Here is a 55,584-nt window from a genome sequence, read left to right on the forward strand (position 1 = left end):
ACACCGCCTGCTTGAAGCGCAGGCTCAGGCACTCGACCTGCGGGTGCTCGCTGGCATAGACCTCGGTCAGCAGCAGCTTGAGCACCGACTTATAGGGCGACTCGATCCCCTTGAACAGCTGCCAGAGCCCGGCACCGATGAACTCGCCCGGCGGGATCTGCGCCAGATGGCCGAGGTCCAGGCCTTCGTCCGCGCGAATAAAGCGCTTGGACAGCAGCGTATGGGTGTATTGGTCGTAGCGCGCCTCTTCGTACACCGGCACCAGCCACCACAGCGGCGTACGCCCGGCGAGCCAGATGGCGGTGCGATAGAACTCGTCCAGCAACAGGTAGTGCTGGGTGGTGCCGCAGTCTTCCGAACTCAGCTGGGCGTCCCGTTCGCCACGGACGAAACGCGCCGGGTCGATCAGGAAGAAATGCGCCTCGGCGCCCTGGCTGGCCGCCCAGGTTTCCAGCAACTGGCATTTCTTGCGCAGTTCCGCCAGTTCGCCCTGGCTGAGGTCGCTGGCGTGGCAGACCCAGAAGTCCATGTCGCTCTGGTCGGCCTGGGCCAGGGTGCCCAGGCTGCCCATCAGGAACAGCCCGTGGATCGGTCGTGGCGGGTTGCCGTGGCGAGCCTTGTAGGAGAAGGAGCGGGTCAGGCGCTGGGCTTCGGCCAGGGCCGAATCGTCCGGCTCATAGCTCGACAGGCCGGCCGGCGTGCTGCCCGAGACATAGCCGGGCAACAGTGGATGATTGACATGGAAAAACAGCGGCAGCACGTTCAGTACCACCTGTTGTCGCGGTGACAGCCCCTCCATGGCACGGTCGAGCCGACCCTGATTGAGCTTCAGAAAGCGCGAACGCAACTGGCTGAGCACCTTGCGGTCGATGCCCTCGTCCAGGTTTGGGCGAATTTCATGGGTGCGCGTCATTTCAAACTCAAACCGGCTCAGCGGCGCTCGACAGTAGGAAATCTCTGAAGGGTGGCAGTTTACAGGCTAAGCGGGCCGCGCTTTAAGCTGAATTTGTCGAAGGATGTCAGATTGCCAGATGAGCGGCCGCGGTTTGCCCGCGCAATCCATGAAAAAAGGCGATTGCGTGGGCTGCGGGCGGATTCAGGCGGCTTCTTTGACGCTCAGGATGGTCAGCAGGCCTTGGGCATGTTCGGCGGCGTCACGGCCCAGGCTGGTCAGGTAACCGCCGTCTCTCTGGGTGATCAGCTCTTTATCGAACAGGCGTTTGGCGGCGGCGATGGCAGTCGGGGCAGCGGTCTGATGAATTTTCAGACCCTCCTGGGAACTCCCCAGGTTGAACAGTGCAAGGATTTCCAGTTCGGCAACCAACTCAGGGGTATACGACATAAGGACTCCAGACTTTCTAGGAATTATTGGACGACAGCGCCCCTAAGGTGATCCCACTTGCGCGGGCTGTCCAGTGCTGGATGCGCGCGCGGCCGGATGGCGTGCTGGAGGCGTGGGATCAGTTGTTACAGGGTTTTTCCAGTGTAGACAGTCCTTGATAAAGCGCTCACTGCTTTTCCGGCGGCAGCTCCGGCAAGGCGCGCAGGGCGGCTTCATACCAATCGGTATTGAACGCGCGGTCATCGTCGAGCATCGCGTCGATTTCCACCGCCAGTACATGGGCCATGAGGTTGAGGATTTCGTCGCGCTCGTAGCCGACCAGCGTCAGCTTGTTGAACGTGGCCTTGGCGGCTGGCGGGTTGTCGCTTTCGATCTGGTTTTCGATGGCCTGGACCAGGGTGCTCTCGGCGAACTCTTCGTCGTCGTTGTCGATATCGGTGGGCTCGCTCATGGCAGGCTCCTCAAGGAAAGGTCGCCAGTTTACCCGTATTCAGCGGGCTGATGCTGCTGGCCGGTTGCCGTACGGTGTTCTATAACTGCCTGCGCCAACCCCGCGCACGGCCTGGAGGCTTTGTGATGCTCAAGCTTTATGGATTCCCCGTCAGCAACTACTACAACATGGTCAAGCTGGCATTGCTCGAGAAGGACCTGTCCTTCGAGGAGGTGCCGTTCTACGCCGGACAGAGTCCGGAGGCCCTGGCGATCAGCCCGCGTGGGAAAGTCCCGGTGCTGGGCGTTGAGCAGGGCTATATCAACGAAACCAGCGTGATTCTCGAATACCTCGATGACACCCAGGGCGGCAAGGTCTTGCTGCCCAGGGATCCGTTCCGACGTTCTCAGGTATTGGCGCTGGCCAAGGAGATCGAACTGTATATCGAGCTACCGGCGCGGGCGTCGTTTGCCGAAGCGTTCTTTGGCATGCCGGTGCCGGAGGCGATCAAGGAAAAGACCCGCACCGAGCTGTTGCTGGGCTTTGCCTCGCTCAAGCGCCATGGCAAGTTCGCCCCTTATGTGGCGGGCAACGAGTTGAGCGTGGCGGACCTGTATTTTCTCTACAGCGTCGACCTGGCCTGTGCGGTGGGCCAGAAGCTGTTCGGGATTGATCTGTTGGCCGGGATGCCGGAGGCTAAGGCCTTGCTGGAGCGTCTGCAGCAGACAGAGCATGCGCGGCGGATCGCGGCGGACAAGGAGGCCGCGATGCCCGCGTTCCTGGCGATGATTGCCGCCAAGAAGTAGATTCTGTAGCGGTCTTCAGTGCCTATTCGCGGGCAAGCCCGCTCTCACATCCCCTGTGGGAGCGGGCTTGCCCGCGAAGCTTTTTTGCCTTTTAGCGGCTGGCGAGCAATGCTTGGCCGCGGGCGACCGCCGCCTTCACCTGTGCCGGTGCGGTACCGCCGATATGATTGCGGGCATTGACCGAGCCTTCCAGGGTCAAGACGGCAAACACATCCTGGTCGATCTGGTCGCTGAACTTGCGCAGTTCTTCCAGGCTCATTTCCGCCAGGTCCTTGCCGCTTTCCACGCCGTACTTCACCGCATGGCCGACGATCTCGTGGCAATCACGGAACGGCAGGCCACGGCGTACCAGGTAGTCCGCCAGGTCGGTCGCGGTGGAGAAGCCGCGCAGTGCCGCCTCGCGCATCATCGCGTGCTTGGGCTTGATCGCCGGAATCATGTCGGCGAAGGCCCGCAGCGAATCGCGCAGGGTGTCGGCGGCGTCGAACAGCGGCTCCTTGTCTTCCTGGTTGTCCTTGTTGTAGGCCAGCGGCTGGCCTTTCATCAGGGTCAGCAGGCCCATCAGCGCGCCGAAGACACGGCCGGTCTTGCCGCGCACCAGTTCCGGCACGTCCGGGTTTTTCTTCTGGGGCATGATCGAGCTGCCGGTGCAGAAGCGGTCCGGCAGGTCGATGAACTGGAACTGCGCGCTGGTCCACAGCACCAGCTCTTCGGAGAAGCGCGACAGGTGCATCATCGCGATGCTGGCCGCCGAGCAGAACTCGATGGCGAAGTCACGATCCGAAACGTTGTCCAGGGAGTTGCCGCCGACCGCGTCGAAACCCAGCAACTGGGCGGTGTATTCGCGGTCGATCGGGTAGGTGGTGCCGGCCAGCGCCGCGCTGCCCAGGGGCATGCGGTTGGTACGCTTGCGGCAGTCGACCAGGCGCTCGTAGTCGCGGCTGAGCATTTCGAACCAGGCCAGCATGTGGTGGCCGAAGGTCACCGGCTGCGCGGTCTGCAGGTGGGTGAAGCCGGGCATGATGCTGCCGGCTTCACGCTCGGCCTGTTCCAGCAGGCCTTTTTGCAGGCGGGTGATTTCCGCCAGGATCAGGTCGATTTCGTCCCGCAGCCACAGGCGGATATCGGTGGCGACCTGGTCGTTGCGGCTGCGCCCGGTGTGCAGCTTCTTGCCGGTGACGCCGATGCGGTCGGTCAGACGCGCCTCGATGTTCATGTGCACGTCTTCCAGGTCCACGCGCCAGTCAAAGTTGCCGGCCTCGATTTCGCCCTGGAGGGTGGTCAGTCCGTCGACGATGCTGTCGCGCTCGGCATCGGTCAGCACGCCGACCTTGGCCAGCATCCTGGCGTGGGCGATGGAGCCCATGATGTCGTGACGATAGAGGCGTTGGTCGAACGTGACGGAGGCGGTGAAGCGTGCGACGAAGGCGTCGACGGGTTCACTGAAGCGGCCGCCCCAGGACTGATTGGTCTTGTCGGTGCTCATGGATTCGCTCGTGATCTACTGAAGGTGGGTTGCCGGAAAAGTCGTTGCCGATCATAACAGGGTTGCCCCGGCTGGGGCTGACACTGGTCGCGCGGTTTTTATTTTGACCGAATCGGTCGGGTGGCTTGTCGGCGACGGCGCAGGCGCGGAGACTGGGCGTATCGTTTCGGGAATACGCCCGTATGCCAGTCTCACGAACGAAGGTGGTGCGTGATGCGCCCGCCACACCGGAATTCTTCCTGCCGGAGCTGTGCCTGCCAGAAGCGCTGCTGGTGCTGGTGGTATTGGCCGAGCTGCTGGTGATGGTGCTGGTGTTGTCCGAGCCGATGCCCGCCGGTTTCGACTGGGTGCGCCTGGCGCTGACTTCGCTGTACGTGCAGTGGATCGTGCTGCTGTCGGCGGCGGTGCTGTGTGGCGCGCGGTCCTGGCTGGCTCGCCTGCGTCCCGGGGTGGCGGGCGCCTTGTGCTGTGCCCTGGTGGTCGGCCTGACGCTGATCTGCACCGCCCTCACCGAATACCTTTCCCTTGTCGAGCGGCAGGTCGATGCCGGCAGTTTCGGTCGTTATCTGCGCCATGGCTTGATCAGCCTCATCATGTCGGCGCTGATGTTGCGCTACTTTTATCTGCAGAGTCAGTGGCGGCGCCAGCAGCAGGCGGAGTTGCAGGCGCGACTCGAGGCGTTGCAGGCGCGGATCAGGCCGCACTTCCTGTTCAACAGCCTGAACAGCATTGCCAGCCTGGTGGCGACCGACCCGAAGCAGGCCGAGCAGGCGGTGCTGGATCTGTCCGACCTGTTCCGGGCCAGCCTCGCCAAGCCGGGGAACCTGGTGTCCTGGCGCGACGAACTGGAATTAGCGCAACGATATTTGTCGATCGAACACTATCGTCTTGGCAACCGTCTACAGTTGGACTGGAGGGTAGGGACAATTCCGGATGATTTGCCGATCCCGCAACTAACCTTGCAACCATTGCTGGAAAACGCTCTGATCTATGGAATCGCACCGCGGGTCGAAGGCGGGGTGGTCAGAGTCGAAGCCGACTATAAAGAGGGAGAGTTCATATTGTGTATCAGCAATCCCTACGACGATGCTGCGCGGCAGCAGGTGTCGAGCGGTACTCAACTGGCGCTGGTGAACATTGGTGCCCGACTTACGGCACTTTTTGGGCCTCGCGCTAGTCTTAGCGTGGATCGCCGTGACGGACGTCACTTCACCTGTCTACGCTATCCTTGTGCGAGACTCACGCAGGAATCCAGCGCAATATGAATGTCCTGATCGTTGATGACGAACCCCTGGCCCGCGAGCGCCTGAGCCGTTTGGTTGGCGAACTCGAGGGTTACAGTGTCCTGGAGCCCAGCGCCACCAATGGCGAAGAGGCATTGGCCCTGATCGACAGCCTCAAGCCGGATGTCGTCTTGCTCGATATCCGCATGCCGGGCCTGGATGGCCTGCAGGTGGCCGCGCGCCTGTGCGAGCGCGAAACGCCGCCGGCGGTGGTGTTCTGCACCGCCCATGACGAGTTTGCCCTGGAGGCGTTCCAGGTCAGCGCCGTGGGTTACCTGGTCAAGCCGGTGCGTTCCGAACACCTGCTCGAAGCCTTGAAGAAGGCCGAGCGGCCCAACCGCGTGCAGCTGGCCGCGCTGACCCGGCCGGCTGCGGAAACCGGTGCCGGCCCGCGCACCCATATCAGCGCGCGGACCCGCAAGGGAATCGAGCTGATTCCCCTCGACCAGGTGATCTATTTTATCGCCGACCACAAGTACGTGACCTTGCGCCACGAAGGTGGCGAAGTCCTGCTCGACGAGCCGCTGAAGGCCCTGGAAGACGAGTTCGGCGACCGCTTCGTGCGCATCCACCGCAATGCGCTGGTGGCCCGCGAACGCATCGAACGCCTGCAACGCACGCCCCTGGGGCACTTCCAGTTGTTCCTCAAGGGCCTCAACGGCGACGCGTTGATCGTCAGCCGGCGCCATGTCGCCGGCGTGCGCAAGATGATGCAGCAGCTTTAATCCGGGGCTTGTCGCAGGCCCCGGGGTTCGCCCGTCCGCTGTTCCAGGCCAGGGAGGCTGCGGACTTTCTGATACAAGTCAAAGCTGGCCGGGCTGAACTGTTATTATCTGCCGTATCTATTCAGTACGGATCGATCCATGTCTTCTCGCGAAATCCGCATCGCTACCCGTAAGAGCGCACTGGCCCTGTGGCAGGCCGAATACGTCAAGGCCCGACTGGAACAGGCTCACCCGGGGTTGCAGGTGACCCTGGTGCCGATGGTCAGTCGCGGCGACAAGCTGCTGGACTCGCCGCTGTCGAAGATCGGCGGCAAGGGATTGTTCGTCAAGGAACTGGAAACCGCACTGCTCGAGAACGAGGCGGATATCGCCGTGCACTCGATGAAGGACGTGCCGATGGATTTCCCCGAGGGGCTCGGCCTGTTCTGCATCTGCGAGCGTGAAGATCCCCGCGATGCCTTCGTTTCCAATACCCATGCCAGTCTCGATGCGTTGCCGCCGGGTGCGGTGGTCGGCACGTCGAGCCTGCGTCGCCAGGCGCAGTTGCTGACCCGCCGTCCCGACCTGCAGATCCGCTTCCTGCGTGGCAACGTCAACACGCGCCTGGCCAAGCTCGACGCCGGCGAGTACGACGCGATCATCCTGGCGGCGGCGGGGCTGATCCGCCTCGGTTTCGAAGCCCGTATCACCTCGGCCATCAGCGTCGAAGACAGCCTGCCGGCCGGTGGCCAGGGCGCGGTCGGCATCGAGTGCCGTAGCGCCGACAGCGAGATTCATACCCTGCTCGCCCCCCTGCATCACGCCGACACCGCCGTACGGGTCACCGCCGAGCGGGCCTTGAACAAGCACCTCAACGGTGGCTGCCAGGTGCCGATCGCCTGTTATGCCGTGCTCGAAGGCGAGCAGGTCTGGCTGCGTGGCCTGGTCGGCCAGCCCAGCGGCGGCCTGCTGCTGAGCGCCGAAGCGCGCGCGCCGCAAGCGGATGCCCGGGCACTGGGCGTGCGGGTGGCCGAGGACCTGCTGGAGCAGGGCGCGGATGTCATTCTCAAGGCCGTCTATGGCGAGGCCGGCGAGGAATGACCGGTTGGCGTCTGCTGCTGACGCGGCCGACGGATGAGTCGACCGCGCTGGCGGCGGTACTGGCCGAGGCCGGGATCTTCAGCAGTGCCTTGCCGTTGCTGGAAATCGAGCCGCTGGCGGTCGATGGCGCCGGGCTGACGAAGATTCTCAACCTGCCTTTCTATGCAGCGGCGATTGTCGTCAGCAAGCCGGCCGCGCGCCTGGGGCTGGACCTGGTGGATCAGTACTGGCCGCAGCCGCCGCTGCTGCCCTGGTTCACCGTCGGTGCCGCGACGGCTCAACTGCTGGACGACTATGGCCTGCGGGTGGACTACCCGGCGGACGGCGATGACAGCGAGGCCTTGCTCGATCTGCCGGCCTTGCAGGAGGCTCTGGCGCAGCCCGACCCCCGTGTGCTGATCCTGCGCGGAGAGGGTGGTCGCGAACTCCTGGCTGAGCGTTTACGCGGCCAAGGTGCTAGTGTCGACTATCTGGAACTCTATCGTCGCTGCCTGCCGGCGTATGCCGAGGGCACCCTGGTCCGGCGGATTCGCGCGGAACGCCTGAACGGGCTGGTGGTCAGCAGTGGGCAGGGTTTCGAACACCTGCAGCAGTTGGCGCGTGCGGATTGGCCGGAAGTGGCCCGGCTGCCGTTGTTTGTTCCAAGCCCCCGGGTGGCGCAGATGGCCCGTGCCGCCGGGGCACAACATGTTGTGGATTGTCGTGGTGCCAACGCCACGGCTTTGCTGGCGGCGCTACGGGAGTCCCCCGTACCCGCTTTCTGAATGCAAAGGATGGATACGTGAGCGAAACAGCCTTGCCAAAAGAACAAGCTCAACCGGTGCCCGAGGCGCCGGTCAAACCGCCGGTGGCGCCTGTCGAGCGCCGTGGCAATGGTCTGGCGATCCTGGCGTTGCTGCTGGGCGCCGCTGGTGTGGCCGCGGGCGGCTGGGGTGTCTGGCAGGTGCGCAACCTGCAGGCCAATCACCAGCAGCAGGGCGGGCAACTGCAGGACCTGGGCAACCAGGCGCAGTCGCTCAAGCTCAGCGAGCAGCAGTTGGCCACGCGCCTGGATCAGTTGCCGGGTGCCGCCGAACTGGAGGACCGCCGGCGTCTGGTAGCGCAGTTGCAGGGCGATCAGCAACGCCTGAGCCAGCGTCTGGAAAGCGTACTGGGGGCCAGCCGCAAGGACTGGCGCCTGGCCGAGGCCGAGCACTTGCTGCGCCTGGCCACGCTGCGCCTGTCGGCGTTGCAGGACATCACCAGCGCCCTGGCGCTGGTGCAGGGTGCCGACGATATCCTGCGGGAACAGAACGACCCGGGCTCGTTTGCCGCCCGCGAACAGTTGGCCAAGAGCCTGGCGGCGCTGCGCAGTACCGAGCAGCCGGATCGCACCGGGCTGTTCCTGCAACTGGGCGCGTTGCGTGACCAGGTCGCACAGCTCAACGAGCTGGCACCGGAATACAAGGACCGCGGTGATTCCCTGCTGGGCCTGACCTCCGATGGCGACGGCGCCAGTCGCTGGGCGCAGTGGTGGGACGAGATCTCGCGCTATATCCGTATCGACTTCAACGCCAACAAGAACATTCGGCCACTGCTGGCCGGGCAGAGCCTGGCCCAGGTCCGCCTGGCGTTGAGCCTGGCGCTGGAGCAGGCGCAGTGGGCGGCCTTGAACGGCCAGGCCGGGGTGTACACCCAGGCATTGACGGAAGCCCGTGACGTCTTGACCGGCAGCTTCAATCCCGACAACCCGCAGAGCAAGGTCATGGTCGAGCAGCTCAGCGAGCTGAGCAAAAAGCCGGTGACGGTGTTGACCCCGGATCTCGCCGCGACCCTCGGTGCCGTCCAGGCCTATCTCGAACGTCGGCACGTGGAAGCCGATACGCCGGTCAGCGGTAGCGCCAATCCGGCGCAGGAGACCAGCCCATGAAACGGTTTATCGCGATTGCACTGCTGGTCATCGTCGCGGCAGGTCTGTTGGGCTTCGCGATTTCCAGGCATGCCGGCTACGTCCTGATCGCCTATGACAGCTTCCGTTACGAATCCAGCCTGTGGGCATTCCTGGCCGTGCTGCTGGTGTTGTGGCTGGTCTATCGGCTGGTCAGATTCCTTGTCGGGCTGGTCACGGCGTCGAGTTCGGCGGCCAATCCCTGGTCCCGGCGCAACCGCAGCCGGCGCATCCAGCTGGCCATCGAGCAAGGCCAGATGGACCTTGCCGAAGGCCGCTGGGCCAGTGCCCAGAAGCACCTGCACCGGGCTGCCGAGGCAGAACGTCAGCCGCTGCTGTATTACCTCGGTGCGGCGCGCGCGGCCAACGAACAGGGCAAATATGAAGAGTGCGACAGCCTGCTGGAGCGCGCACTGATGCGCCAGCCGCAGGCCGAACTGGCGATTGCGCTGAGTCACGCGCAGTTGCAAGTGGACCGTGGCGACACCGAGGGTGCTTTGGGTACGCTGCAGGCCATGCACGAGTTGCATCCCCACAGTGTCCAGGTGCTGCGCCAGTTGCAGCGCCTGCATCAGCAGCGTGGCGACTGGTCGGCGGTGGTCCGGCTGCTACCTGAACTGCGCAAGGACAAGGCGCTGCCGCAAGCCGAACTGATCGAGCTGGAGCGGCGTGCCTGGGGTGAAAACCTCGGCCTGGCGGCGCGCCGTGAAGAGAACGGTGAAGCCGGCCTGCAATCGCTTGAGCGGGCCTGGCAGCAACTGTCCGCGGCCCAGCGCCAGGAGCCGCAACTGGTGCTGGCCTATGCCGAGCAACTGCGCCAGCTGGGGGCCGAGGTGCAGGCCGAGGAAGTCTTGCGCACGGCGCTCAAGCGTCAGTACGACAGCCATCTGGCTCGTCTGTATGGACTGCTGCGCGGGCGCGATCCGGCTCGCCAGTTGCAGACCGCCGAGGGCTGGCTCAAGGACCACCCGGCCGATGCCAGCCTGTTGCTGACCCTGGGACGCCTGTGTCTGCAGAACAGCCTGTGGGGCAAGGCCCGCGATTACCTGGAAGGCAGCCTGCGGGTGCAACGCAATCCGGAAGCCTGTGCCGAACTGGCCCGGCTCCTGGCCCAGTTGGGAGATACCGAGCGTAGCAACCAGCTGTTCCAGGAAGGCCTTGGCCTGCTGGATGAGCGTTTGCTCGCACTACCTCTGCCGGTGCCGGTCAGCGCCTAGACGAAGTCGCAGGCGGGTGGTCCACGATGGGCGACCCGTCTCAGGCTCCCAGCCTATTTCCCTGTAATGCACTGATACCGAAATCCTACCCTCTACTTAATGGTTTCATAGGATGTCTGTCGGTAATTCCCTACAGGCTTGAGGAATTATCTGCTGCGGCCCGCCTTGAAAGGGCCAAGGCCTTTCCTCTACCGTAACTGCCTGTCTCTCCTGTTACGGAAAAGCCATGTTCTTGGCCCGCTCACGTTCTCTGTTCTCCCTGGCTTTTCTGGCAGCGGCCCTGGTCATGGGGGCATCGTTGTACCTGGAGTATGGAGTCGGGCTGGAGCCGTGCTCGCTGTGCGTGATGCAACGCCTGTTTCTCGGCGGTTTCTGCCTGGTCAGCCTGGTGGGGGCGCTGCATGGCCCCGCGCGCATCGGCCGCTGGGCCTATGGTGCGCTGGGGCTGCTGTTCGCCCTGGCGGGGGCGGCGACCGCGGCCCGGCAGGTGCTGTTGCAGCGGGTGCCGATCGAGGAATTGATGATCTGCCAACCCGGACTGCACTGTCTGATGCAGCAGGTTTCCCCTTTCAAGGCGCTGGTCCTGATGTTCCGGGCCACCGCCGAGTGCGCGCAGATCCACTGGACCCTGTTCGACCTGAGTCTGCCCGAGTGGAGCCTGTTGGCCTTTGTCGGCATGAGTATTCTGGCGATCTATCAGATAGTTGGCCCGGCCACCGGTGCTGAGCGCCGCGCCTGAAGCAACCGGTAGTCGCCCTTCGGATTAAACACTTGTATGAACTTTATCTCCTGCGTACCTTGAAGCGGGTGTCGTGCGGGCATAATCTGGCCCGCACGTGTTATCGCAATTAGGTTGTTCTGTTTGGCCAAGTCAGGATCCTCGGCTTGTACGAGGTGTCGGGCGGCATGACCCAGAAGGGAAGAGATCACCATGCTCGAAAGTTGTCAGAATGCTCAGGAACGCTGGGGTGGAGTGCATCTGCTGATCGACCGCTGGTTGCAGGCGCGTCACGAACTCGTACGGGCCTATGATGCTCTCGGTGCCGAGCCCGGAGCCCTGGCGGACAATCGCCAGCGGTTGCAGGAGTTCTGCGGAGTCCTGGTGGACTACGTGTCGGCCGGTCACTTCGAAATCTACGAACAGCTGACCGGCGAGGCCAAGGCGTTCGGCGACAAGCGCGGGCTGGAACTGGCCGAGACGATCTACCCACGCATCGACGTGATCACCGAGAAACTGCTGGCCTTCAACGACCTGTGCGACGCCGGCAAATGCGTGGCGGAGAAGTTCAAGGAACTCGGTGGCCTGTTGCACGAACGCTTCGAACTTGAGGACTGCCTGATCGAAGTGTTGCACACCGCGCACAAGGATGAAGAGGCGGTCGCCCAGGCCTGAGGTGTAGCGATTCTCCACTGAAAACGGTGCGCATGGCGCGCCGTTTTTCGTTTGTGCGGCAGGCTCAGCTGGCGACGCCCAGCAACTCGATATCGAACACCAGAGGCGTATACGGGGCGATCAGGTCACCCGCGCCATCCGCGCCATAGGCTTGTGCCGAAGGCAGCACCAGACGCCACTTCGCCCCGACCGGCATCTGCGGCAACGCGCTACGCCAGCCATCGATCACACTGTCCAGGCGAAACCATTGCGGTTGGCTGTTCTGGTCGAACACCGTGCCATTGGGCAAGTGCCCGACATAACGCACTTGCACCCGGCCATTGGTTGCCACCTTTGCCCCGGTGCCCTGCGTCAGTTCAGTCACCAGGATGCCGTCGGCCAGCTCGCGAACACCCGGTTTGGCTTTCTCTTCGGCGAGGAATTTTTTCTCGGCTTCGAGGGCGGTTTCGCTTTGCGGTTTCGCCGACTCACCGGCGGTCTGGGCTTCGTGAGCGGCGAGGACCTGCTCGATGCGCTCGTCCTTCAGGGCCAGTGGCTTGCCCTGGTAAGCCTGCTGCAAACCTTCTACCAGTGCCTTGAGCTGCAGGTCCGGAACTTCCTGGCGCAAGCGTTCGCCGAGGCTGGCGCCGAGGCTGTAGGCGAGGTCATGGGCATCGTCGGTTTTTTCTTCTGGCGCGCCATGGGCCAGTGGCAAGACAAGACACAACGACAGCAGTAGATAACGCGACATGGGGACTCTCCGACCTGAGATGCGAAGGATTATGCCAGTGCTGCACGACGGTTGTTGGAGAACCCGCGGCGTCATGAAAAATTGTCGATTGCGGTGTGCTCGACGCCGGTGATGGAGCGCGAAAAAGAGTGGGCGTGCGGTCCGAAAAAACATGACGAAATATCGCCTGTGCGGAAGGAATTTTATCGGCGATTGTCTGGCTCGTCCGAGGATCCCGAAGAACATTTTTTGCAGCATGCAACGCCAGGCATTCGATACTGTCAACATGCCCTAGCGGCGGTAGTCACAGAGGGCTAGTATGAGCCGCACTCACGTCAGCCAGGAGGTAAACCATGTCGGCCACCAAGAAGCCTGTAAATACTCCGTTGCACTTACTCCAACAGTTGTCGGGCAGCCTGCTCGAGCATTTGGAAAACGCTTGTTCCCAAGCCTTGGCTGATGCTGAAAAACTGCTCGCCAAACTGGAAAAGCAACGCGGTAAAGCACAGGAAAAACTGCACAAGTCCCGCACCAAATTGCAGGAAGCCGCTACTGCCGGAAAAGCCAAGGCACAAGCCAAGGCCAAGGCCGCAGTCGGTGAACTGGAAGACCTGCTCGACAAGCTGAAAACCAGCCAATCCGAAACCCGTACCTACATCCTGCAACTCAAGCGCGATGCGCAAGAAAGCCTGAAACTGGCACAAGGTGTTGGTCGTGTGAAAGAAGCGGTGACCAAGGCTCTGTCCACCCGCGCCGCCAAACCTGCCGCACCGGCCAAGGTTGCTGCTGCCAAACCTGCCGCTGCCAAAGCCGCTGCCGCCAAGCCTGCTGCAAAGCCAGTCGCTGCTAAAACTGCTGCCGTCAAGCCTGCTGCAAAGCCAGTCGCTGCTAAAACTGCTGCCGTCAAGCCAGCCGCGAAACCGGCCGCCGCTAAAACCGCTGCTGCCAAACCAGCTGCGAAACCAGTTGCTGCCAAACCTGTTGCCGCCAAGCCAGCCGCGAAACCGGCCGCTGCCAAAATCGCTGCCGCCAAGCCTGCGGCGAAACCAGCCGCCGCCAAACCTGCTGCGGCCAAGCCAGCCGCGAAACCAGTTGCTGCCAAAACCGCTGCGGCCAAGCCAGCGGCGAAACCAGCCGCTGCCAAACCTGCTGCGGCCAAGCCAGCCGCGAAACCAGCTGCTGCTAAAACCGCTGCTGCCAAGCCTGCGGCGAAACCAGCCGCTGCCAAACCTGCTGCGGCCAAGCCAGCCGCGAAACCAGTTGCTGCCAAAACCGCTGCTGCCAAGCCTGCGGCGAAACCAGCCGCTGCCAAACCTGCTGCGGCCAAGCCAGCCGCAAAACCAGCCGTTGCTAAAACCGCCGCTGCCAAGCCGGCGGCAAAGCCCGCTGTAGCCAAACCGGCTGCTGCCAAACCAGCCGTAGCCAAGCCCGCTGCTGCCAAGCCTGCAACTCCGGCACATGCTCCAGCAGCACCGGCACCGACTACAGTCGCTGCACCGGCTCCTGCCGCTACTGCTCCAGCGCCGACTCCGGTCGCCAGCAGCACCCCAACCAGCGCTTCCTAAGCCTGGCTCACCGCGACGCGCAGCTGCTGCAGCGCGTCGCGGTTCAGGTGGGCCGTTTGTGCGGTACTGCCGTCCAGCCACGCCGCGAGGTCGTCGGCAATTCCCTGCGGCCAGTCCCGGCTCAACCTTTCCAGGCGCAACAGCAACTGGCGCTCTGCTTCCAGTTCAAGTGCCTTGACCTGATCCCTCAGCACCTTCAACTCGCTGTCCTGCAGCGCCATGGCCCGCCATTGTCCGCGTAATTGCCTGAGCGGCTGAACCACCTCCACCTGCCAAGGGTGTGCGACCCGGCACAACTGCGCCAATCGCTCAGGCTCGCAACTGACGCCACGCACCCCCAGCCAGGCCGCGCAGAGCAGCAGGCAGACATTGGCCCCCTGCGCTTGCAGCGCCAGGCAAGCCTCTTCCACGCCGGGCCGGGTATAAGTCTCAAGAGAAAACGTCCACAAGTCAGCATGCATGGTTCGATCCGCGCCAGTTGCGAGGGAAGCTGGTAGACTCCGCCGCCATTATGATTCGACTTCAGAACCTGACTTTACAGCGTGGCCCGCAACGTCTGCTAGAAGACGCCGAGCTGACCCTGCACGCCGGCCATAAAGCCGGCCTCATCGGTGCCAACGGCGCCGGCAAATCCAGTTTGTTCGCCCTGCTGCGGGGTGAGCTGCACCCGGACTCGGGTGACTGCTTCCTGCCGGCCGATTGGCGTATCGCCCACATGCGCCAGGAGGTCGATACCCTCGAACGCCTGGCGGTCGACTATGTGCTCGATGGCGACATACGCCTGCGCCAGGTGCAACACGACCTGGCGGCGGCCGAGGCGGCCCACGATGGCGCCGCCCAGGCGCGCCTGCACGCGGAGCTCGACAGTGCCGACGGCTACACCGCCGACGCGCGCGCGCGCAAGCTGTTGGCCGGACTGGGCTTCACCAACGAGCAGATGGATCGCCAGGTCGGCGATTTCTCCGGTGGCTGGCGGATGCGCCTGAACCTGGCGCAGGCGCTGATGTGCCCGTCGGACCTGTTGCTGCTCGACGAGCCGACCAACCACCTCGACCTCGACGCGATCATCTGGCTGGAAGAGTGGCTCAAGAGCTACCCCGGCACCTTGCTGCTGATCTCCCACGACCGCGACTTCCTCGATGAAGTGGTCGATCATGTCGCCCATGTCGACCAGCGCAAGATCACCCTCTACCGTGGCGGCTACACCGCGTTCGAGCGCGCCCGTGCGGAACGTCTGGCCCAGCAGCAACAGGCCTACGAGAAGCAGCAGGCGCAGCGTGCGCACATGGAAAGTTATATCGCCCGCTTCAAGGCCCAGGCTACCAAGGCCCGTCAGGCCCAGAGCCGGATCAAGGCCCTGGAGCGGATGGAAGAACTGTCGGCGGCCCACGTCGATTCGCCGTTCGACTTCACCTTCCGCGAGTCGCACAAGATCTCCAGCCCGTTGCTGGATTTGTCCGATGCCCGTCTGGGTTATGGTGAAAAAACCATCCTGGAGAAGGTCAAGCTGCAGCTGACCCCGGGTGCCCGGATCGGTCTGCTCGGCCCCAACGGCGCGGGCAAGTCGACGCTGATCAAGAACCTTGCCGGCGAGCTGTCACCATTGGCGGGGCGTATGACCCGCGGTGAAAACACCGTGGTCGGCTACTTTGCCCAGCACCAGCTCGACTCGCTGGACGCCAAGGCCAGCCCGCTGCTGCATCTGCAACGCCTGGCACCGGCCGAGCGCGAACAGACCCTGCGCGACTTCCTCGGTGGATTCGACTTCCGTGGCGCACGCATCGACGAGCCGGTGCTGAACTTCTCCGGCGGTGAAAAAGCCCGCCTGGCGCTGGCCCTGATCGCCTGGGAACGGCCGAACCTGCTACTGCTCGACGAACCGACCAACCACCTGGACCTGGAAATGCGCCTGGCGCTGACCATGGCCTTGCAGGAGTTCAGCGGTGCGGTGCTGGTGGTTTCCCACGATCGCCATCTGCTCAAGAGCACCACCGACAATTTCTACCTGGTGGCCGACGGCAAGGTCGAGGAATTCGACGGCGACCTGGAAGACTATGCCCGCTGGCTGGTCGAGTATCGCCAGCGCAACGCCCCGGTCAGCAACACGCCGGTGAATGCCGACAAGACCGACAAGAAGGCCCAGCGCCAGGCCGCTGCCGCGTTGCGTCAGCAACTGGCCCCGCACAAGCGTGAGGCCGACAAGCTCGAAGCCGAGCTGGGCAAGTTGCACGAGCGGCTGGCGAAGATCGAAGTGAGCCTCGGTGACAGCGCGGTCTACGAAGCGGCCCGCAAGGACGAGTTGCGTGACCTGCTGGCCGATCAGGCCAAGCTCAAGGTGCGTGAGGCGGAACTCGAAGAGGCCTGGATGGAAGCCCTGGAACTGCTGGAAAGCATGCAGGCGGAGCTTGAAGCGCTGTCCTGACCGATGTTTGTCCGACAAAAAACGATGGTCAATTTCACGCCCGCGGATTAGCTTAGAGGTTTGTTGAAACTCTATATCCGAGGTGCGTGATGCTGATTGAGACGTGGCTGGCCTTTTTCGCGGCATGCTGGGTGATCAGCCTGTCTCCCGGTGCCGGCGCGATTGCCTCGATGTCCAGCGGCCTGCAATACGGTTTCCTGCGTGGTTACTGGAACGCCCTTGGCCTGCAACTGGGCCTGGCGGCACAGATCGCAGTGATCGCCGCCGGTGTCGGCGCGGTCCTGACCGCCTCGGCAACAGCCTTCTATGCCATCAAGTGGTTCGGCGTTGTGTACCTGGTGTACCTGGCGGTCAAGCAGTGGCGTGCGTTGCCCAGCGACATGACCGAGGAAGCCACGATCCGCCCGGTCGGCAAGCCGCTGACCCTGATGTTCCGCGGTTTCCTGGTTAACGTCAGCAACCCCAAGGCCCTGGTGTTCATGCTCGCGGTGCTGCCGCAGTTCATCGATCCCCACGCGCCGCTGCTGCATCAGTACCTGATCCTGGGCGTGACCATGATCGGCGTCGACATGATTGTCATGGCCGGTTACACCGGCCTGGCGGCCAAGGTCCTGCGCCTGCTGCGCACGCCCAAGCAACAGCGCCGGATGAACCGGACCTTTGCCGGATTGTTCGTGGGTGCGGCGGGATTCCTGGCGACTCTGCACAAGGCCACGACCTGAGGTTCATCTTCGCCTGGGCGGACGTTTTCGCCGGCAAGCCGGCTCCTACAAGTCCGCGTCCGACGCAAATCCTGTAGGAGCCGGCTTGCCGGCGATGAACGATAACGCGGTCGCGGATCAGTTCAGAATCCGTGGCGCCTCATCCGGTGGCAGGTTGTTGCGTTGCAGCGGCTGGCGTGCGTCGGGGTACACATCCGGGCCGCCCAGTTGCATGCTCAACTGCCGCGCGACATCCTCGCCCAGGGACTTGGATACATCGCGTACCACCCGTGGACGGTTCAGCGAAACGCGGACATCCCGGCTGTTGACCAGCTTGGTATCCTGGCCTTCGCCCATGGCGGTGAACGCCGAGGTGATCTCGTAGGTACGGGTGTTGATCAGGCTGAAATCGCCCACCAGCGTCAGCCCCAGTACCGCGGAATAACTGTTGGTGTTGGCCAGTTCATTGATGTCCTGGGTGAAGTCGATATCCGAGACGGTGCCGAACAGCACATAGTCGGCACCCTTGAAGCTGCCGCCCTTGATCCGCTTGATCACGTCGTAGACATCGCCCTTGGAGCTGGCGGTGTAGGGCGTGCTCTGGATCAGCTGGAACATGCCGCTGCGCAGGATCTCGCCCTTGATATCGCCGGTGAACTTGCGCAGTTCGCCTTGCTCGATATAGCTGCTTCGGCTCTCGTACTCGTCGTAGCTCGACGAGCCGGAGGCGCCGTAATAGCTCTGCTGGTAGTTGTTGCGCGCCGAGACGCTGCGGATGTACTGCTCCACTTGCGCCTGATACGCCAGGTCAGCCACCGCGACCTTCGGCGCGGCCTGCACGCCAAAGGCGCAGGCCAGGCCGATAATGCCAATCCATGCTCGCATCGTTCAACGCTCCGTGGTTTTGCGAATCTCTTTCTCGTCCATCCATTCGGCCAGGCCGCTTTCAACGTCGATCAGCTGCAGGCTGAACTTGTAGAACACGTCCTTGTAGTCGCTGCTGCGCTTGACGATCGAGCTGATCGAGCCTTCCAGGCGGTACTTGGCGGCGATCATGTTGCCAGTCTTGCTGACGGTGCTCTTCTTGTACAGGCCGCTCTGGTTCTGCAGCTTGAGCTGGTCGACCTGGCTCTGCATCTCGGTATTGTCGCTGGCGAAGCGGGCGGTGCCGGACTTCATCAGCTGGGTCTTGATCGAGGTGGTGATCTCGCGGGTGTCGATGTATTCGCTGGTCTTGTTCTTCACGTCATACACCTGCACCACCGGGCGCCCTTGCAGGATGCCGGACTGGGCCAGGGAGCGGGTCATGGACTCGGCGATCATCTGCAGGTCGGTGGAGCCGAACTCGTTGGTGACCAGTTCGACGGCCTTGGTGTCACCGTAGCTGATGTTCTTCCCGCCCAGGACCGGCGAGGTGTTCTGGGCACAACCGCTGGCCAGCAGGGCGACAACGGCGAGGAGTGAAAAGCGTGCAAACATGGAGAGGCTCTCTTCAAAGGGGCGCAAAGGGCGGCGGCGCATCAAGGGGTTTTGACTTCCAGGCGGAAGTCGGTGGCCTTCGGTGTCGGGGCGATACCCGGCAGGAAGGTGCTCTGGGCGCCATACAGGCCCAGGGTCTTCCAGGTTTCCTCGTCGGCGACCGGGAAGCCGTCGTTGCCCAGCCAGGCAAAGCGGTAGTACATCATCTTGTTCTTGGTGCGGGTGTTGCTCAGTTGCACCTTGACGGTCAGGAAGCCGTTTTCCCGGGCGACGCGAATGGCACCGACCTGGATATCTTCCATATCACCCATGGCGACGATCTTGCTCGCGGCACTCCCCGGCGCCGGGGGTGGTGGTGGGGTGGCACAACCGGCCAGCAGGGCCAGGGCAACGACAGCTGTCAGTTTGAAGCGCATGCGAAAGACTCCGTTCTCAAGGTTGTTTGATGCTGGCCACGGCCGTTGGGTTGGCGCTCGGGATCACCTGGGCCGCCAGGCCGCTGGTGAACACCTGGTTGCCGACGGCGCGCAGGCTGATGACCTGGTAGCGGCGGTCGATGGTGACCTTGACCAGTGAGCCGCCGACGGCACTTGGCAGCGACACCTGGTGTTCGCCTTTCTTCAACCGCAGGCGCACCACCTGGGTGGTGTCCGGCAGGGTACGCCAGGTGCGGGTATCGGCGCCTTCCAGGACGGCTGAGGTGATGCCCACGGCCAGGGCTGCCATCGGGTTGACCTTGTTCAGGTTCTTCTGGGCGATGCCGCGGCTGATGGCCCGCACGCTGGTACGCAGGATGATGCCCGGCATGTCGTCGCGCAGGGCGCGGCGGGACATGGCGTCGGTGCTGTTGAGCGCGGTCAGGTTGACGGGCTGGCCGTCGACGCCGATTTGCGTGAAGCCCTGGGTCGAGGTGTCGGACTTGATGATCGGGAACGACAGCGGGGTGATGACGATGCCGTTGTCGATCGGCAGTGGCAGTGGAATGCGTATCGAGTCGCGGGCCGGCGCCAGGCCGCTCTGCACGACGATCAGGATGTCGCTGTCCTCATCCTTGCCGGCGGGTTTGTCGAGGTTGACCAGGGCCTGTTCCAGCAGCGGGGTGTTGGGGCGTAGCTCGGCCGCCTGGCGATAGCCCGGCGCGGCCAGGTCCTTTTCGCCGAGGGCTTCGTAGACATACCCGGCCAGGTAATGGCTGAACGCGCTCTGGTAGCTGTTCTTCAGGCCGACCACTTCCGGGGCGTTGAGGCTGGCCACCGGATAGCCCTGGAGATCCTTGTATTGGGTCTTGATCCCCTGCTGGTCAGCCTCTTCCTCGCTCTTGAGGTACTGCTTGTCACGCAGGTCGGCGATCACCGCTTCCCGTTCGTGGGTCTTCTTGATGGCGGTGCGAGCATTCTCGAAGTCGTTGACGGCGAGGAAGTTCAGCGCCATCTGCGTGGTCAGCATGACCTTCTCGTAGTCGTAGCCTTCGTACTTGCGCACCTTGTCATTGACCAGGAAGCTGCCGAACTGGGCGACGTACTTGGCGGTGTCCAGCTTGACGTCATCTTCCCAGTGGCCGACCTCCTGGTCGGCATGGCCCCAGGCCTGCTGGCTGCCGGGCAGATCGCCCCTGGCACGCAGCAGCTCGCCTTTCTCGAAGTAATAGAGCAGGTCGCGGTCTTCGCTGCTGTTGTTCTTGTCGAGCATGGCCAATGCCGCGTCGACATTGCCCGAGGCCAGTTGCTGGCTGGTTTGCGTCAGCTCGCTGTCGTAGTTGCGAAATACCGAGCAGCCGGAGAGCAAGGTAACCGCGCCCAGGGCAATTAAAAGGCGAGTGCAGGATGTCATGACGATATCTTCCCTGATGAAAAGCAGCCGGGAATGCGGGTCAGGCTGAAGGGGACCCATTGGCAGGTCAGATCGCTTTCCTGCCAATTCCTCATAAAAAGAGGCGCTTTAATTTCTTATGGCCATAACATCGGCGCGGCATTATAGGCTCCAGTGCTGGCGATGTAATGGCTTTTTTGTGCCGGGTTTGTGATGCGGTTCGGCTTGTGACGTGGATCTGTTCGCCGGGCTGCACACGTCCTTTCATGGCTTTCGGTACGAAGCCGAAACCCGGTTTTGTTGTCGCTGCATCACGTTAAGTGGGGCGATGTGAGCTGTCGACGTGCAGGGGGAGGCAGATGCTGTGGGAAGCGGCTGACGCTAGCGAGGAAATGTCCGGTTTCCGATGACGCGCAGGCTGATGACCTGGAATGGCCGGTCGATGGTGAAGCTCACCGGCGGGCTTGCGGAGGCCAGGGGCAGGCTCAACCGGTGCTGGCCCGGCTTGAGTCGCAGGCGTACGACATAGGTGTTGTCCGGCAGGGTGCGCCAGGTTCGGGTGTCGGCTTGCTCGAAAGGCGCTTCGACGATGTATTTCGCTTTCTCCGGGTGTTTTTTATTGTCCAGGGCCTGTGCCTGCGCGTTGAGGGTGGCGCGCCAGCGGGTGCGCTGGATGATTCCCGGCATGTCGTCACGCAGGGTGCGCAGGGACATGTCGGTAATGCTGTTGAGCAGGGTCAGGGGCTGTTTACGCCCATCGACGCTGATTGAGCCGGGCTTGGGCGTCGAGGTATCCGGCACCAGTATGGGAAAGGACACGATGGAGGTAATGGCCTGGCCGTCCTGCATCTGCACCGCAAAGGGCAGGCGTACTGAACTGCGTGCCGGTGCCAGGCCGCTCTGGACAATGATCAGTACATCGCTGCCACGGGCCGACTCCGGGGGCTTGCCGAGGTTCGACAGGGCTTGTTCGAGAAAGGGTGTGTTCGGGCGCAGTTCGATGGCCTGTCGATAACCGGGGGCCGCGAGATCGCGTTCGCCCAGTGCCTCGTAGACAAAACCGGCCAGATAGTGACTGAACGCACTCTGGTAGCCGTTTTTCAGCGCGAGCACTTCGGGCGCGTCGAGGATCGCCACCGGATAGCCTTGCAGATCCTTGTAGCGCAGGCTGATGCCTTGCTCCCGGGCTTCGGTTTCCAGCCGCAGGTATTCCTTGTCGCGCAATTGGGCGATCTGCGCTTCGCGCTCATGGGTTTTCCTGATATCGACCCGGGCACCATCGAAGTCGTGCAGGGCCAGCAGGTTGAGGGCCATCTGGGTGGTCAGCATGACCTTTTCGTAGTCGTAACCGTCGTAGCGGCGGACCTTGTCGTTGATCGACATCGTGCCCAGCTCGGCCAGGAGCTTGATGTAATCGAAGTCCGTCGAGTCCTCGCGCTGGAACACGGCGCGGTCCGCGGTCCGCCAGGCGCCCTGGCTGGCGAGCAGGTCGCCCTTGGCCCGCAGCAACTCGCCTTTCTCCAGGTAATACAGCAGGTCCTTGGCGTCCCAGGGGTTATGGCGTTCGAGCAGGTACAACGCCTCGTCGACATTGCCGGCGGCCAGCTGCTCGTTGGTCATCTGCAGTTCGTCGTTGTAATTGCGGTAGGCGGCACAGCTACCCAGCAGGCAGCAGAGCAACAAGCAAGTGAAGAGGCGCAAACCCATTTGCGTATGGCTTCCCTCGAGTCCGGAAGTGGTTCGATTGTGCATTGCCAGCACAGGACAGGTCGCAGAAGCGGCGTGTTGGTGCCCGGGCGCGTCCATGGACTTTCCGCCAGATGTTTTACTTTCTTCCTTGCCGAAGTGCCACGGCTGTTTGCGTTCCGCTCGAAATTTGCGCCGCTGATGCGCACAGCGCTTGAGTGAAGGGCAGTGAGAGGGAACAATGTGTTACTTCGCATTTCCATTTAGGTTGTTTCAATGATTGTTCCCACGCGTTTCCTGGCCTGGCTGATGCTGCCGATGTTCGCCCTATGCAGCTCCAACCTGCTGGCGAACACGGTGGAAGGCGCTCCTCAGGCCCTGCACCTGATCGATTACATCGGCGCGGACTATCCGGCCACGGTGGCGGATGGCAAGGTCATCGACGAAACCGAATACCACGAACAACTGGAATTCCTCACCGCGCTGCAAAAGCTGATCGTCGCGCTGCCGGCCCGTGCCGAGCGGGCGGAGCTGGAGCAGGGCGTGGTCGACCTGCGCACGGCCATCAGCCAGCGCCAGGACGGTCCGCTGGTCGCGCGCCAGGCCCGGCAACTGGGGGCAAGGCTGGCGGTGACCTATGAGGTCAGCCAGGCCCCGGCCATTACCCCTGATCCAAGCCGTGGCGCTCCGCTCTACGCCCAGCAGTGCTCGGTCTGCCACGGCGACACGGGGGCCGGCGACGGTCCGGCGGGTGTCGGCCTGACGCCGTCACCGGCCAACCTGCGGGACGCGGCGCGCCTGGATCGCCTGAGCCTCTATGGCATCTACAACACCCTGACCCTGGGCGTCGAAGGCACGGACATGCCGTCGTTCGCCGACCAGCTCGATGAGCGTCAGCGCTGGGACCTGGCCACCTATATCGCCGGCTTCAGTGCCGCGCCGGTGGCGAAGACCGACAAGATCTACAACCTGGCCGACCTGGCCCGCCAGACCCCGGGTGAAGTGCAGGCTGGTGAAGGCAACGAGGCCGCCGCGCTGTTCCGCGCCCAGCGTGCCCAGCCGCCGCAGGTCAAGCGTGGCCCGGCGCAGTTGCTCGACTACACCGGCGCGACCCTCGACAAGAGCCTGGCGGCCTACCGCGCCGGTGACCATGAGCAGGCCTACGACCTGTCCGTGGCGGCCTACCTGGAAGGCTTCGAACTGGTCGAAAGCTCCCTGGACAATGTCGACGCCACCGTGCGCAAGGACACCGAGAAGTCACTGATGGCCTATCGGCAATCCCTGCAGGACGGCTTGCCGGTCGAGCAGGCCGAACAGCGCCTGGCGTTTGCCAGGGACAAGCTCAAGGAGTCCGCCGGCTTGCTCGGCAACGACGGCCTGAGCCAATCCCTGAGCTTTATCTCGGGCCTGCTGATCCTGCTGCGCGAGGGCCTGGAAGCGATCCTGGTGCTGGCGGCGATCCTCGCTTTCCTGCGCAACACCGGCCAGCAGTCGGCGGTACGCAGCGTCAATATCGGCTGGGGCCTGGCCTTGCTGGCGGGGCTCGGGACCTGGGCGCTGGCGGCCTATGTGATCGATGTCAGCGGCGCCCAGCGTGAGTTGCTGGAAGGTTGTACGGCGCTGTTCGCCAGTGTGATGGTGCTCTGGCTCGGCGTGTGGATGCACGATCGCCGACACGCCGCGGCCTGGCAGGATTACATCAAGAGCAGCCTGGTCAGCGGTGGCGGCCGTTTCGGTTTCGCGATCCTGGCGTTCTTCTCGGTGTACCGCGAGTTGTTCGAAGTGATCCTGTTCTATGAAACCCTCTGGCTGCAGGCCGGCCCGGCCGGGCACAACGCGGTGCTGGCGGGCGGTGCGACGGCGCTGGTGCTGTTGATCGGCCTGGCCTGGGTGATCCTGCGCGGCTCGGCGAAGCTGCCGCTGGCGCTGTTCTTCGGCATCAATGCCGGGTTGCTGTGCGCACTGTCGGTGGTGTTTGCCGGCCATGGCGTCAAGGCCTTGCAGGAAGCCGGGATCTTCGGCACGCGGCCGGTGGCGTTCTTCGACTTCGATTGGCTGGGGATCCATGCCGACGCCTACTCCCTGGGCGCCCAGGCAGTGGCCTTGCTGGCGATCATCGTGCTCTACAGCCGCAGCAAGCTGGCGGAGAAGCGCCGGTTGCAGGCTTCCTGAGCATGCGCGTCTGGATCGACGCCGACGCCTGCCCCAAGGCGGCCAAGGACTTGGTGGTGAAGTTCGCCCTCAAGCGCCGCTTCGAAGTGGTGCTGGTGGCGGGCCAGCCGCAGATCAAGCCGGCGTTCGCCTTCGTCAAGCTGATCGTGGTGCCCAGCGGGCCGGACGCCGCCGATGATTACCTGGTGGAGCATGCTGTGCCGGGGGAACTGGTGATCTGCAGCGACGTGCCCCTGGCCGACCGCTTGGTGAAAAAGGGCGTGGCGGCCCTCGATCCGCGGGGCAAGGAGTTCGACGCGCAGAACATGGGCGAGCGGCTGGCGGTGCGCAACCTGTTCACCGACCTGCGCGAGCAGGGGCAGGTGGGCGGCGGTCAGCCACCCTATGGCGAACGGGACAAGCAGGCTTTCGCCAATGCCTTCGACCGTATCCTGACCCGGCTTTCCCGCGCTTCCTGAACCCAGGGTCCGTGATCATCAGGCCTGCTGGGCCAGTTCCAGCACCCGGTCCACCAGCTTGTTGATCCCGGACGCCGCCTCGCCGATGGACTGTGCGAGCATATAGGCCGGGGTCGTTACCAGCTTGCGCGCCTTGTCTTCGACGATATCGCCTACCGCGCATTCCTTGTGGGTGGCGCCCATCTTGTCCAGCGCCGCGGCGGTATCGGCGTCGTTGCCGATGGTGCAGGTCACGCCGGGCCCGTAGATCTTCGCCGCCAGCGCCGGGGTGATGCAGATCAGCCCCACCGGCTTGCCGGCTTCGGCAAAGGCTTCGGCCAAAGCCAGGACTTCGGCCTGCACGCTGCAGTTGGCGCCTTCCAGGGCAAAGTTGGAGAGGTTCTTCGCCGCGCCGAAGCCACCGGGCACGATCAGCGCGTCGAACTCGCGCACATCGGCTTCGCGCAGGTCCTTGACCTCGCCCCGGGCGATACGCGCCGATTCCACCAGGACATTGCGCGACTCGGGCATTTCTTCTCCGGTCAGATGGTTGATCACATGCAACTGGGCAATGTTCGGCGCAAAGCACTGCACCTTCGCACCGCGCTGGTCCAGGCGCAGCAGCGTGAGCACGCTTTCCTGGATCTCGGCGCCGTCGTACACGCCACAGCCGGAAAGGATTACCGCGATTTTCTTGGTCATGTTCGATCTCCCGATGCCTGGCGTTAAATGTCTACCAATCTGGCGTTCATTGTCAGCGGAATTTTTCCCGACTACACCTAATCTTGGACCCATCGTTCCTTTCGGGTGGCGCCATGGACCTTATTGCTCTTGCGGTTCCGTTTTTCGTCGTGCTGATCGTGGTCGAACTGCTGGCCGACTATTGGCGTGGTACCCGCAATTATCGCGTGGCCGACGCGATCAACAGCCTCAGTACCGGCGTGCTCTCGACCACCACCGGCCTGCTGACCAAGGGCGTCGGCCTGGTGACCTACGCCGTCGCCCTGGAGCACCTGGCGTTGTTCGACCTCGTGGCCGACAACCCCTGGGTCTGGGTCATGGCCTTCGTGGTCTATGACTTCTGCTACTACTGGCTGCATCGCCTGGGGCATGAGCGCAATATCCTCTGGGCCGCGCACTCGGTGCATCACCAGAGCGAGGACTACAACCTGTCCACGGCCCTGCGCCAGACCAGCACCGGCTTTCTGCTGAGCTGGATCTTCTACCTGCCGCTGGCCGTCCTCGGCGTACCATTGACGGTATTCGTGACGGTGGCGGCGCTGAACCTGCTGTATCAGTTCTGGGTGCATACCCGGCACATTCCCAAGCTTGGCTGGTACGAATGGTTTTTCGTCACCCCCTCCAATCACCGCGCGCACCATGCGCAGAACCCTCTTTATATGGATCGCAACTACGGCGGTGTGTTCATTCTCTGGGACCGCCTGTTCGGCACCTTCCAGGAGGAGGATGACGCCGAGCCGGTGGTGTTCGGCGTGACCACGCCGCTGGCCAGCTGGAACCCACTCTGGGCCAACCTGCAGTTCTATGCGCAGCTGGCGGCCGACGCCCGACGTGCCGGGAGCTACCGGGACAAGTTGCGGATCTGGTTCATGCGCACCGGCTGGCGTCCGGCGGATGTGGCGGCTAAGTATCCGCTGGCAAAACACGACCTGGCGAAGTTCCGCAAGTTCGAGGTGCCGCTGGAGCCGCGCCAGCAGGTCTATATCGCCTTGCAGTTCGGGGTGTACGTGGCCCTGGGCAGCTACCTGATGAACTTCGCCGCCAGCCTGTCGCCAATCGCCCTGGTCCTGGGCTGGGGGGCCATGCTGCTGGGGCTGTTCGTGCTGGGGGCGGCGCTGGAGAACCGGCCGTGGGCGTTGAAGCTGGAAGTGGCGCGGCTGCTGTCGAACGTGCCGCTGGTCTGGCTGGCGCCGCTGGTGGGGCTGTGGCCGGCCAGCCCGCTGGGCTGGATCGGCCTGCTCAGCTACAGCCTGCTGAGCGTGATCGGGTTGTACTGCTGCCGCAGCCGGCTCATTCGCCTGGCGGGGTCTTAGGTCCGGCCAGGGAGGCTTCTGCCTCGGCCTTGCGCGCGAGGCGGGCACTCTTGATACGGCGCCAGCTCCAGAGGATCAGGCCGACCACCAGCAGGCCGCCGAGTACCCACAGTTCGTATTTCTTCACGCTGCCCAGCAAGCCTTCGAGGATCGCGCCGAAGTGATAGGCGGCGGCGGCCAGGGCGGCGGCCCAGATCGCCGCGCCGATGCCATTGAGCAGCAGGTAGCGTCCCGGTGGATAACCCGACAGGCCGATCGCCACCGGCATAACCGTGCGCAGGCCGTAGACGAAACGGAAGCTCAGCACCCAGATGTCCGGATGACGGCGGATATGCTCCAGCGCCCGGTCGCCCATCATCTGCCAGCGTGGCTTGCGCGCCAGCAACTTGCGGCCATGGCGGCGCCCCAGGAAATACCACAGCTGATCGCCGGCATAGCTGCCGAAGAAGGCCACGATAACCACCAGATTGATGTCCATGTATCCGCGGAACGCGAGGAAGCCCGCGAGTACCAGAATGGTCTCGCCTTCGAAAAACGTGCCGAGAAACAGGGCGAAATAGCCGAAATCCTGCAGAAATTGTTGGAGCATTGTCTGGATGCTGGCGAAATGAACGCGCAGCCTAACCCTTCGAGGACAGAGAGGAAAGTGTCCAAATGTGTCTCGACGTTAACATTTCCTACAAGGACGGCGCGTGCGGCGCCCGGTCGCAGGAGTAAGCACAACTGTCATTCCTTCGTCATAATGGCCGCTTATAACTGCCATGCTCGCCCGCCTGCGCGGGCTCAGGAGTCTGCCGTGAGCTTTACCCCCGCCCATCGCCTGTTTCCCGCTACCCGCCTGCGACGCAATCGTCGTGATGATTTTTCTCGGCGCCTGGTGCGTGAGAATGTTCTGACTGTCGACGATCTGATTTTGCCAGTGTTCGTGCTGGACGGCGAAAACCATCGCGAAGCCGTGGCTTCGATGCCGGGCGTCGAGCGCCTGACCATCGATCTGTTGCTGGAAGAAGCGGCGAAGTGGGTCGAGCTGGGGATTCCCGCGCTGGCCCTGTTTCCGGTCACGCCGGCCGGGCTGAAGTCCCTGGACGCCGCCGAAGCCTGGAACCCGCAGGGTATTGCCCAGCGTGCCACCCGTGCGTTGCGTGCGCGTTTCCCGGAACTGGGGGTGATTACCGATGTGGCCCTGGACCCGTTCACCACCCACGGTCAGGACGGCATTCTCGATGAAGAAGGCTACGTCCAGAACGATATTACCGTCGATGCGCTGGTCAAGCAGGCCTTGTCCCATGCCGAAGCCGGTGCCCAGGTGGTCGCGCCGTCCGACATGATGGACGGCCGGATCCAGGCGGTTCGCGAAGCCCTGGAACTGGCCGGCCACGTCAACGTGCGGATCATGGCCTACTCGGCAAAATACGCCAGCGCCTACTACGGCCCGTTCCGCGATGCGGTCGGCTCGGCGCTGAACCTGGGCAAGGCGAACAAGGCCTCGTACCAGATGGACCCGGCCAACGGCAACGAAGCCCTGCATGAAGTGGCTGCCGACCTGGCCGAAGGTGCCGATATGGTCATGGTCAAGCCGGGCATGCCGTACCTGGATATCCTTTACCGGGTCAAAGATGAATTCAAGGTGCCGACCTTTGTCTATCAGGTCAGCGGTGAATACGCCATGCACATGGCGGCGATCCAGAATGGTTGGTTGAGTGAAGGGGTTATTCTCGAATCCCTGACCGCTTTTAAACGTGCCGGCGCTGATGGCATCCTGACTTACTTTGCCGTTCGTGCCGCTCAATTGCTACGAGAGCAAAAATAGCCCTCACAGGAACACTCGATGAATACCGAAGGACTCAGCGAAGTTGAAGTAAAAGACGCTCAACCGGTGGTCGAGCAGATCGTCGAAACCCCGCCGGAGCTGGAACCCGTGCCGGTGGTTGCCGAGGCGCCGCATGTGGCGGTGCCGTCGGCGGTGGCGATTCCGAGCCTGGATGACAGCAGCCTGTACATCCACCGCGAGCTGTCGCAGCTGCAGTTCAATATCCGCGTGCTGGAACAGGCGCTGGATGAGTCCTATCCGTTGCTGGAACGGCTCAAGTTCCTGCTGATCTTCTCCAGCAACCTGGATGAGTTCTTCGAGATTCGCGTCGCTGGGCTGAAGAAGCAGATCACCTTCGCCCGCGAACAGGCCGGCGCCGACGGCTTGCAGCCGCACCAGGCCCTGGCGCGCATCAGCGAGCTGGTCCACGGCCAGGTCGACCGCCAGTACGCGATCCTCAACGACATCCTGTTGCCGGAGCTGGAAAAGCACCAGGTGCGCTTTATCCGTCGCCGCTACTGGACCACCAAGCTCAAGACTTGGGTGCGCCGCTATTTCCGCGACGAGATCGCGCCGATCATCACGCCCATCGGCCTCGACCCGACGCACCCGTTCCCGTTGCTGGTGAACAAAAGCCTGAACTTCATCGTCGAGCTCGAGGGTATCGACGCCTTCGGCCGCGACTCCGGCCTGGCGATCATCCCGGCGCCGCGCCTGCTGCCGAGGATCATCAAGGTACCCGAGGAGGTAGGGGGGGCTGGCGATAACTATGTATTCCTCTCATCGATGATCCACGCGCACGCCGACGACCTGTTCCAGGGCATGAAGGTCAAGGGCTGCTACCAGTTCCGCCTGACCCGCAACGCCGACCTGGCACTGGATTCCGAGGATGTCGAAGACCTGGCCCGCGCCCTGCGCGGCGAACTGTTCTCCCGTCGCTACGGCGATGCGGTGCGCCTGGAAGTCGCCGACACCTGCCCGAAACACCTGTCGGACTACCTGCTCAAGCAGTTCAACCTGGCCGAGACCGAGCTGTACCAGGTCAATGGCCCGGTGAACCTGACCCGGCTGTTCAGCATCACCGGCCTGGACAGTCATCCGGAGCTGCAATACACGCCGTTCACCCCGCAGATCCCCAAGCTGCTGCAGAACAGCGAGAACATCTTCAGTGTGATCAGCAAGCAGGACATTCTGCTGTTGCACCCGTTCGAATCCTTTACCCCGGTGGTCGACCTGCTGCGCCAGGCCGCCAAGGACCCGCATGTCCTGGCCGTACGCCAGACCCTGTACCGCAGCGGCGCCAACTCGGAAATCGTCGATGCCCTGGTGGATGCCGCGCGCAATGGCAAGGAAGTCACCGCGGTGATCGAATTGCGCGCGCGCTTCGACGAGGAGTCCAACCTGCAACTGGCCAGCCGCCTGCAAGCGGCCGGAGCGGTAGTGATCTACGGTGTGGTCGGCTTCAAGACCCACGCCAAGATGATGCTGATCCTGCGTCGCGAAGCCGGCGAGATCGTCCGCTATGCGCACCTCGGCACCGGTAACTACCACGCCGGCAACGCCCGCTTGTACACCGACTACAGCCTGCTGACTTCCGACGATGCGCTGTGCGAGGACGTCGGCAAGCTGTTCAGCCAGTTGATCGGCATGGGCAAGACCCTGCGCATGAAGAAACTGCTGCACGCGCCGTTCACCCTGAAGAAGGGCATGCTCGACATGATTGCCCGGGAAACCCAGTTCGCCGTCGACGGCAAGCCGGCGCACATCATCGCCAAGTTCAACTCGCTGACCGATCCGAAGATCATCCGCGCGCTGTACAAGGCCAGCCAGTGCGGCGTGCGTATCGACCTGGTGGTGCGTGGCATGTGCTGCCTGCGTCCGGGTATTGCCGGGGTCTCGCACAATATCCACGTGCGCTCGATCATCGGCCGCTTCCTGGAGCACACCCGGGTGTTCTACTTCCTCAACGGCGGCGAGGAGCAGATGTTCCTGTCCAGTGCCGACTGGATGGAGCGCAACCTCGACAAGCGCGTCGAGACCTGCTTCCCGGTAGAGGGCAAGAAGTTGATCATGCGGGTCAAGAAAGAGTTGGAAAGTTATCTCACCGATAACACCCACAGCTGGAGCCTGCAGTCGGACGGTCGCTACATCCGCAACACGCCGACCGGCAACCAGAACGCCCGCAGCGCCCAGGCAACCCTGCTGGATCGCCTGAGCAATCCGCTCCTCAGCGTACGTTGAGGGTAATACTGACTCGGGTCAGCCACTCCGCTTCCAGCGCGAAGTCGGCCTGAGTCAGCTGGTTCTGCTCCAGCCAGTCCTTGGGAAACACCACATCCAGGCTATCGCCGTCGGCACGCAAGGTGACCTGCGGCATTTCCTGGGTGCCACGGATGTGATGGAACAGGATCGCGAAGCGCAGCAGTACGCACAGGCGAATCAGCTTGATGCCTTCATCACCGAATTCGGCGAACTTGTCCTTGGGGATGTTGCGGCGATGGCCGCGCACCAGCAGTGCCAGCATCTGCTGGTCTTCCCGGGAGAAACCGGCCAGGTCGGAGTGCTCGATCAGGTAGGCGCCATGCTTGTGGTACTGGTAGTGGGCGATATCCAGGCCGACTTCATGGACCTTCGCCGCCCAGCCCAGCAGTTCCCGCCAGACGCCGTCCTCCAGTTCCCAGTCCTTGGCCACCTGGTCGAAGGCATGGAGGGCCTTGCGCTCGACCCGAACCGCCTGTTCCTGGTCGACGTGATAACGCTCCATCAGCGAGGTGAGGGTGCGTTCACGGACGTCTTCGTGATGATGGCGACCCAGCAGGTCGTAGAGTACGCCTTCGCGCAGGGCGCCGTCGCAGTGGTCCATGCGTTGCAGGTCGAGGGCGTCGAAGATCGCTTCGAGAATCGCCAGGCCGGCCGGGAAGATGGTCCGGCGGTCGGGCTTGATGCCCTCGAAGTCGATTTTCTCGGCATCGCCGAGCTTGAACAGCTTGCGCTTGAGCCAGGCCAGGCCTTCGGCATTGACCTCGCCGCTGCCGTGGCCGCCGGCCTTCAGGGCCAGGCCGATGGCGCGGATGGTCCCGGAGGAACCGATGGCTTCGTCCCAGGTCAGGCGATGCAGGGCATGCTCGATGCTCATGATTTCCAGGCGCGCCGCCGTGTAGGCCTGGGCATAGCGCGCCGGGGTGATCTTGCCGTCGCGGAAATACCGCTGGGTGTAGCTGACGCAACCCATCTGCAGGCTTTCGCGCAGCAGCGGTTCGAAGCGCTGGCCGATGATGAATTCGGTACTGCCGCCGCCGATATCGGCGACCAGGCGCTTGCCCGGAGTGTCGGCGAGGGTGTGGGAAACACCGAGGTAGATCAGTCGGGCCTCTTCACGGCCGGAAATGACTTCTACCGGGTGGCCGAGGATTTCCTCGGCGCGGTGGATGAACTCGGCCCGGTTGCGCGCTTCGCGCAAGGCGTTGGTGCCGACGATCCGCACGGCGCCCAGGGGCATGCCGTTGATCAGTTGGGCAAAACGTTTCAGGCAATCGAGCCCGCGCTGCATCGATTCTTCGCTGAGCTTGCGCTCTTCATCGATACCGGCGGCCAGCTGAACCTTTTCGCCGAGCCGCTCCAGAATGCGGATTTCACCGTTCTGGGCCTTGGCCACGACCATGTGGAAGCTGTTCGAGCCCAGGTCGATAGCGGCGATCAGGGAAAGATTCTTGGCTTGGGAATGCGGCATGGTTGAAGGATCTCGGTCGATAACCCGGCCATCGTGCCACGATCGATCGTCGCCGCCAACGGATGGTGCTTGAGGCGCGGTAGACCGCCGGGCTTTTTACCCGTGTAGACAGGAGGGATCAGGGCGATGAGTGGGACTGCTTTTGAAAGGGCTTGGCGTATCTGGAAATTTTTATCAACGGGACGATATTAGGTGATTTTTCCTACTGAAATATGACACTTCAGTGACGCAGACAGCGGCAGGAGGGGCGTGCGATGGGGTGTCGCCACGCGGGCGCGTGGCGACACCATGGGGATCGGCGGGGAGTCTCTGGCGGTCGGGATTCAGGCTTCCGGTTCCACGGTGCCGATGAAGTTGGCCAGCTCGGCGGTCTGCGGGTTGGCGAACAGCACCTTCGGATCGCCGATTTCATGGACCTTGCCCTGGTGCATGAACACCAGCTTGTCGCCCACTTCCCGGGCAAAGCGCATTTCGTGGGTGACCATGATCAGGGTCATGCCTTCCTTCGCCAACTGGCGCACCACGCTGAGCACCTCATTGACCAGTTCCGGGTCCAGGGCCGAGGTGATCTCGTCGCAGAGCAGGACTTTCGGCGACATCGCCAGGGCCCGGGCGATGGCTACGCGCTGCTGCTGGCCGCCGGACAGACGATCCGGAAAGGCGTCGAACTTCTCGCCCAGGCCGACCCGCTCGAGCATTTGTCGCGCCAGGGCGGCGGCCCTGGCCTTGGGCACTTTCTGCACCACCTGGGGCGCGAGCATGACGTTTTCACCGACCGTCAGGTGCGGGAACAGGTTGAACTGCTGGAACACCATGCCGACCTTCTGGCGCAGGCTGCGCAAGTCGGCGCGGGCGGCGTCGAGGTATTCGCCATCGACCTCGATCACCCCGTCGTTGATCGACTCCAGGCCGTTGAGGGTGCGCAGCAGGGTACTTTTGCCCGACCCGCTGCGGCCGATGATCGCGACCACCTGGCCTTCCTCGACGCTCAGGTCGATGCCTTTGAGCACATGATGGTCGCCGTAGTATTTATGCAGGGCGGAAATTCTAAGAAGCGGCATGCAGTCTCCTTTCCAGGTAGCGCGCGCTGAGGGACAGGGGGTAGCACAGCAGGAAGTAGCCGGCGGCTACCAGGCCGTAGACCATGAAGGGTTCGAAGGTGGCGTTGGCGAGCATGCCGCCGGTCTTGGTCAGTTCGGTGAAGCCGATGATCGAGGTCACGGCCGTGCCCTTGACCACCTGCACCGAAAAGCCCACGGTCGGCGCCACGGCAATACGCAGGGCCTGCGGCAGGATCACGTAGCGCAGTTGTTCGTACGGATTGAGTGCCAGGCTCGACGAGGCTTCCCACTGGCCGTGGGGAATCGACTCGACGCAGCCGCGCCAGATCTCCGCCAGGTAGGCGCTGGTGAACAACGTCAGGGCTATCGCCGCCGCCAGCCAGGGCGAGATATCCACCCCGAGCAGGGCCACGCCGAAAAACACCATGAACAATTGCATCAGCAGCGGCGTGCCCTGGAACAGTTCGATATAGGCGCGGGCAAAACCGCGGGCCACGGACTTGTCGGAAATGCGCATGACCATGATCAGCAGGCCGATCAGGGCACCGCCGACAAAGGCCACCAGCGACAGCACCAGGGTCCATTGCAGGCCGGCCAGCAGGTTGTTGACGATATCCCGGAAGGTGAAATCCATCAGCGGTTCCTCGCCAGGTAACGGCGCCCGAGCCAGTTCAGCAACTGGCGGATCAACAGGGCCATACACAGGTAGATCAGGGTGGTCAGGGTGTAGGTCTCAAACGCGCGAAAATTGCGCGACTGAATGAAGTTGGCGGCGAAGCTCAGTTCCTCGGTGGCGATCTGCGAGCAGACCGCCGAGCCGAGCATGACGATGATGATCTGGCTGCTCAGCGCCGGCCAGACCTTGCCCAGCGCCGGCAGCAGGACCACGTGGCGAAAGGCTTCGAAACGGCTCATCGCCAGGGCGGCCGCGGCTTCCAGCTGCCCGCGCGGGATCGCCTGGATGCCGGCGCGGATAATCTCCGTGGAATAGGCTCCCAGGTTGATCACCATCGCCAGTACCGCCGCCTGCCATTCGGAAATCTGCAGCCCCAGGGACGGCAGGCCGAAGAAGATGAAGAACAATTGCACCAGGAACGGCGTGTTGCGGATCAGTTCGACATACACGCCGAAGATCGCCGCGAAGGGCTGGATCCGCCAGGCCCTTACCGCTGCGCCGACGATCCCCAGGCTGACCCCGAGCAGGGTGCCGATGGCCGTCAGCTCCAGGGTGAACAGGGCGCCGCGCAACAGCAGGTCGGCGTTGTGCAGCACCGGCAGGAAGTCGAACTGATAAGCCATGGAGCGAACCTCGGGAAAACCGGATCAAAGATCGGCGGGCAGGGGTTGCTTGAGCCAGAGTTGGGCGTTCTTCTCCAGGCTGCCGTCGGCCTTGGCCGCGGCGAGGATCTGGTTCACTTTTTCCAGCAGGGCCGGCTCGTTCTTGTTCACGCCGACGTAGACCGGGGAATCCTTGAGCTTCACTTTCATCGCCGGAATGCGTTTCGGGTTGCGTTCGGCGATAGCGACCATCACCACGTTGCCGCTGGCAATCAGGTCGACCTGCTTGGCCAGGTAGGCGGCGATGGTGGTGTTGTTGTCCTCGAAGCGCTTGATGGTCACGCCCTCGGGGGCCACGGCGGTCAGCTCGATATCCTCGATGGCGCCGCGGGTGACGCTGATGGTCTTGCCCTTGAGGTCATCCACGCCGTTGATCGACGCCTCGGGCGGGCCGAATACCGCGAGGTAGAAGGGCGCGTAGGCGCGGGAAAAGTCGATGACCTTCTCCCGTTCGGCGTTCTTGCCGAGGCTGGAGATCACCAGGTCGACCTTGCCGGTGGTGAGGAACGGAATACGGTTGGTGCTGTTGACCGGGATCAGTTCCAGCTTGACCTTGAGCTGGTCGGCCAGCAGTTTCGCGGTGTCGATATCCAGGCCGCGGGGCTTCATGTCCGGGCCGACCGAGCCGAAGGGCGGGAAGTCCTGGGGGACGGCGACCTTGAGCGTGCCACGGGCAACGACATCGTCCAGGCCGTTGGCATGGGCGGCTGCCTGGCCCAGCATCAGGCTGGCGAACAGGGCGGTGAGCAGGGCGCTGAAGCCTTTGGTCATGGCAGATCTCCGAATTGAAAAAGGGGATGATTTCTGTCGATCGGTATTGCACAGCTCATGCCAGACTGGCCTGGAACCGCGTTCGCCATGGCTTCAAGGCGCTTTTAATGGTCTTACTGGTCTGAACAGTTGGCCGGCTTTTCGCACCGTTATCGAGCATTCGTCGCGGTGACCGAACCACCGCTGGGCGTGACTTGCCGCCCGCCCGCAATAGCTTTACAACTAGCGCTCCACCGGACCGATCAGCCTGAAAACAATGAATTCGATTTCCCGCGCCGTACCTGAAGTGGCGCTGCAAGCCATCCGTAAACTGATCAGCGACGAGGGCTTTGGCCCGGGCGATGCGCTGCCCTCGCAACGCGACCTGGCGGTGCAACTGGGGGTGAGCCGCGCTTCCCTGCGCGAGGCGCTGTCGTCCCTGAGTGCGCTGGGGGTGATCAGCGTGCAACCGGGCAAGGGCGTGTTTGTCCAGGCGGCGGTAGAGCCGGTGCCGGTGGCCGGCGGCCTGGCCTGGCCGTTCGCGGCCCAGGCTTCGGCGGAGGACATCTTCCAACTGCGTTATGCCCTCGAAGGGTTCGCGGCGGGACTGGCGGCGGTGACGCTGACGGCAGACGAGCTGGATGCCCTGCAGGACAATGTCGACGCCATGCGCGCGCAATTGCGCGCTGGGGATTTCGAGGCCGCGGCGCGCCTGGACTTCGATTTCCACCGGCGGATCCTGCTGGCCAGCGGCAATCAGGCGATGGCCGGCATTCTCAGTGCCAGTGCCGAGCTGTTCCTGGAGAGCCAGAAGCTACCGTTCATCCGGGCGGAACGGGCGATGGAAACCTGGCAGGAGCACCGCAAGATCCTCCGTGCCCTGGCCCGGCGGGCCTGCGGTCCGGCGCAGAAGGCCATGCAGGAGCATGTGCGCAATGCCGCGTTGCGCACCGGCATCGCCTTTGTCACCCCCGGCTGATCGGCGCTCTCACTGCTGAATGCGATCCTTGCAGGCGCCCGGCTTGCCAGCGATGAGGCCCGTGAGACCGCCAAAAGCTTTGCGGGCAAGCCGGGACGCCTGCTCCTGCAGGAGCCACGTGCTATACCCTGAGTCATGGAACACCATAGTTAGACTCAATCATCTGCGGCTTCCTGTACGTAGGAAGGACGGCTATGATGGGCAACGTTTTTTTTGGCTCACAACTCCGGAGACATCCATGAGCAGCGATCTTATCAAGCACGTCACCGACGCGAGCTTTGAAGCAGAAGTCCTGAAGGCTGAAGGCCCTGTACTGGTCGACTACTGGGCTGAGTGGTGCGGTCCGTGCAAAATGATCGCACCTGTCCTGGACGATATCGCCAGCACCTACGAAGGCAAGCTGACCATCGCCAAGCTGAACATCGACGACAACCAGGAAACCCCGGCCAAGCACGGCGTGCGTGGTATCCCGACGCTGATGCTGTTCAAGAACGGCAACGTCGAGGCGACCAAGGTCGGCGCCCTGTCGAAGTCGCAGCTGCAAGCTTTCCTCGACGCCAACATCTGAGCATCGTTTGGCTGTCATGAAAAAGCCCCGCAAATTGCGGGGCTTTTTCGTAAAAAGGGGCTAGACGCTCCGAAACCCAGGTGTTACATTCGGCCCCGCACTGGTTTCTCCACTGCCCCCTGCAAGCCGTCGCCGACGCTCTCCTTTTCGAACAAGTACGCGATCCTGTCGCCTTCTCCGCGGCGCGGCCTCATTAAGCCAAAAGCTTAATTTCCCCCCTCCATAAATGATTACGTCATTCCTATATGAATCTGACTGAACTCAAGCAAAAGCCGATTACCGAACTGCTCGAATTGGCCGAACAGATGGGCATAGAAAATATGGCCCGTTCGCGCAAGCAGGATGTGATTTTCTCCCTGCTGAAAAAGCACGCGAAAAGCGGCGAGGAAATCTCCGGTGATGGCGTGCTGGAGATCCTCCAGGACGGCTTCGGCTTCCTCCGTTCTTCCGACGCATCCTACCTGGCCGGCCCGGACGACATCTACGTCTCGCCAAGCCAGATCCGTCGCTTCAACTTGCGCACCGGTGACACCATCGTCGGCAAGATCCGCCCTCCGAAGGAAGGCGAGCGTTATTTCGCCCTGCTCAAGGTCGACACGATCAACTACGATCGTCCGGAAAACGCGAAGAACAAGATTCTCTTCGAGAACCTGACCCCGCTGTTCCCGACCGTGCGCATGAAGATGGAAGCCGGCAACGGTTCCACCGAAGACCTGACCGGTCGCGTGATCGACCTTTGCGCACCGATCGGCAAGGGCCAGCGTGGCCTGATCGTGGCGCCGCCGAAAGCGGGCAAGACGATCATGCTGCAGAATATCGCGGCGAACATCACCCGCAACAACCCGGAAGTGCATCTGATCGTACTGCTGATCGACGAGCGTCCGGAAGAAGTGACCGAAATGCAGCGCACCGTGCGTGGCGAAGTGGTTGCCTCGACGTTCGACGAGCCGCCAACCCGCCACGTACAGGTTGCCGAAATGGTGATCGAGAAGGCCAAGCGCCTGGTTGAGCACAAGAAGGACGTGGTGATCCTGCTCGACTCCATCACCCGTCTGGCCCGTGCCTACAACACCGTGATCCCGAGCTCCGGCAAGGTCCTGACCGGCGGTGTCGATGCCCACGCCCTGGAGAAACCGAAGCGTTTCTTCGGTGCCGCGCGGAACATCGAGGAAGGCGGTTCGTTGACCATTATCGCCACCGCGCTGGTTGAAACCGGCTCGAAGATGGATGAAGTGATCTACGAGGAGTTCAAGGGTACCGGCAACATGGAACTGCCCCTGGACCGCAAGATCGCTGAAAAGCGCGTCTTCCCGGCGATCAACATCAACCGTTCCGGCACTCGCCGTGAAGAGTTGCTGACGGCCGACGACGAGCTGCAGCGCATGTGGATCCTGCGCAAGCTGCTGCATCCGATGGATGAAGTGGCGGCCATCGAGTTCCTGGTCGACAAGCTGAAGCAGACCAAGACCAACGATGAGTTCTTCCTGTCGATGAAGCGCAAGTAAGACTGCGTTTCAGATCAGAGAAAGCGCCCCGACGGGGCGCTTTTTTTTGAGGGCGCGTCCGGCATGGGCGCAATCTTGTAGATGAAAGTCTCGCCACAGGCTGACAATAACGAGCGCCAGGACAGCAAAAGCGGTTTGTGATCGGCGAGTGCAGGATTCGAAAACTCGACTACGCTGGGCGTCACCGTATTTTCTATCTGAATGGGTCTCTTGGGTTGATGAGCTCTCTTGCCTATCGAAAGGATATCGACGGCTTGCGTGCTGTAGCAGTAATCGCAGTTGTGCTGTTTCATTTTGATGTCCCAGGGTTCACCGGCGGTTTTGTCGGTGTCGATGTGTTTTTCGTGATCTCCGGCTACCTCATTGCCTCGATCATCTGGCGCGAGCGCCTGGGTGGACGTTTCAGCCTTGCCGAATTCTGGGCCCGGCGTGCCCGGCGAATCTTGCCAGCATTGTTCGTCATGATTCTGGCGACCCTGGTGGCGGGGTGGTTTCTGCTGACCCCCAGGGACTACGACGAGCTGGGGCGTTCAATTCATTACCAGGTGGTTTTCACTTCCAACCTGCTGTTCGCGCGCCAGGATGGCTATTTCGAGACGTCGTCTGATCTCACCCCCCTGCTGCATACTTGGTCGTTATCGATCGAAGAGCAGTTCTACGTTATTTTCCCGCTCCTGCTGATGCTGCTGTCGAGTCGGTTGAAGCATTGGCGCACGGCCTTGTTCCTGTTGCTGCTGATGTCTTTTGCCATGAGTCAGTGGGCGGTGATTCATGCTCCGCAAAAAGCCTTCTACCTGTTACCCATGCGCGCCTGGGAGTTGCTGGCGGGTGTGATGCTGGCGGTCATGCCTGCCGGGCAACCGACCAGCCCGATAAAGGCACAGGCGGTCAGCTTGCTGAGCCTGGGGCTGATCCTGTTGGCGGTGTGTGGTTATGATTCGAGCACCCCCTTCCCCGGGGTTGCTGCCTTGTTACCTGTAGTGGGCGTGATTGGCCTGATCTGGGCCAACGGCCAGCAGGCAACCCTTGCGGGCCAGGTGCTGAGCAATCGCTGGCTGGTGGGCGTCGGGTTGATTTCCTACTCCTGGTACCTGTGGCATTGGCCGGTGCTGGTATTTGGCAAGTACGCCAGTGTCTACGGCCTGGACGCCTGGGAGCTTGCCGGCTTGTTCATCTTGAGTCTGGTGCTGAGTTATGGATCGTGGCGGTTTGTCGAGATGCCGTTTCGTGAGCGACGGTTGCTGGCCGCGCGTCGGCAGATTCTTGTTGCGGCGGGTATGGCCATCATCGGCTTGGGCCTGGTGGGAAAAAGCCTGGGTTGGGCGCAAGGCATTCCTTGGCGGCTGTCACCTCAGGCGCTGCAATATGCTGAGGCGCGCACCTGGCGTCCTGAGCTGATGAGCTGTCTCTCGGATGACAAGAAAAGCGATCGCCAGTTCTGTCACTTTGGTCCACGACCTCAGGCTGCGCGTGCACTGGTCTGGGGGGACAGCCATGCCGCGGCCTTGATTCCCGCCCTTGAAGATGAGGCTCGCAAGCACGGCGTCAATATTACCCTCGCCGCCTATTCCGGGTGCCTGCCTTTCAACAGGAACGAAAACACCCCGGGTTGTGTGCGTTTCAATCAGCGTGTAGTCCAGGCGCTGGATCAGGAAAAGTACAGCGACGTGGTGTTGGCCGGGCGTTGGAGCCTGTACGTCTATGGGCAACGTTCGGGTGATACCGGGGCTGCCCTGATGGACCCGGCAACCGGAAAATACGACCGCGCTATCGCCGAGCGGCGTTTCGCCGAAGGCATGGGGTCCCTGGTGCGGCAGCTACGCACCACGGGTCATAGGGTCTGGTTGGTCAAGGAGGTCCCCCTGCAGGACTTCAGCGTGCCTTATCGTCTCAGTCGCCTGGCGATGGTGGGGTTGCCTATCAAAGGGGAAGGCATACCTCTGACGGAGCATCTCAAGCGCCAGGCCTATATCGATGCGTTGTTCGTACGGCTGGCTGATGTCGATCCTGACGTGAGATTGCTGGATCCTGCTCCGCAGTTGTGTGACGCAATCGGTGGGTGTCGTGTCGAGCTTGGTGGCCGTTCGTTGTACTCCGATGATAACCATCTCTCCGACGTGGGATCGCGGTATGTCGAGGCGTTCCTTGAGCCCTTGTTCACCACCTTGCGCAATCAAACCGTGACGGGACGTCTTTAGCGCGCAATGGTTGGCAAGGGCGTGCAATAAGCTGCCAGCGGTCGTAAGAGCAGGTAGGATGTACGCCTATTTTACGGGTGGCATGGTTAATGAAATTCAAGGATCTTCGGGATTTCGTGCAGCAACTTGAGCAGCGCGGAGAGTTGAAACGTATCCAGGTGCCGGTTTCACCAGTCCTGGAGATGACTGAAATTTGTGACCGTACCCTGCGTAAGAAGGGCCCGGCCCTGTTGTTCGAAAAGCCCACCGGCTTCGATATCCCCGTGCTCGGCAACCTGTTCGGCACGCCGGAGCGTGTGGCGCTGGGCATGGGCGCCGAGGCGGTCAGCGAGCTGCGGGAAATCGGCAAGCTGCTGGCTTTTCTCAAGGAACCCGAGCCGCCGAAGGGGTTGAAGGATGCCTGGTCCAAGCTGCCGATCTTTCGCAAGATCATCGCCATGGCGCCCAAGGTGGTCAAGGACGCGGTCTGCCAGGAAGTGGTCATCGAAGGCGATGATGTCGACCTGGGCATGTTGCCGGTCCAGCATTGCTGGCCGGGCGACGTCGCGCCGCTGATCACCTGGGGCCTGACGGTCACCAAGGGGCCGAACAAGGATCGCCAGAACCTCGGTATCTACCGCCAGCAGGTGATCGCCCGCAACAAGGTGATCATGCGCTGGCTCAGCCACCGTGGCGGCGCGCTGGATTACCGCGAGTGGTGCGAAAAGCACCCGGGCCAGCCGTTCCCGGTGTCCGTGGCCCTGGGCGCGGACCCGGCGACCATCCTCGGCGCGGTCACGCCGGTGCCGGACAGCCTTTCCGAGTACGCCTTTGCCGGCCTGCTGCGAGGCAATCGTACCGAGCTGGTGAAATGCCGTGGCAATGACCTGCAGGTCCCGGCTACCGCGGAGATCATCCTCGAAGGCGTGATCCATCCGGGCGAAATGGCCCCGGAAGGCCCGTATGGCGACCACACCGGCTACTACAACGAAGTCGACAGCTTCCCGGTGTTCACCGTCGAGCGTATCACCCACCGGATCAAGCCGATCTACCACAGCACCTACACCGGGCGACCACCGGATGAGCCGGCGATCCTCGGCGTGGCGCTGAACGAGGTGTTCGTACCGATCCTGCAGAAGCAGTTCCCGGAAATCACCGACTTCTACCTGCCACCCGAAGGCTGCTCGTACCGCATGGCCGTCGTGACCATGAAGAAGTCGTATCCGGGCCATGCCAAGCGCGTGATGCTGGGTGTCTGGTCGTTTTTGCGACAGTTCATGTACACCAAGTTCGTTATCGTCACCGACGACGATATCAATGCCCGGGACTGGAACGATGTGATCTGGGCCATTACCACGCGCATGGACCCCAAGCGCGACACGGTGATGATCGACAACACACCGATCGACTACCTCGACTTCGCCTCGCCGGTGTCCGGCCTGGGGTCGAAGATGGGACTGGATGCCACCCACAAGTGGCCCGGCGAAACCACGCGTGAGTGGGGCCGGGTGATCGTCAAGGATGAGGCCGTGACCCGGCGGATCGATGCCATCTGGAATCAGTTAGGAATAGATTGATGCGTGTGACCTTGCAGCCCTCCGGAGCCGTGCTCGAGATACGGCCCGGCGAGCGGATTCTCGATGGTGCCCGGCGACTGGGCTATGACTGCCCGCAGAGCTGTCGCAATGGCAACTGCCATGTCTGCGCGGCATTGTTGGTGGAAGGGCGCGTCGAGCAGGCGGGCGATGTGCGTGACCATGGCGAGTTCTACACTTGTATTGCCGAGCCCCTGGAAGATTGCGTGGTGCTCTGGGATGGTGTTCTCGCCCTGGGAGAGCTGCCGGTGCGTAGCCTTGCGTGTCAGTTGACCGAATGCGCGGAAATCGGTGGCGATGTCTGGCGGGTGCGCCTGCGGGCCCCGGCGGGCAAGCCGCCGCGTTATCACGCCGGGCAGTACCTGATGATCGAGCGCGACAGCGGCGAGAAATCGGCGTTTTCCCTGGCCTCGGCGCCCCACGCCGGGCGTGACCTGGAACTGCATGTACTGGTGCGCGAAGTCAGTGCGCAGAACCTGATCGAGCAGTTGCAGCGCAACCGGATGGCACGGGTCGAGCTGCCGTTCGGTGATACCCACCTGGCGGAACTGCCGGACGGCCCGCTGGTGCTGATCGCCGCGGGCACCGGCATGGCGCAGATGCACAGCCTGATCGAGCATTGCCGCTCCACCGGCTTCGCGCATCCGGTGCACCTGTACTGGGGCGTGCGCCGGCCCGAGGACTTCTACGAGCTGGAACACTGGGAAGAGTGGAAGACGCTGCCCAACCTGTTCCTGCACAAGGTGGTCAGCGACCTGTGCGGCTGGGAAGGTCGTTGCGGCATGCTGCATGAGGCGGTCTGCGAGGACATCGCCGACTTGTCGAGCGTGCGGGTCTATGCCAGCGGCTCTCCTGCGATGATCTACGCGACGCTGGACGCGCTGGTGAATGCCGGAATGGATGCCCACCAGATGCGTGCCGACGTCTTCGCCTACGCGCCGAGGCCATAGCGCCAGGCGCCTGGTTTTCTGTGCTTGTTCCATCGCGTTCGCGGGCAAGTCCTGCTCCTATGGGGGATGGGGCCACAACAATCATAGCTGTTGCACCGGCGAACTGTAGGAGCCGGCTTGCCGGCGATGGCGTCCGTTCAGGCGATGCATGGCTCATGGGCCACATCGCTGGCAAGCCAGCTCCTACAGTTCGGTGTCGATTAGAGATTTTGTGGTCGACGCAAACCTGTAGGCGTGGGGCTTGCCCGCGAATAGGTCCTCAAGATCACTACAGACTCTTCAGAACCGCACCCCCGTGGTAATCATCGCCGCATTGAAACCCAGAAATACCAGTTCGGTCGCCAGCGGCCCGTAATGGGCGCCGACCGACGGAATGATCACGGGCGCCACGCCCAGGCGATTCAACGGGATCTTGTCGCGGTACTCACCGCGATATCCCTGTAGCAACCCTCCCGTCACCTTCGCATACAGCGGATACCGCGAGCTGTCGAAACGCTGGCCGACGTAGCCGTAGTACGACCGCTGGCTGAACGAGTTGCGAAAGGTCGCCGCGCCATACACCCATCCGGACGCTTCATGGCGCTCCAGGCCGATCAGGTCCTGGCGATTGTTATGCTCGGGGTCCGGCGAGTAGTGCCGGGTGTACAGGCTGGTCTGGGCATACCAGAAGCCTTTTTCCTGCGCTGCTTCCTGTGCGGCCTGTGCCAGGCCGGTCGATCCCAGCAGCAGGACGAGAACCTTGAGGGTGGTCGATGTGTTCATGAGGGTTGGCCTTTCGTGGTGCACGGCGATTGAAGAGGTGGCCGTTATACGAAGCCGGACAAGGGGTTGTCAGACCCAGGAGTCTGAAAAGGTTGTAGGGATTTTTACTGATAGCGTGTTTAGCTTATATATATTCGATTCCGATATTTAATTTCTTTTTTACATATCATTAAGCTATATGTCATCGGACTACCGGCTGTGTATCTGCCAATCATCAACACAATGACCGACACCGTTCGCCACACGGACCGATCGTGCGAACTCGGGGCAAGACGCCTCGACTTTGGATTCCAAGGGGAGCGGTATGGGGAGCAACACGCAACACCGGCTGTACTCGGCGATTTTGTCGGCACATTTGCTGACCGCCGCAGGCGCAATAATCTTCAGCCCGGCGGCTGTCGCCGAAGCGGACAACACCACGGCCGACGCGCCGAAACTCGACACTGTGATTGTCACCGGCACCCGCGCCCAGGAGCGTACGGCCAGCGCCTCGCTGTCGCCGATCGATGTGATCAGCGGCGACAGCCTGCGCAGCAGCGGTTCGGATGAACTGGGCACGGTGCTGGCACGGCTGATTCCATCGATCAACTTTCCTCGCCCGAGCCTGGTGGACGGCGCCGAGCTGGTGCGTCCGGCGCAGCTGCGCGGGCTGTCGCCGGACCAGGTGCTGGTGCTGGTGAACGGCAAGCGGCGCCATACCAGCGCCTTCGTCAACCTGGGCGGCGCGGTGGGCCGGGGTTCGGCCCCGGCGGACCTGAATGCGATCCCGCTGTCGGCGGTCGACCATATCGAGGTGCTGCGTGACGGTGCGTCCGCCCGCTATGGTTCCGACGCCATTGCCGGGGTGATCAACGTGATCCTCAAGAGCAGCGACCACGGCGGCTCGATCTCCAGCAAGTTCGGCGAATACAAGAAGGGCGACGGCATCCAGCGCCAGATCGGCGGCAACAGCGGCTTTGCCCTGGGTGACAACGGCTTCTTCAACCTCTCCGGCGAAGGTGCCGACAACGACTACACCAATCGCGCCGGCAAGGATTACCGTCCGGCCAGCGTCGGCTCGACAACCTACGGCCAGCAGGTATTCCGCCAGGGCGAGCCGTCGACCAACGAAGGCAAGCTGCAGTTCAACTCTGCCTACAGCTTCAATGACGCCGCCGAACTCTACAGCTTTGGCGGCTACAGCAAGCGCCGGGGCGAAACCGCGGCGTTCTACCGGGCCAGCAATGCCCCGAACAACAATCCGGCGATTTTCCCCAATGGCTACCTGCCGCTGATTCGCGGCAATCTCGAGGACACCTCGCTGGTGGTCGGCCTGCGCGGCCTGCTGGCGGACGACTGGCACTATGACCTGTCGGCCAACTACGGCAAGAACCAGTACGAGTTGAGCACCGAGACCATCAACACCTCGCTGGGCCTGAACAGCCCGCGCAAGTTCGACAACGGCACCCTGAGCAACGACCAGCGCCAGTTGAACTTCGACCTGTCGCGGGAATTCAATCCCGGCTGGCTGCCGTATCCGGTATCGGTGGCGGTGGGCGCCGAGTACTTGCGCCAGGGCTACCAGATCAGCGCCGGCCAGCCGGAATCCTATTACCAGAGCGGCAGCTCCGGCCTTGGCGGTTTTCGCGCGGCCGACGCCGGCAGCTATTCGCGGCACAACTTCGCCCAGTACCTGGACCTGGAAACCAACTTCACCGAGAAACTCAGCGCTTCGGCGGCGGTGCGGCATGAGGACTACAGCGACTTCGGTTCGAACGTCAGCGGTTCGTTGTCGGCGCGCTACGACTTCACCCCTAGGGTGGCCGTTCGCGGCAGTATTTCCAACGGTTTCCGCGCGCCGTCCCTGGCCCAGCAGAACTTTACCTACACCTCGTCGCAGTTGATCGGCCCGACCATCCAGGAAGCCGGCACCTTCGCGGCCAACAGCCAGGTGGCGCGCCTGCTCGGGGCAGAAGACCTGAAGGCGGAGAAATCGCGCAACTACAGCCTCGGCCTGGTGCTGGAGCCGACGGACAACCTGACGGTCACCGCCGATGTCTACCGGATCGACATCCGCGACCGCATCAGCCTGTCATCCAACCTGGTGCTGAACAACGCGGCGATCAACTACCTGCAGGCCAACGGTGTGGGCAATATCAACTACACCACCGCCCGTTACTTCACCAACGCCACCAATACCAGCACCAATGGCATCGACCTGGTCGCCAACTATCGCTACCAGCTGGATAACGGCGTGCGCTGGAACAGCACCCTGGGCTACAACTACAACCACACCAAGGTCACCGATGTGAAGGACAACCCGGCGATCCTCAACCAGCTGGGGGTCAACCTGGTGCGGGTGGACCGTCGGGAAAAGCTCGGCCTGCTGGGTGATACCACGCCACAGCACAAGCTGACCCTGGGGAACGACCTGAGCTTCGGCAACTGGGTGCTGCACAGCAATCTGGTGCGTTACGGCGAATTCACCAGCTACCAGGCCGATGCGATCAACGACCAGACCTTCAAGGCGGCCTGGCTGTTGGACCTGGCCGCGGACTACAAGCTCAAGCAGTGGACCTTCACCCTGGGCGGCGACAACGTCACTGACAAATACCCGGAAAAACTCAGCGCCTACGCCAACAGCGGCGGCAACCTGGCCTATAGCACTTATTCGCCGTACGGTTACAGCGGCGCGTTTTATTACGGTAAAGTGACTTACAACTGGTAACTATTCAGGAGTTCCGCGCGATTCGTCATGGCTGTCACAGAACCTGCGTTGTTGAGTTTGGCCTATCCGCCGCGCCTTGAGCTGGGGGCGCAGCTGACCCACGAACAATTGCTCAGCTCGATGCAAGCCACCATGGCCCGGCACAAGGGCGGTCCGGTCTGGTTGTTCGCCTACGGTTCGCTGATCTGGCGGCCGGAGTGTTCGGCGGCGGAGCGGGTGCGCGGTCGGGTCCACGGTTATCACCGTGGCCTGTACCTGTGGTCCCATGAGCATCGCGGTACGCCGGAACTGCCGGGGCTGGTGTTCGGGCTGGATCGCGGCGGCTCCTGCAGCGGCTTTGCCTATCGGCTGCCGGAGGAGCAGTTGGAGGCGTCGCTCTATGCCTTGTGGCAGCGCGAGATGCCCGTGCCGTCCTACCGCCCGCACTGGCTCAATTGCCGTCTGGAAAATGGCCAGACGGTCCAGGCTTTGGGTTTTGTATTGGAGCGGCACCTGCCCAGCTACGCCGGCAACCTGCCCGACAGTGTGCTGACCCAGGTGCTGCAAAGTGCCTGCGGGCGTTATGGCACCACCCGTGACTATGTCGAACAGACCGCCAGTGCCCTGCGCAGCCACGCCATGCCGGATCGTAATCTGGAGGCGCGGCTCAAGCGCTGTCGTTCAGGCGCTCACTGATCATTGCAGGTCGGGACGCGGAGCGTCCGCTGAGGCATTCCCACGCGGGGCATGGGAACGATCATGCGGGCTGTTCGGCGTCTCTGCTGGCTGTCAGGCAATGGCTTCGCGACTCTGGCTGGCGACCTGCTTGTGCCACAGGGTCGGGGCCAGGAACGCCATGGACAGCAGGCAGGCAGCGACCAGCAGGACAAAACCGCCGTCCCAGCCGAAGTGATCCACGGTGTAGCCCATGGCCGCGCTCGCCGCGACCGAACCCCCCAGGTAGCCGAACAGGCCGGTGAAGCCGGCGGCGGTGCCCGCGGCCTTTTTCGGTGCCAGTTCCAGGGCCTGCAAACCGATCAGCATCACCGGACCGTAGATCAGGAAACCGATGGAGAACAGCGCGATCATGTCGATGGTCGGGTTGCCGGCCGGGTTGAGCCAGTACACCAGTGTCGCCACGGTCACCAGCCCCATGAACACCATGCCGGTCAGGCCACGGTTGCCACGGAAAATCTTGTCCGACATCCAGCCGCACAGCAGGGTGCCCGGGATTCCCGCCCACTCGTAGAAGAAATACGCCCACGAGGTCTTGTCGACGTCGAAGTGCTTGGCTTCCTTGAGGTAGGTTGGCGCCCAGTCCAGCACGCCGTAGCGCAGCAGGTAGACAAAGACGTTGGCCATGGCGATGTACCAGAGCATCTTGTTGCGCAGCACGTACTTGACGAAGATTTCCTTGGCGCTGAATTCGTCTTCGTGGCTGGCGTTGTAGCCTTCCGGGTAGTCGTTCTTGTACTTCTCGATCGGCGGCAGGCCGACTGACTGCGGGGTATCGCGCATGGTGATGAAGGCGAAGGCCGCGACGGCCAGGGCCACGGCCGCGGGGACGTAGAACGCCGCGTGCCAGTCATTGAACAGACCCATGCCGAGCAGGAACAGCGGGCCGATCAGGCCGCCGCCGACGTTGTGCGCCACGTTCCACACCGAAACCACGCCGCCACGTTCCTTCTGTGACCACCAGTGCACCATGGTCCGCCCGCTTGGCGGCCAGCCCATGCCCTGGGCCCAGCCGTTGATAAACAGCAGGATAAACATCATGGTCACGCTGGAGGTCGCCCAGGGCGCGAAACCGAAAACGAACATCACCCCGGCGGACACCAGCAGGCCGAAGGGCAGGAAGTAGCGTGGGTTGGAACGGTCGGACACCAGGCCCATGAGGAACTTCGACAGGCCGTAGGCGATGGCGATCGCCGACATCGCCAGACCCAGTTCGCCGCGGCTGTAGCCTTCGTCGATCAGGTACGGCATGGCCAGGGAGAAGTTCTTGCGCAGCAGGTAGTAGCCGGCGTAACCGAAGAAGATACCGGCGAAGATCTGCCAGCGCAGACGGCGGTAGGTACTGTCTATTTTTTCCTCAGGCAGGGGCGCCTGGTGTGCGGCAGGTCGAAAGAAGGCAAACATTCAAGAGCTCCAGATTTCTTGTTTTGACTGCGGATGCGAATGTTACATTTTCGTTACCGAAAATAGCAGGCTTTCGCATTCACAAAAGTCAGAAATGGATGACTCTTGATGTTGTTTTATGAACATGTCGCACAGGGGCAGGTGGGCGGCGTTTCCAGACTCAGGGCGTGGCGCCATCGCCCGGCAGCAGATGTTCCTGGATCTTCTCGCTGCGGGACTCGATCAGTTGCCCCTTGTCATCGAAGCGCAGCACCAGCAGCCAGTCGTAGACATTCTCCGGCCAGTGCTTCTGACCGATGAGCTTTTTCGTGTCGCCACCAAAAGCTTCGATCAGGTTGTCGATATGGCCGTGGTGCCAGGCAATCAGCAACACCGGTACTGGGTTGTTCTTGCCCAGGGACTTGACCAGCTTGTCCACCTGGTCGTCGGCATAGGGCTGTTCGACCGGCAGTTGCAGGCGCTGCGAAAGTGGCGTGAGGGTCAGGCGCGGGCGATCGCTTTCCTTACTGTCGCTGGTGGCGATCAGGCGTTGCGGGAGCAAGCCCTGGCCCTTGAGCTGCAAGGGGTCGAAGTAGCTGGCATAGGCTTCGGCACGTTGTTCGCCCTGGGGGCTGAGGCCGCGTCCCTGATCGGGTTTTTCCGCGTGCCGGACGATCAGTACCGTGACGTTGCGCAAACCCATGGCCGCTTTGTCGTCCTTGTGTGCCAGCGCGGTGGCGGGCAGCACCAGGGCCGAAAGCAGCAATGCGCCGGGCAGCAGTTTGTGCAGCAGTGGGATCATGGATTTGCCTCGATGGGGGAGAGCGGACACGCTCGCGGTGAGCGCGTCCCGGCCATGGGGCAGAATATAGCCTTGTTTTGCCGTGGCGCCGGATGAAACCGGCGTCAGCAAACAGCGGGCTCAGCGCACCTGCACCACCACCTTGCCCACGGCCTTGCGCTGGCCGAGGTCGTTGATGGCCTGGGCCGCCTGGGCCAGCGGATAGGTCTGGGACACCAGCGGCTTGAGCTTGCCCTCGGCGAACCAGGCGAACAATTGCTGGAAGTTCGCCGCGTTGTCCTGGGGCTGGCGCTGGGCGAACGAACCCCAGAACACCCCGACCACCGCCGCGCCCTTGAGCAGTGCGAGGTTGACCGGCAACTCGGGGATGCGTCCGCTGGCAAAGCCGACCACCAGCAACCGGCCATTCCAGGCGATGGCACGCACGGCCTGGTCGAACAGGTCGCCGCCGACCGGATCGTAGATCACATCGGCACCGTTGCCGTCGGTCAGGCGCTTGATCTCGTCCTTCAGGCTGGTTTCGCTGTAGTTGATCAGCTCATCGGCCCCGGCGGCCTTGGCCACCGCCAGTTTCTCCGCGCTGCTGGCCGCGGCGATGACCCGTGCGCCCATCGCCTTGCCGATTTCCACGGCGGCCAGGCCCACGCCGCCGGAGGCTCCGAGTACCAGCAGGGTTTCGCCGGGCTGCAATTGCGCGCGTTGTTTCAGCGCGTGCATCGAGGTGCCGTAGGTCATGCTGAAGGCCGCGGCGCTGGTGAAGTCCATCGCGGCGGGAATCGGCAGCACGTTGTAGCCCGCCACCGCGACTTCCTCGGCGAAGCTGCCCCAGCCGGTCAGGGCCATGACCCGGTCGCCGACCTTGAGGTGGCTGATCTTTTCCCCCACGGCCGCGACCACGCCGGCGGCCTCACCGCCCGGCGAGAACGGAAACGGCGGCTTGAACTGGTATTTGCCCTCGATGATCAGCGTGTCCGGGAAATTCACCCCGGCGGCGTGCACCTGCAGGAGGATTTCGTTCTTCTTGGGCAGAGGACTCGCGACCTCTTCCAGCACCAGCGTTTCGGCGGAGCCGAAGGCTTTGCACAGCACGGCTTTCATCGGGCTATTCCTTTGGGAGTGATGGCCGATAAGTGTAGGTGTGTGAGTCAACGGGTCAACGAGCATGCCCTGGCCTGATAGTCGGTTATAAGCTTTGTGCTTGGGCTCGACGGCGGGGATCGATATGCTAGGCCGCAAACCGGATAAGGAGCGAATTGTGAAAGCGTGGATCATGTTGATGTTGGCCTTGTCGCTACCGATGGCGGCAATGGCGGAAGAGGCCAAGGAAGGTGAAGCGGCGGGCCCCAAGGTCAGCTATATCAGCCTGACGCCACCGTTCGTCGGTAACTATGGCCTGGATGGCAGCCCCAAGCTCAAGGTCTACAAGGCCGATGTCGCCTTGCGCGTGACCGGCGATGCCGCGGCCCAGGCGGTCAAGGCCAACGAGCCGTTGATCCGCAACCAGCTGGTGGCGCTGTTTGCCCAGCAGAGCACGGAGTCGATGAGCAATGTCGACGCCAAGGAAAAGATGCGTCAGGAAGCCCTGAAGCAGGTCCAGCAGGTGTTGAACGACGAGACGGGCAAGCCGCAGGTGGAAGACCTGCTGTTCAATAACCTGATCGTGCAGTAGCCCGGACCTGTAGGAGCCGGCTCCGACAGTGGCCGGGTATTTTCAGGACGCCAGGCTCTTGCGAAACCGCGCCAGCGCAATCGCGAAGAACACCAGCCCGATGCCTGCCAGCGCCAGCACATCGGGCCACACCACGCCGACTCCCGCATCGCGAAACAGGATCGCCGCACCGAGGCTGACGAAGTGCGTCGACGGCGAGCCCTGCATTACCCATTGCAGCCATTCGGGCATGCTGTCCAGTGGTGTGCTGCCACCGGACAGCAACAGCATCGGGATGATCACCGGGATCGCCAGCAAGCCGAATTGCGGTGTCGAACGCGCCAGGGTCGCGAGGAAAATGCCCAGCGCCGTGCTGGCGAACAGGTACAGCGCCGTCACCCCGAGGAACAACCCCAGCGAGCCGGCCAACGGCACGCCGAGGGCGCCCTTGACGATCACCTCCAGGGAAATCCAGGTACAGATCACCACCAGCAGCAGGTTGCTCCAGATCTTCGCCAGCATGATTTCCAGGGCGGTCAGCGGTAGCACCAGCAGGTGGTCGAGGGTGCCGTGCTCGCGTTCGCGCAACAGCGCGGTGCCGGTGAGGATGATCGCCAGGATGGTGATGTTGTTGACGATCTGGATCACCGCCAGGAACCAGCCGCCTTCCAGGTTCGGGTTGAACAGCGCCCGGCTGGCAAGCAGCGCTGGCGCCTTGCCGGCGGTGTCGGCCCGGCCGCTGTAGCCCAGCAGTTCGCGCTGGAAGATCCGCCCGATATAGCCGGCGCCCATGAAGGCCTGGCTCATGGCAGTCGCATCGACATTGACCTGCAGCGCGGGCTGTCGCCCGGCCAGCAGGTCGGCCTGGAAATTCGCCGGCACATTGATCACGAAGGTGTACCGGCCGCTGTCCAGGGCCTGGTCCAGCCGGTCGTAGGCCAGTGGCGCGGGGCGCTGGAATTCCGGCGGCTGCAAGGCTTCGCCGAGCTGGCGCGAGAGGGCGCTGTGGTCCTCGTCCACCAGGGCGACGCTGGCGTTGTGCACGCCGATCACCGAGCCGGCGGCCGGCATGTAGATCGCCACGCTGAAGGCGTACAGCAGGAACAGCAACAGCACGCTGTCATGACGCAGGCTGGTCAGTTCCTTCAGGCCGAGGCGCAGGATATGGGCAAGCTTGTGCATCAGGCCTCCTGCTTCTTGAGCATGATCAGGCTCAGGCCGGTGAAGGCCACGAAGAAACCGGCCAATGCCAGGCACTGCGGCCAGAGCTGGCGCAGGTCCAGGGCCTTGGTGAAGGTGCCGACGGCGATATCGAGGAAGTGTCCGGCGGGAAACAGCATGCCCATCAGCGCCGCGGCACCTTCCAGGGACGAGCGTGGCACGATCAGCCCGGAAAACTGGATGGTCGGCAGGCTGGTGATGATCATGGTGCCGAGGATCGCGGCGATCTGAGTGCGGGTAAACGCCGAGATCAGCAGGCCCATGCTGGTGGTCGCGAGTACGTAGAGCAGGCCGCCGAACGCCAGGGCCAGGCCGCTGCCCTTGAACGGCACACCGAACAGCCAGCGATTCATCGCCACCAGCAGGCCCAGGTTGACCAGACTCACCGCCAGGTACGGTGTCTGCTTGCCGAGCAGGAACTCCAGGCGGGTCAGCGGCGTGGCGTAGAAGTTGGTGATCGAGCCCAGTTCCTTCTCGCGGACGATGCCCAGGGCGGTGAGCATGGCCGGGATAAAGGCCAGGATCAGCGCCATGACCCCGGGGCCTATGGCGTTCACGCTGACCACGTCCTGGTTGTAGCGAAAGCGGGTTTCCAGGCGGGCGGGCGGGCGACTGCCCAGGGCCGGGCTGCCTTGCGCGACCAACTGTTCGATATTGGCCTGGTGCACCGCCTCGACATAGTTGCGACTGGTCTCGGCCCGGAACGGCATGCCGCCGTCGAGCCAGGCGGCGACGGTCGGCTGGCGCCCGGCGTACAGGTCGCGGCCGAAGCCCGGCGGGATCTCCAGGGCCAGCTTGATCTCCGAGCGTTGCAGGCGTTTGTGCAATTGCACGGCATCGCGGATCGGTGCCTGCTCGGCGAAGTAGCGGGAACTGCGAAAGGCTTCCAGGTAGGCACGGCTTTGCGGTGTCTGGTCCTGGTCATAGACCGCGAAGGCGAGCTTTTCCACGTCCAGGGAAATCCCGTAGCCGAAGATCACCATCATGAACAGCGCGCCGAGCAGGGCAAAGGCCAGGCGCACCTTGTCGCGCAACAGTTCCTTGCCTTCACGGCTGGCGACCGCCAGCAGGCGCGCGACACTGAAACCGCTGCTGTTCGACGGCGCGGCAGTCGGCACCGCCTGTGTTGCTGTCGCGGGGGGCGCCGGTTCAGGCGTGGCGCTGTCCTGTGCCTGTTCCAGGCAGCGGACAAACGCCGCTTCCAGGGTGTCGCCCTGGAACTGCCGCTGCAGGGCGTCCGGGGTATCGCAGGCCAGGACCCGTCCGGCATGCATCAGCGAGATCCGGTCGCAGCGCCGGGCTTCGTTCATGAAATGGGTCGAGAGGAAGATCGTCACCCCCTGTTCCCGGGACAACTCGACCAGCAGCCGCCAGAAGTCGTCCCGTGCCGCCGGATCGACGCCGGAGGTCGGCTCGTCGAGGATCAGCACTTCCGGGCGATGCAGTACCGCCACCGCCAGGGACAGGCGTTGCCGCAATCCCAGCGGCAGGGCGGCGGAGGGCTGGTCGGCGATTGCGCCGAGGTCGAAGCGCTGAATCAGTTCGTGGATGCGCGCCGCGCTGTCGGTCTTGGGCAGGTCGAACAGGCGGGCATGCAGTTCGAGGTTTTGCCGGCTGCTCAGTTCGCCATACAGCGAGAAGCTCTGGGACATGAAACCGACGCGCTTGCGGGTCGCCAGGTCCCTGGCATCCACGGGCTTGCCGAGCAGCCGGGCGCTGCCTTCACTGGCCGGCATCAGGCCGGTCAGGACCTTCATGGTGGTGGTCTTGCCGCAGCCGTTGGAACCAAGGAAACCGAAGATTTCGCCCCGGCCGATGGCAAAGCTGACCTTGTTCACCGCGGTGAAGTCGCCGAAGCGCAGGGTCAGGTCATGTGCCTCGATGGCGATTTCGGCCTGGCTGCTGTCCCGGGGTGCGATGACCAGGGGTTGGTTGTCGTGGCTGCTGTCGCCCTGGAAATGGGTGAAGGCGTCGTCGAGCTTGCCGCTGGCGGTGCTGCCGGCCAGGGTCCGGCTCGGTCCGGCGGCGATCAGCTTGCCACGGTCGAGCATCAGGCAGTGTTCGAACTGTTCGGCTTCCTCCATATAGGCGGTCGCCACCAGCAGCGTCAGTTGCGGGCGTTGGCGGCGCACCTCGTCCACCAACTCCCAGAAGCGTCGACGTGACAGCGGGTCGACGCCAGTGGTCGGTTCGTCGAGGATCAGCAGGTCCGGTTCGTGGATCAGTGCGCAGCAGAGGCCGAGCTTCTGTTTCATGCCGCCGGAAAGTTTGCCCGCCGGTCGTTCGGCAAAGCGTTCGAGGTCGGTGGCGCGCAGCAGGGTCTGCATGCGCTGGTCGCAGTCGGCTTTCGACAGACCGAACAATGTGCCGAAGAAGCGGATGTTTTCGCTGATGGACAGTTCCGGATAGAGGTTGCCACCCAGGCCCTGGGGCATGAAGGCGATGCGCGGATAGAGGCTGTTGCGGTGACGTCGGTCGTCGATGTCGCCGCCGAGCACTTCGAGCCGGCCTTGCTGGAGTTTCTTGACCCCGGCGATCAGCCCGAGCAGGCTCGATTTACCCGCGCCGTCCGGGCCGATCAGTCCGCAGCGGGTGCCGGCCGGCAGGCTGAAAGCGATCTCCAGTAACGCCGCCTGCTTGCCGTAGCGATGGCTGATGCCACTGGCTTGCAGCGCCAGGCCGCTCATTGCAGGTTGGCCGGCCAGTCCATGGGCGCCGTACGCACGTAGCCGGCGCCGGGCATGCCGGGTTTGGCCTGGGGTACGGCGGCGGGCTCGGTCAGGCGCAGCTTGACCCGGAACACCAGTTTCTGGCGCTCGTCGCGGGTTTCCACTTCCTTGGGGGTGAACTGCGACTTGGCGGCGACGAAGGCAATTTTCGCCGGCAGGGGCTGTTCTGGCAGGGCATCGAGCAGCACGCGCGCTTCGTCGCCCTGGGTCAGGCGGCCGACGACGGAGGCGGGCAGGTAGAGGTTCATGTACTGGTCGCCGGGGTCGATCAGCAGCAGCACGCGCCCGCCGGCACCGAGGACTTCGCCCGGCTCGGCCAGGCGCAGCTGGATGATGCCGTCGATGGGCGCGAGCAGGCTGCTGTCGTCGATTTCGCTGGTCAGTTGGGCCACCTGGGCCTGGGCCGCGCCAATGGACGCGCTCAGCGCCGCG

The 55,584-nt window shown here is 63.0% G+C and carries 51 protein-coding genes (2 of these 51 only partly in view); 26 read left to right on the forward strand and 25 right to left on the reverse strand.

Going from position 1 to position 55,584, the window contains the following annotated elements:
• From HX851_RS00270 to HX851_RS00280, 3 genes are all read right to left on the reverse strand, one after another.
• A protein-coding gene (locus HX851_RS00270) for a class I adenylate cyclase (protein ID WP_177064520.1) crosses the window boundary here: on the reverse strand, positions 1-913 show its start. Its footprint begins 1,934 nt before the window's first position; 913 of the gene's 2,847 nt are visible here — the first part of the coding sequence; the start codon lies at positions 911-913; its stop codon lies off the left edge, out of view.
• 183 nt (positions 914-1,096) lie between these two features.
• The gene (locus HX851_RS00275; protein WP_177058293.1) at positions 1,097-1,342 is read right to left on the reverse strand and encodes a TIGR02647 family protein; all 246 of its coding nucleotides are present in this window, start codon (positions 1,340-1,342) and stop codon (positions 1,097-1,099) included.
• Between the two features lie 166 nt (positions 1,343-1,508).
• On the reverse strand, positions 1,509-1,793 hold the full coding sequence (locus HX851_RS00280) for a hypothetical protein (protein ID WP_177058292.1): 285 nt from the start codon (positions 1,791-1,793) through the stop codon (positions 1,509-1,511).
• 125 nt (positions 1,794-1,918) lie between these two features.
• On the opposite strand from HX851_RS00280, the gene HX851_RS00285 reads away from it, so the two are divergent.
• Positions 1,919-2,578 (forward strand): glutathione S-transferase family protein, encoded by a 660-nt coding sequence (locus HX851_RS00285; protein WP_177058291.1) that lies wholly within the window; start codon positions 1,919-1,921, stop codon positions 2,576-2,578.
• Positions 2,579-2,669: 91 nt separating this feature from the next.
• On the opposite strand, the gene argH is transcribed toward HX851_RS00285, so the two are convergent.
• Entirely contained in the window at positions 2,670-4,064 is a 1,395-nt protein-coding gene (gene argH, locus HX851_RS00290; protein ID WP_177058290.1) for an argininosuccinate lyase, read from the reverse strand.
• 182 nt (positions 4,065-4,246) lie between these two features.
• Here argH and HX851_RS00295 point away from each other — a divergent pair, with 182 nt between their 5' ends.
• The 8 genes from HX851_RS00295 to rsd all read left to right on the forward strand — a co-directional run bounded on the left by HX851_RS00295 (position 4,247) and on the right by rsd (position 11,689).
• A complete protein-coding gene (locus tag HX851_RS00295) occupies positions 4,247-5,329 on the forward strand; it encodes a sensor histidine kinase (protein ID WP_177058289.1) in 1,083 nt (360 codons plus the stop codon).
• On the forward strand, positions 5,326-6,072 hold the full coding sequence (locus tag HX851_RS00300; RefSeq protein ID WP_017125485.1) for a LytR/AlgR family response regulator transcription factor: 747 nt from the start codon (positions 5,326-5,328) through the stop codon (positions 6,070-6,072). The genes HX851_RS00295 and HX851_RS00300 overlap by 4 nt, the downstream gene beginning before the upstream one ends.
• Positions 6,073-6,210: 138 nt before the next feature.
• Positions 6,211-7,152, forward strand: coding sequence for a hydroxymethylbilane synthase (hemC, locus tag HX851_RS00305; protein ID WP_177058288.1), 942 nt, complete (start codon positions 6,211-6,213; stop codon positions 7,150-7,152).
• Positions 7,149-7,916, forward strand: coding sequence for a uroporphyrinogen-III synthase (locus tag HX851_RS00310; protein ID WP_177064522.1), 768 nt, complete (start codon positions 7,149-7,151; stop codon positions 7,914-7,916). The genes hemC and HX851_RS00310 overlap by 4 nt, the downstream gene beginning before the upstream one ends.
• A 17-nt stretch (positions 7,917-7,933) precedes the next feature.
• Positions 7,934-9,061: a uroporphyrinogen-III C-methyltransferase gene (locus HX851_RS00315; RefSeq protein ID WP_177058286.1), complete on the forward strand. Its 1,128-nt coding sequence runs from the start codon at positions 7,934-7,936 to the stop codon at positions 9,059-9,061.
• Positions 9,058-10,296, forward strand: a complete 1,239-nt coding sequence (locus tag HX851_RS00320; protein ID WP_177058285.1) for a heme biosynthesis protein HemY — start codon at positions 9,058-9,060, stop codon at positions 10,294-10,296. Before HX851_RS00315 ends, HX851_RS00320 begins: the two co-directional genes overlap by 4 nt.
• A 226-nt stretch (positions 10,297-10,522) precedes the next feature.
• Entirely contained in the window at positions 10,523-11,035 is a 513-nt protein-coding gene (locus HX851_RS00325) for a disulfide bond formation protein B (RefSeq protein ID WP_177064524.1), read from the forward strand.
• Between the two features lie 192 nt (positions 11,036-11,227).
• On the forward strand, positions 11,228-11,689 hold the full coding sequence (gene rsd / locus HX851_RS00330; protein WP_177058283.1) for a sigma D regulator: 462 nt from the start codon (positions 11,228-11,230) through the stop codon (positions 11,687-11,689).
• Between the two features lie 64 nt (positions 11,690-11,753).
• On the opposite strand, the gene HX851_RS00335 is transcribed toward rsd, so the two are convergent.
• Positions 11,754-12,419, reverse strand: a complete 666-nt coding sequence (locus HX851_RS00335) for an FKBP-type peptidyl-prolyl cis-trans isomerase (RefSeq protein WP_177064525.1) — start codon at positions 12,417-12,419, stop codon at positions 11,754-11,756.
• Between the two features lie 332 nt (positions 12,420-12,751).
• Between HX851_RS00335 and HX851_RS00340 the strand changes: the two genes are divergently transcribed.
• Entirely contained in the window at positions 12,752-13,963 is a 1,212-nt protein-coding gene (locus tag HX851_RS00340) for an AlgP family protein (protein WP_177064526.1), read from the forward strand.
• Here HX851_RS00340 and HX851_RS00345 read toward each other — a convergent pair.
• The gene (locus HX851_RS00345; protein WP_177058280.1) at positions 13,960-14,424 is read right to left on the reverse strand and encodes a TIGR02444 family protein; all 465 of its coding nucleotides are present in this window, start codon (positions 14,422-14,424) and stop codon (positions 13,960-13,962) included. The two genes, HX851_RS00340 and HX851_RS00345, sit on opposite strands and share 4 nt — an antisense overlap.
• 50 nt (positions 14,425-14,474) lie before the next feature.
• Here HX851_RS00345 and HX851_RS00350 point away from each other — a divergent pair, with 50 nt between their 5' ends.
• A complete protein-coding gene (locus tag HX851_RS00350; RefSeq protein ID WP_177064530.1) occupies positions 14,475-16,385 on the forward strand; it encodes an ATP-binding cassette domain-containing protein in 1,911 nt (636 codons plus the stop codon).
• 89 nt (positions 16,386-16,474) lie between these two features.
• Complete coding sequence (locus HX851_RS00355; protein ID WP_177058278.1) at positions 16,475-17,107, forward strand: LysE family transporter; 633 nt, start codon at positions 16,475-16,477, stop codon at positions 17,105-17,107.
• 117 nt (positions 17,108-17,224) lie between these two features.
• Here HX851_RS00355 and HX851_RS00360 read toward each other — a convergent pair whose 3' ends face one another.
• The 5 genes from HX851_RS00360 to HX851_RS00380 form a co-directional block, all read right to left on the reverse strand.
• Complete coding sequence (locus tag HX851_RS00360) at positions 17,225-17,971, reverse strand: penicillin-binding protein activator LpoB (protein ID WP_177058277.1); 747 nt, start codon at positions 17,969-17,971, stop codon at positions 17,225-17,227.
• Between the two features lie 3 nt (positions 17,972-17,974).
• Positions 17,975-18,565, reverse strand: a complete 591-nt coding sequence (gene lpoB, locus HX851_RS00365) for a penicillin-binding protein activator LpoB (RefSeq protein WP_177058276.1) — start codon at positions 18,563-18,565, stop codon at positions 17,975-17,977.
• 41 nt (positions 18,566-18,606) lie between these two features.
• Positions 18,607-18,981 (reverse strand): YcfL family putative periplasmic lipoprotein, encoded by a 375-nt coding sequence (locus HX851_RS00370; RefSeq protein WP_177058275.1) that lies wholly within the window; start codon positions 18,979-18,981, stop codon positions 18,607-18,609.
• Between the two features lie 16 nt (positions 18,982-18,997).
• Entirely contained in the window at positions 18,998-20,395 is a 1,398-nt protein-coding gene (locus HX851_RS00375) for a COG3014 family protein (RefSeq protein ID WP_177058274.1), read from the reverse strand.
• Positions 20,396-20,755: 360 nt separating this feature from the next.
• Entirely contained in the window at positions 20,756-22,081 is a 1,326-nt protein-coding gene (locus tag HX851_RS00380) for a COG3014 family protein (RefSeq protein ID WP_177058273.1), read from the reverse strand.
• A gap of 255 nt (positions 22,082-22,336) precedes the next feature.
• Here HX851_RS00380 and HX851_RS00385 point away from each other — a divergent pair, with 255 nt between their 5' ends.
• Positions 22,337-24,232: an FTR1 family protein gene (locus HX851_RS00385; protein ID WP_177064532.1), complete on the forward strand. Its 1,896-nt coding sequence runs from the start codon at positions 22,337-22,339 to the stop codon at positions 24,230-24,232.
• 2 nt (positions 24,233-24,234) lie between these two features.
• Positions 24,235-24,690 carry a YaiI/YqxD family protein gene (locus HX851_RS00390; protein ID WP_177058271.1) on the forward strand — a complete coding sequence of 152 codons (456 nt, stop codon included), beginning with the start codon at positions 24,235-24,237 and terminating at the stop codon, positions 24,688-24,690.
• A gap of 18 nt (positions 24,691-24,708) precedes the next feature.
• Here the strand turns inward: HX851_RS00390 and elbB are convergent, their stop codons facing one another.
• Positions 24,709-25,371 (reverse strand): isoprenoid biosynthesis glyoxalase ElbB, encoded by a 663-nt coding sequence (gene elbB / locus HX851_RS00395; RefSeq protein ID WP_177058270.1) that lies wholly within the window; start codon positions 25,369-25,371, stop codon positions 24,709-24,711.
• A 113-nt stretch (positions 25,372-25,484) separates the two neighbouring features.
• Here elbB and HX851_RS00400 point away from each other — a divergent pair, with 113 nt between their 5' ends.
• Positions 25,485-26,723 carry a sterol desaturase family protein gene (locus HX851_RS00400; protein WP_177064534.1) on the forward strand — a complete coding sequence of 413 codons (1,239 nt, stop codon included), beginning with the start codon at positions 25,485-25,487 and terminating at the stop codon, positions 26,721-26,723.
• On the opposite strand, the gene HX851_RS00405 is transcribed toward HX851_RS00400, so the two are convergent.
• The gene (locus HX851_RS00405; protein ID WP_017125464.1) at positions 26,701-27,312 is read right to left on the reverse strand and encodes a DedA family protein; all 612 of its coding nucleotides are present in this window, start codon (positions 27,310-27,312) and stop codon (positions 26,701-26,703) included. The genes HX851_RS00400 and HX851_RS00405 overlap by 23 nt on opposite strands.
• 207 nt (positions 27,313-27,519) lie before the next feature.
• Here HX851_RS00405 and hemB point away from each other — a divergent pair, with 207 nt between their 5' ends.
• Positions 27,520-28,533 carry a porphobilinogen synthase gene (hemB, locus tag HX851_RS00410; protein WP_177058268.1) on the forward strand — a complete coding sequence of 338 codons (1,014 nt, stop codon included), beginning with the start codon at positions 27,520-27,522 and terminating at the stop codon, positions 28,531-28,533.
• An 18-nt stretch (positions 28,534-28,551) separates the two neighbouring features.
• Complete coding sequence (gene ppk1, locus HX851_RS00415; RefSeq protein ID WP_177058267.1) at positions 28,552-30,774, forward strand: polyphosphate kinase 1; 2,223 nt, start codon at positions 28,552-28,554, stop codon at positions 30,772-30,774.
• Here the strand turns inward: ppk1 and ppx are convergent.
• The 5 genes from ppx to HX851_RS00440 form a co-directional block, all read right to left on the reverse strand.
• Entirely contained in the window at positions 30,761-32,263 is a 1,503-nt protein-coding gene (gene ppx, locus HX851_RS00420; protein ID WP_177058266.1) for an exopolyphosphatase, read from the reverse strand. The two genes, ppk1 and ppx, sit on opposite strands and share 14 nt — an antisense overlap.
• A 323-nt stretch (positions 32,264-32,586) precedes the next feature.
• Entirely contained in the window at positions 32,587-33,324 is a 738-nt protein-coding gene (locus HX851_RS00425) for an amino acid ABC transporter ATP-binding protein (protein ID WP_177058265.1), read from the reverse strand.
• Complete coding sequence (locus HX851_RS00430) at positions 33,311-33,961, reverse strand: amino acid ABC transporter permease (protein WP_177058494.1); 651 nt, start codon at positions 33,959-33,961, stop codon at positions 33,311-33,313. Before HX851_RS00430 ends, HX851_RS00425 begins: the two co-directional genes overlap by 14 nt.
• Positions 33,958-34,623, reverse strand: coding sequence for an amino acid ABC transporter permease (locus tag HX851_RS00435; protein WP_177058264.1), 666 nt, complete (start codon positions 34,621-34,623; stop codon positions 33,958-33,960). The genes HX851_RS00430 and HX851_RS00435 overlap by 4 nt, the downstream gene beginning before the upstream one ends.
• A 24-nt stretch (positions 34,624-34,647) precedes the next feature.
• Positions 34,648-35,433 (reverse strand): transporter substrate-binding domain-containing protein, encoded by a 786-nt coding sequence (locus tag HX851_RS00440; RefSeq protein ID WP_177058263.1) that lies wholly within the window; start codon positions 35,431-35,433, stop codon positions 34,648-34,650.
• A 256-nt stretch (positions 35,434-35,689) separates the two neighbouring features.
• Here HX851_RS00440 and HX851_RS00445 point away from each other — a divergent pair, with 256 nt between their 5' ends.
• From HX851_RS00445 to HX851_RS00470, 6 genes are all read left to right on the forward strand, one after another.
• Positions 35,690-36,391 (forward strand): FadR/GntR family transcriptional regulator, encoded by a 702-nt coding sequence (locus HX851_RS00445; RefSeq protein ID WP_177064536.1) that lies wholly within the window; start codon positions 35,690-35,692, stop codon positions 36,389-36,391.
• A 238-nt stretch (positions 36,392-36,629) separates the two neighbouring features.
• Positions 36,630-36,959 (forward strand): thioredoxin TrxA, encoded by a 330-nt coding sequence (trxA, locus tag HX851_RS00450; RefSeq protein WP_177058261.1) that lies wholly within the window; start codon positions 36,630-36,632, stop codon positions 36,957-36,959.
• Positions 36,960-37,204: 245 nt separating this feature from the next.
• Positions 37,205-38,464: a transcription termination factor Rho gene (rho, locus tag HX851_RS00455; protein WP_017125454.1), complete on the forward strand. Its 1,260-nt coding sequence runs from the start codon at positions 37,205-37,207 to the stop codon at positions 38,462-38,464.
• A 218-nt stretch (positions 38,465-38,682) separates the two neighbouring features.
• Positions 38,683-40,662, forward strand: a complete 1,980-nt coding sequence (locus HX851_RS00460; protein WP_177064538.1) for an acyltransferase family protein — start codon at positions 38,683-38,685, stop codon at positions 40,660-40,662.
• An 89-nt stretch (positions 40,663-40,751) separates the two neighbouring features.
• Entirely contained in the window at positions 40,752-42,218 is a 1,467-nt protein-coding gene (ubiD, locus tag HX851_RS00465) for a 4-hydroxy-3-polyprenylbenzoate decarboxylase (protein WP_177064540.1), read from the forward strand.
• Positions 42,218-43,186 carry a CDP-6-deoxy-delta-3,4-glucoseen reductase gene (locus HX851_RS00470; RefSeq protein ID WP_177058259.1) on the forward strand — a complete coding sequence of 323 codons (969 nt, stop codon included), beginning with the start codon at positions 42,218-42,220 and terminating at the stop codon, positions 43,184-43,186. The genes ubiD and HX851_RS00470 overlap by 1 nt, the downstream gene beginning before the upstream one ends.
• Before the next feature lie 279 nt (positions 43,187-43,465).
• On the opposite strand, the gene HX851_RS00475 is transcribed toward HX851_RS00470, so the two are convergent.
• The gene (locus HX851_RS00475; RefSeq protein WP_177058258.1) at positions 43,466-43,948 is read right to left on the reverse strand and encodes a sn-glycerol-3-phosphate transporter; all 483 of its coding nucleotides are present in this window, start codon (positions 43,946-43,948) and stop codon (positions 43,466-43,468) included.
• Positions 43,949-44,252: 304 nt separating this feature from the next.
• Here HX851_RS00475 and HX851_RS00480 point away from each other — a divergent pair, with 304 nt between their 5' ends.
• A complete protein-coding gene (locus tag HX851_RS00480) occupies positions 44,253-46,655 on the forward strand; it encodes a TonB-dependent receptor plug domain-containing protein (protein WP_177064542.1) in 2,403 nt (800 codons plus the stop codon).
• Between the two features lie 27 nt (positions 46,656-46,682).
• Complete coding sequence (locus tag HX851_RS00485; protein WP_177058256.1) at positions 46,683-47,330, forward strand: gamma-glutamylcyclotransferase; 648 nt, start codon at positions 46,683-46,685, stop codon at positions 47,328-47,330.
• A gap of 93 nt (positions 47,331-47,423) precedes the next feature.
• Here HX851_RS00485 and glpT read toward each other — a convergent pair whose 3' ends face one another.
• The 3 genes from glpT to HX851_RS00500 all read right to left on the reverse strand — a co-directional run bounded on the left by glpT (position 47,424) and on the right by HX851_RS00500 (position 50,652).
• Positions 47,424-48,773, reverse strand: coding sequence for a glycerol-3-phosphate transporter (gene glpT, locus HX851_RS00490; protein WP_177058255.1), 1,350 nt, complete (start codon positions 48,771-48,773; stop codon positions 47,424-47,426).
• A 160-nt stretch (positions 48,774-48,933) separates the two neighbouring features.
• Entirely contained in the window at positions 48,934-49,554 is a 621-nt protein-coding gene (locus tag HX851_RS00495; RefSeq protein WP_177058254.1) for a flagellar basal body-associated protein FliL, read from the reverse strand.
• 120 nt (positions 49,555-49,674) lie between these two features.
• Positions 49,675-50,652, reverse strand: a complete 978-nt coding sequence (locus HX851_RS00500) for an NADPH:quinone oxidoreductase family protein (protein WP_177064544.1) — start codon at positions 50,650-50,652, stop codon at positions 49,675-49,677.
• Positions 50,653-50,809: 157 nt separating this feature from the next.
• Between HX851_RS00500 and HX851_RS00505 the strand changes: the two genes are divergently transcribed.
• A complete protein-coding gene (locus tag HX851_RS00505; RefSeq protein ID WP_177058252.1) occupies positions 50,810-51,223 on the forward strand; it encodes a flagellar basal body-associated protein FliL in 414 nt (137 codons plus the stop codon).
• Between the two features lie 42 nt (positions 51,224-51,265).
• Here the strand turns inward: HX851_RS00505 and HX851_RS00510 are convergent, their stop codons facing one another.
• The 3 genes in view from HX851_RS00510 to HX851_RS00520 are tightly spaced (each overlapping or abutting the next) and all read right to left on the reverse strand, a layout consistent with a single transcriptional unit that may run on beyond the window.
• Positions 51,266-52,384, reverse strand: a complete 1,119-nt coding sequence (locus HX851_RS00510) for an ABC transporter permease (RefSeq protein ID WP_177064546.1) — start codon at positions 52,382-52,384, stop codon at positions 51,266-51,268.
• Positions 52,384-55,110 carry a ribosome-associated ATPase/putative transporter RbbA gene (rbbA, locus tag HX851_RS00515; protein ID WP_177064548.1) on the reverse strand — a complete coding sequence of 909 codons (2,727 nt, stop codon included), beginning with the start codon at positions 55,108-55,110 and terminating at the stop codon, positions 52,384-52,386. Before rbbA ends, HX851_RS00510 begins: the two co-directional genes overlap by 1 nt.
• Positions 55,107-55,584 carry the final stretch of an HlyD family secretion protein gene (locus HX851_RS00520; RefSeq protein WP_177058249.1) on the reverse strand. It continues 488 nt past the right edge of the window, so the window shows 478 of its 966 coding nt (coding positions 489-966); its start codon lies off the right edge, out of view; it ends in the stop codon at positions 55,107-55,109. The genes rbbA and HX851_RS00520 overlap by 4 nt, the downstream gene beginning before the upstream one ends.

The organism is Pseudomonas gingeri, from assembly GCF_013385635.1.
In the GTDB taxonomy this organism is placed as follows: Bacteria; Pseudomonadota; Gammaproteobacteria; order Pseudomonadales; family Pseudomonadaceae; genus Aquipseudomonas; species Aquipseudomonas gingeri_A.

Excerpts from the sequence above, each read along its gene's own strand:
- HX851_RS00275 (WP_177058293.1), bottom strand. The coding sequence starts at position 1,342 with ATGTCGTATACCCCTGAGTTGGTTGCCGAACTGGAAATCCTTGCACTG.
- HX851_RS00280 (WP_177058292.1), bottom strand. The coding sequence starts at position 1,793 with ATGAGCGAGCCCACCGATATCGACAACGACGACGAAGAGTTCGCCGAG.
- HX851_RS00285 (WP_177058291.1), top strand. The coding sequence starts at position 1,919 with ATGCTCAAGCTTTATGGATTCCCCGTCAGCAACTACTACAACATGGTC.
- argH (WP_177058290.1), bottom strand. The coding sequence starts at position 4,064 with ATGAGCACCGACAAGACCAATCAGTCCTGGGGCGGCCGCTTCAGTGAA.
- HX851_RS00295 (WP_177058289.1), top strand. The coding sequence starts at position 4,247 with ATGCCAGTCTCACGAACGAAGGTGGTGCGTGATGCGCCCGCCACACCG.
- HX851_RS00300 (WP_017125485.1), top strand. The coding sequence starts at position 5,326 with ATGAATGTCCTGATCGTTGATGACGAACCCCTGGCCCGCGAGCGCCTG.
- hemC (WP_177058288.1), top strand. The coding sequence starts at position 6,211 with ATGTCTTCTCGCGAAATCCGCATCGCTACCCGTAAGAGCGCACTGGCC.
- HX851_RS00310 (WP_177064522.1), top strand. The coding sequence starts at position 7,149 with ATGACCGGTTGGCGTCTGCTGCTGACGCGGCCGACGGATGAGTCGACC.
- HX851_RS00320 (WP_177058285.1), top strand. The coding sequence starts at position 9,058 with ATGAAACGGTTTATCGCGATTGCACTGCTGGTCATCGTCGCGGCAGGT.
- HX851_RS00325 (WP_177064524.1), top strand. The coding sequence starts at position 10,523 with ATGTTCTTGGCCCGCTCACGTTCTCTGTTCTCCCTGGCTTTTCTGGCA.
- rsd (WP_177058283.1), top strand. The coding sequence starts at position 11,228 with ATGCTCGAAAGTTGTCAGAATGCTCAGGAACGCTGGGGTGGAGTGCAT.
- HX851_RS00335 (WP_177064525.1), bottom strand. The coding sequence starts at position 12,419 with ATGTCGCGTTATCTACTGCTGTCGTTGTGTCTTGTCTTGCCACTGGCC.
- HX851_RS00340 (WP_177064526.1), top strand. The coding sequence starts at position 12,752 with ATGTCGGCCACCAAGAAGCCTGTAAATACTCCGTTGCACTTACTCCAA.
- HX851_RS00345 (WP_177058280.1), bottom strand. The coding sequence starts at position 14,424 with ATGCATGCTGACTTGTGGACGTTTTCTCTTGAGACTTATACCCGGCCC.
- HX851_RS00350 (WP_177064530.1), top strand. The coding sequence starts at position 14,475 with ATGATTCGACTTCAGAACCTGACTTTACAGCGTGGCCCGCAACGTCTG.
- HX851_RS00355 (WP_177058278.1), top strand. The coding sequence starts at position 16,475 with ATGCTGATTGAGACGTGGCTGGCCTTTTTCGCGGCATGCTGGGTGATC.
- HX851_RS00360 (WP_177058277.1), bottom strand. The coding sequence starts at position 17,971 with ATGCGAGCATGGATTGGCATTATCGGCCTGGCCTGCGCCTTTGGCGTG.
- lpoB (WP_177058276.1), bottom strand. The coding sequence starts at position 18,565 with ATGTTTGCACGCTTTTCACTCCTCGCCGTTGTCGCCCTGCTGGCCAGC.
- HX851_RS00370 (WP_177058275.1), bottom strand. The coding sequence starts at position 18,981 with ATGCGCTTCAAACTGACAGCTGTCGTTGCCCTGGCCCTGCTGGCCGGT.
- HX851_RS00375 (WP_177058274.1), bottom strand. The coding sequence starts at position 20,395 with ATGACATCCTGCACTCGCCTTTTAATTGCCCTGGGCGCGGTTACCTTG.
- HX851_RS00380 (WP_177058273.1), bottom strand. The coding sequence starts at position 22,081 with ATGGGTTTGCGCCTCTTCACTTGCTTGTTGCTCTGCTGCCTGCTGGGT.
- HX851_RS00385 (WP_177064532.1), top strand. The coding sequence starts at position 22,337 with ATGATTGTTCCCACGCGTTTCCTGGCCTGGCTGATGCTGCCGATGTTC.
- HX851_RS00390 (WP_177058271.1), top strand. The coding sequence starts at position 24,235 with ATGCGCGTCTGGATCGACGCCGACGCCTGCCCCAAGGCGGCCAAGGAC.
- elbB (WP_177058270.1), bottom strand. The coding sequence starts at position 25,371 with ATGACCAAGAAAATCGCGGTAATCCTTTCCGGCTGTGGCGTGTACGAC.
- HX851_RS00400 (WP_177064534.1), top strand. The coding sequence starts at position 25,485 with ATGGACCTTATTGCTCTTGCGGTTCCGTTTTTCGTCGTGCTGATCGTG.
- HX851_RS00405 (WP_017125464.1), bottom strand. The coding sequence starts at position 27,312 with ATGCTCCAACAATTTCTGCAGGATTTCGGCTATTTCGCCCTGTTTCTC.
- ppk1 (WP_177058267.1), top strand. The coding sequence starts at position 28,552 with ATGAATACCGAAGGACTCAGCGAAGTTGAAGTAAAAGACGCTCAACCG.
- ppx (WP_177058266.1), bottom strand. The coding sequence starts at position 32,263 with ATGCCGCATTCCCAAGCCAAGAATCTTTCCCTGATCGCCGCTATCGAC.
- HX851_RS00425 (WP_177058265.1), bottom strand. The coding sequence starts at position 33,324 with ATGCCGCTTCTTAGAATTTCCGCCCTGCATAAATACTACGGCGACCAT.
- HX851_RS00435 (WP_177058264.1), bottom strand. The coding sequence starts at position 34,623 with ATGGCTTATCAGTTCGACTTCCTGCCGGTGCTGCACAACGCCGACCTG.
- HX851_RS00440 (WP_177058263.1), bottom strand. The coding sequence starts at position 35,433 with ATGACCAAAGGCTTCAGCGCCCTGCTCACCGCCCTGTTCGCCAGCCTG.
- HX851_RS00445 (WP_177064536.1), top strand. The coding sequence starts at position 35,690 with ATGAATTCGATTTCCCGCGCCGTACCTGAAGTGGCGCTGCAAGCCATC.
- trxA (WP_177058261.1), top strand. The coding sequence starts at position 36,630 with ATGAGCAGCGATCTTATCAAGCACGTCACCGACGCGAGCTTTGAAGCA.
- rho (WP_017125454.1), top strand. The coding sequence starts at position 37,205 with ATGAATCTGACTGAACTCAAGCAAAAGCCGATTACCGAACTGCTCGAA.
- HX851_RS00460 (WP_177064538.1), top strand. The coding sequence starts at position 38,683 with ATGAGCTCTCTTGCCTATCGAAAGGATATCGACGGCTTGCGTGCTGTA.
- ubiD (WP_177064540.1), top strand. The coding sequence starts at position 40,752 with ATGAAATTCAAGGATCTTCGGGATTTCGTGCAGCAACTTGAGCAGCGC.
- HX851_RS00470 (WP_177058259.1), top strand. The coding sequence starts at position 42,218 with ATGCGTGTGACCTTGCAGCCCTCCGGAGCCGTGCTCGAGATACGGCCC.
- HX851_RS00475 (WP_177058258.1), bottom strand. The coding sequence starts at position 43,948 with ATGAACACATCGACCACCCTCAAGGTTCTCGTCCTGCTGCTGGGATCG.
- HX851_RS00480 (WP_177064542.1), top strand. The coding sequence starts at position 44,253 with ATGGGGAGCAACACGCAACACCGGCTGTACTCGGCGATTTTGTCGGCA.
- HX851_RS00485 (WP_177058256.1), top strand. The coding sequence starts at position 46,683 with ATGGCTGTCACAGAACCTGCGTTGTTGAGTTTGGCCTATCCGCCGCGC.
- glpT (WP_177058255.1), bottom strand. The coding sequence starts at position 48,773 with ATGTTTGCCTTCTTTCGACCTGCCGCACACCAGGCGCCCCTGCCTGAG.
- HX851_RS00495 (WP_177058254.1), bottom strand. The coding sequence starts at position 49,554 with ATGATCCCACTGCTGCACAAACTGCTGCCCGGCGCATTGCTGCTTTCG.
- HX851_RS00500 (WP_177064544.1), bottom strand. The coding sequence starts at position 50,652 with ATGAAAGCCGTGCTGTGCAAAGCCTTCGGCTCCGCCGAAACGCTGGTG.
- HX851_RS00510 (WP_177064546.1), bottom strand. The coding sequence starts at position 52,384 with ATGCACAAGCTTGCCCATATCCTGCGCCTCGGCCTGAAGGAACTGACC.
- rbbA (WP_177064548.1), bottom strand. The coding sequence starts at position 55,110 with ATGAGCGGCCTGGCGCTGCAAGCCAGTGGCATCAGCCATCGCTACGGC.